The following is a 57,671-nucleotide window of genomic DNA, read 5'->3' as shown; positions in this document are numbered from 1 at the left end:
TGAATGATTGTTATATCCGTACCATTTTCTAGTAAATGCGCAGTAAAAGTATGCCTAAGTGCATGTACTGTTATCGGCTTTTTAATTTTAGATTATTAGCTGATGCTTTTAAAATTTTACGAATACTACTCTGGTTATAAATTCCGTTTTTCACACCTTCAAAAAGATAACCTTTCGCCTTATAGTCCTTAAAATAGACTCTCAGTAAAATAAGTAATCTATTTGGAAGCATTACCATTCTATCTTCTTTCCCTTTTGCATTATGTATGTGTACCAACATCCTTTTACTATCAATGTCATTAACTTTTAAATTAATGGCTTCACTAATTCTTAAGCCTAAACCATAAATAGTCGCCAAAACAGCGTTATGCTTTACGTTCGAAGTGTTTTTCAGAATTAATTTAACTTGATCCTTAGACAATATGCAAGGTAAATATTGCTCTTTGTTTACAGGATAAATAATTGAAAAATCAATATTTCTACTATAAAGCTCTCAATAATATAAGTTAATAGCACCAATTAATTGTTTTTGAGAAGATATGCTATAAGATTTTGTCCGTACAAGTTCTATGGTTGTTAGGATTACATCTTTATCGTGAAGATTTTTCGAAATTTCGCTCTATAAATTTAAAGAATTTGCGAAAATTTTAACAAACCTTAGTATAAGTAGATATTGTACCGTTGCTATAACGTTTTAACTCTAAAATAGTTTTAAACCTTAAAAGGTGCGACATAACTCCTGATTAATACTTAAATTTAGTGAATTGTAAACCTAAGCCGTATATAATTTATTGCTAGTTCTAACCTACTTACGAAAATCCTCATGGATTTTCTATTTGGTTTGTATTTGCTAAATTAGGTGCTTAAAACACGTAACAAACTATATACAAACATGTTGTACCACATACTGACAAAAATTCGTATTTTAATTATAATTCAGTAGATTTATTGAAAATTAAAGAAAATGGAAACTATCCGAATTGACATATTAAATCCAAAAGCAAAAAAGCTTCTAAAAAATCTAGAGGATTTAAATCTGATTAAGATTAATAAAACTAAATATAAATCGGATTTCACTACTCTACTTAAAAAGTTAAGAGCGAAGTCAGATGACATGATTTCATTAGATGAAATAACTAAAGAAGTTGAGCAAGTGAGAAAATCACGATATGAAAAATAAGAAAATAATCCTCGATACAAATCTTTGGATTAGCTTTCTGATTTCCAAAAAATTCATTCAGCTGGATAAACTGATTGAAAACAGTAAAATAACATTGATTTTTTCTAACGAATTACTTGAAGAATTTATTGATGTTGTAAGTCGTCCGAAATTTAAAAAGTACTTCTCAAAAAAAGATGTTGAGAAATTACTTGAGTATTTTGACCTATAAGGAGAATTAGTAAAAGTCAAATCTGACATTAAAATGTGTAGAGATGAAAAAGACAACTTTCTTCTAAATTTAGCGGTAGATTCAAATATTCGTGTTGCACTTATTGATTGAACTTACATTTAATTACTGGAGATAAAGACTTACTAATTTTAGAAACGATTCAGCACACTTTGATTTTGACTTTTTCGGAATTTATTGAACGAACAGAATAAAAAGTACGTGGTACAACAAAGTACTGTGGTAAAAAACAAGTAAAAATTCATTAATTTTTCACTAAAGTACTTTTATATTCACCATCATATTAATCCTGATTTAGCGATAGCAAAGGCCTGTTTTAGCAACTTATTACAGACAGCTATTAATGCTAGTTTTTTACTCTTTCCCTTGGCTACTATTCGCTCATAAAGATCACGGCAAGCTTTGTTGTATTTACAAGCATTAAAACTGCACATAAATAATAAATTCCGCAGTTTCCGGTTTCCTATCTTACTGATCCTCGGCCGTCCGTTGACACTACTTCCACTTTGTCTAATTACTGGAGTTAAGCCTGCATAACTACATAATTCACTTGCGCTTGCAAAACGATCAAAGCCACCTGTCAGAACCACCAACATTATAGCTGTTTTCGGGCCAATACCTGGAATAGTTTTTAAACGTGTTAAGAGATCTTGGTGTACTTGTTTTACCAAAACCAACAACTGGTAATGGTAATAACCTGTAGCTTCCATCACGCAATGGCTATCACAATTTAAGAGTTTTGTAAACTTCCTAAAGCCAAATTCATTGTTTTTAAACTGATAATAATTACCATCAGAATCGGTAACATCGAAAACTAAATGACTGATGTCAAGTCCAAAATATTTAATATCCTTATTCATAAGAAAGTATTTTTTGAAAGGACAACCTACGCGAGTTTCAACGACTTAAAATCGAGGTCTAAAAAGCCTCATAGAACTGTACGAAATCTGTGTAGAAAAGAGAGGGGATTTTCAATGTTGACGAAGTCTTAAGCTTCTGCGTGTATAATAACCTTATTCCTCTCTTTTGTCTTTTCTGTTTATGTTCTAAATTTAATGAATTGTAAACTTAAGACGTGTATAGTTAATGGCTAGATTGGTTAAGCAAAAGAAAAATTCCTACCTTTAATGAAAATTAATCTAGCGGAAAATAACGCACGTTCATTTCCGTAACAAACCATACACCAAACGTTGGCATTCATTTCGAAAGACCTTAGAATTTAAATGAAAAAATTAAGACTACTTATTTTATTTGCTTTCTTTTTTAGTATTGGTTCTTACGCTCAAACCGATTCATATTTAAAAGATGAACGCTCACCCGAATCTACAGAAGACATCGTCAAACTGTTGAATCTTAAAAATGCTAAACGAATAACTGTTTTTTTGCAAAAAGAAAACATAAAAAAATATGTTGGAGAAATCACCTTATACGAAAACGGAAGGTGCATGGAAAAACAACATTCAATTCATGGTCATAACATGTTCCACAAATATGATAGTAATGGAAAATTAATTGAGTATAAATTTTTTACTCAAAATAATTTGGATTTTAGGCACTACGAATATGTATATAATAAACATGGAAATTCAATTGTCAGTATATCTAAAGATGAACTTGGTGCTATAATTAAGAGGGACACAATTATAGATTTAATACCAGTTACCCCTCAAATCCCAAGATATAAAGGTGACTCAGACAATTACACATATAGCTCTGATGGGTTCTTGATTAAGTATTTAGATAAAGGTTTTTTTCGTTATAGCTCTAAATCGCTGGAAGACCATGAAGGATTTAAAAATAACAAATTAGAATACAATTTTAAATATAATAGACACAACCAAATAATAAAATATCATAAGAAACTGGAAACTACCGGTACATTGACTGAAGTGATTACGGAATTCAATTACATAAATGATAATATTGTTAAAGTAAAGTCTAATAAAAAAGGAAAAATTCCTGTTTGTTGTGATGAACTATTGTATGAAATTGAATATTACTAGAAATATATTTAAAAAAACGAAATGCCAATACCGGTAACCGTTGCGCAACGCATTAAAAAAGTCGACCAAAACTCCTAAACATCTGATTTCAAGCCTTTTTTGGTTTTACCGTTTTTACATTTTTCCTAAAATACAAGTTGCTTAAAACCAACAATACGCACTCCTGTCCTGTCTTTTTTCCTACTTTTTAAAAAACCTTGTGCTCCCGCTACACTTTTTAATTTTAGAAAAGATTCGGCACACTTTAATTTTGACTTTTTCGGAATTAATTGAACGAACAGAATGACCCGTCCTGAATAAAGGCTACACAATCTTAAACAATTATGTACAAATCTGACAAAGTAATCAAATAGCTTAGGCATATCCTCTAAACCAACCCAAACTCCTTAGCCTTATGGCTCAATTCCATTAAATTTTTCACATCCAATTTTTTCATCAAATTAAAGCGATGTACTTCGGCGGTACGCTTACTGATTTTAAGTTCATCAGCAATATCTTTATTGTTTTTTAATTGCAATACCAAATTAAGTATTTGTTTTTCACGTTTGGTCAGTTTGAACGGATCTTCTTTAGGCGTTTGTTTTGGAGTCGTATTCGTGTTGCCGTTTACAAAGTTATTCATAATAATTGCCGACACATCGCCTGTAAAATACTTACCTCCAGAAGCCACTTTGTGCAACGCCTTTATAAATTCCTCTTTACTTGCACCTTTTAATAAATACCCATCCGCACCAGCTTGAATGGCTTGCACTACGTATTCTTCGGAATCGTGCATGGAGAGGACCAATGTTCTTATATCTTTATGTGATTTACTCATTTCGGTAACCACTTCTATACCGTTCATTTCTGGCATTCTGATATCCACTATCAACACATGGGGTTTGTTTTTAGAAATCACTTCCAAAGCTTCTTTTCCGTTGGAGGCTTCGTCTATGACAGCAATACCATCCTGGTCTTCTAAAAGGGCTTTTATACCATCTCTAACCAAAACATGGTCGTCTGCAAGCACTACGTTAATCATATCCATAAATTTACTACGTTAACCCATTTTGTTTTTAAAACAGTTGAGTTTATTATTAATTTTGCTTCTAGACCTGTCAGGTTTCTAAAACCTGACAGGTCTTAAATAAAGAATTCACATCTACAGTCCCGATAGTTATCAGGATTAAAAACCTTGCAGGATTATTACCTACAAAAGTACTAAAATTAAGTAATACTACGTATATTACCCTTTTAATGCGGTTACTTGAATTTCAATCTTCATGGTATCATCTGCAAGTCCAGCAGAAATCATGGTAGCAGCGGGTTTTATTGTTCCGAAGTATTTGTTTAAAACTGGCCAGCATGTTTCAAAATCTTTACCATCTGTTAGAATATAGGTAACACGAACCACATCTGATAAACTAGCTCCGGCCTTTTCTAATGTCTCTTTGATGTTGATAAAACATTGCTCCGTTTGTTCTACAATATCATCACTAATGGTCATATTTTCATAATTATATCCTGTAGTGCCTGAGACAAATACCCAATCGTCCTGAACAACGGCTCTTGAATAACCAATCTTTTCTTCAAATGAAGACCCTGAACTTATCAATTTCCTTTTCATCATATAATTTTCTTTAATTCATGTTTAGATTCCTGCTGTACAATACATTGTGAATAAATTCTAATTTTTTATAAACGGGAGCTGGAATCACAAACGGATAAATATCTGGCAAGCCCATAGACCTATTTAGGCTGTTCGCAGCACATGTTAAAGCAACACTAGCATCAAAAATAATTTTGAAATCACTTAGGTGGTATGGATTTGGAAAATTAACGCTCGTATCATTTCCAATGGATGGATTGGAATTTAAAAAAGAAAGACCTAAGGCATTTGCGGTTTCCAAAGTATCCATAATGTGTAAATAATGCGCCCAAGTTTCCGCCCAATCTTCCCACGGATGCGCACTTGCATATTTACTGATATGGTTGGAATTCCAATTTGATGGCGCACCGTTTTTGTAATAGTGTTTTAAAGCCTCCCCATAGTCTTGCTGTTCGTTACCAAATAGATTTCTAAAATTCTGCAAATTGTTGTTTTTGAAAAGAAGTGACCAATAATAATGTCCTATTTCGTGTCTAAAATGTCCTAACAAAGTTCTGTAAGGTTCATCCATTTGTTTTTTCAGTTGCTCCCGATGTACAGAATCTGCTTCGGAAAGCAATATGGTAATTACACCATTGGCATGACCAGTCAATTTTTTTTCTTTGTTGTTTGCCGAAAGAAAATCAAAAGCAATCCCACTATCATTTTTAAGTTTTGATTGCAAAGGGAGTTTCAACTTGCTCAACTGAAAAATCAAGCGGTGTTTGGCTATTTCCAACCGCTGCCATTTTTTAAAATTTTCGGAATCTGCTTGATTTGGTACTTTTCTATTAAGCTGGCATGCAACACAAAACTGACTTTCAGAAGACTGGTCAATTAACCAATTGCACACCGAATGTTTGTGGTTTTTACAAAATTTAAGATTATTGTTAAAGTGCGCATTAAATGTCTGAGGAATTGCAAATTCATCGGTAAACCAATGATAACCTAATGTATTGCCGCAATTTTCACAACTTGTATTTTCAAAAAATACGGTAGAACTGCAATTGGGACATTTAAAAATTTTCATCTTTTCGTATTTAAAAGGATGCTACAAATATAGTTTGGATTAAAATCACTTTTCAATCTGTTTCTTAAAAATGTTAACTATTATTATTGGATATTAGGTCAATGGAATATTCAAAGTTACACGAGTACCTTTTCCTTTTGCCGAAGTTAAAAACAAACGTCCATCTATATATTTGATGCGCTCTTGCATAAAAGTAAGTCCCATACCGCCATCACCAGATTTCACATGTTTTACTTTGGTTGGATCAAAGCCTTTTCCGTTGTCATCAATAACGATGCTCAAAATATCTTTGCTATGCGACAAAGACACCAGAATATGTGTGGAATCTGCATATTTTATGGCATTATTTATGGCCTCTTGAGTGATACGGTAAATATTAATTTCTGAAAGCGAATCCATTCGCTGGTTAAAATCCGTTTTATTGAATAACACAATTTCTTTGCCTGTAAGCCTCCCAAGTTCTTGGGTCAATTTTGTTAAGGCTGGCACAATACCATGATCGGTTAATTCTGGAGGTGTTAAATTGAATGTTGCAGTCCTTACACCTTTAATGATGTTAGAGGTTAGTTCTTTTAAATGTTCAATTTTCACGGTTGCCTTTTCAACATCTTTAGGATCGATACTTTCTAAATTATATTTTAACCCCGTAAGCATTTGCCCAATGCCGTCATGCACATCTTTCGCAATACGGTTTTGTTCTTTTTCCTGGTTTTCAATAATCTTACTGGAGATGATTTTTTGCTGGTTCATCTTCTCTTGAAAGCTCTTTTCCGTAAGTCTGCCAATTTCTAGTTGCGCAATTTTTCGTTCTGTAATTTCAGAAGCAATAATTAGCAATTCTGATTTCTCTTCAGTTGGACTATAAGGAATAATTGCCATTTCCAACCAAATGTCCTTTCCATCTTTTGTGGTAGATTTTACTTCTCCCTGCCACCCCGTTTTTTTATGCCGTGTTATTAAATCTTCTATTGCGGCTTGCTCAGTTTCAACTTGGGATAACATGTTCCAGAACATCATGCCATCGTTAAATTTTGAGTATTTAAACAAGCGCGAAAACTTGTTTCCCATGTGCACCACGCTTCCGTTTGGCAGAATTCGTGCGAACAATAAAGTATCGTCCATCGCACGACTTAATGCCCGTAATTCCTTAATGGATTTTTCTTTGGCCTGACTCAATTCATCTGCATCAAATGCCATTTTTTTTGCATGTTTTTCGGCATGCAATAAGTCCGCCAAAACAGATTTAACAGATTTTGCTGCAGGCCAAAAAATAAACAGCAACTCCCCCAACAAAATGAACAATGTTAAACCGGTTAACCACAATTCCAACTTACGTAACCGTTCTACCTTTTCATCGGCTTCCAAATCGTATTGGTTTACTATTTCGTCCATTATCTTTAAAAAGCTGCCCTCATGAGCTTTTACTTTTTCAATTTTAGAACTATAAGATGTTAAGGGAGCCTTTGGGTTGTTTTCAATGGTTTCAATAATTGATTTTGAAGCAGTACTTATAGTATCAAAAACAGGATTTAACAATTTATACTTCGTAGAAACTTCAGGACTGTTCGTTTTTGGCAAGCCTAAACTATCATTTCCTTTTTGAAGTGCCTTATGCGATAATTCCCAAAGATGGAGCGTAGATTTAATGTTATTCTTAAGGCGCGTTTTTTTTTCTGGATGTGCTTCGGAAGATAACGAAACAACATCTTTAGTCAATTTTTGACTTAACATGCGCTGCCTTCCAGCTACGTTAATTACTGTGGAATCACTTTCCTGAGCGCTAAGGTGTTTTCTAATTAAAATCTGACTTATTATAACTGAAAGTGCAATAGTACTAAGCGCAATAATATACAAACGGCGTAATTTATCAAACGTTCTTTGGTCTAATGAATTGCCGTTTTTTGTCATATTTTACAAAGGTTTAAGCAATAGCTTTTTTAACCAAAGACAAGCCTTTTTCAGAAAAGGGAAGTTTTAATGCAGCCTCATGCCCCTTGTCGGACATCTTTTTCCATGTTTTTTTAAGGATATCAATTACTTTTTCATCCTCATGCTTTTCGGCAAATTCCTCGAAATAATAATCCAAGAACACCAAACAAATAGTGTCTTCAAGCGTTTGGGATTCTTCGTTTTTCTTAATCAGTTTTTTTAGGACGATGGATTTAACCCTATTCGTAAATTGGTCATCAAAACCTACTTGTTTTAAGATGTCAGCAGTTAAATCCGCATGCATTTTCTTTAAAGTTTCTCGCCATTTTAAATAGCCTACACGGTTCATTGGATATTCATCACGAGCTATTTTCCAACGGCAAATATGTTGCGCACGTGCCGCTATTTGAAGGGCTTTTGATGCATTGGGCTCAAACTGTAATAATTTCCTCGTCATGCGTTGCGAGTACAACAATTCCTTTGGATAGTTCATACCCGCAACCTCATATGTGTTTACATCTTCAGAATTGGCTTTATCAATTAATGCAATAGCAGTTTCAAATCGTGTAGGCTTCATTTTCGTAAGGTTTTAATCCGAAAAGCCAATATACACATTTCCATTTTCAATTTTAACAGGATAGGTTGCAATTTTTAAATCCTCACCTGCTAAATTACTCCCATCTTCTAAAGAAAAATTCTTTTTATGCATGGGGCAAGCCACTTTTGGGATGCCCTCCTTATCTCCTATCATTCCCAATGACAACACCATTTCCATTTTATGCGGGCATAAATTTTGTGTCGCGTACCACTTTCCGGTTCGCGTAAAATTATAAACAGCTATTTGTTTGGTTTTATACTTGATGCACGCACCACTATTCTCAGGAAAATCAGTAGGCATACCCGCTTTAAACCAAGTTTTTACTTCATTTTCTGTAACCGATTTGTACTGTTCTAATATATTTTCCATCCTTAAAAGTGTTATTTAAAATCTAAATTTTTATTTGGGCGTTACCACAAGGGTCGGGCTTTACGTTACAAGTCCTCGCACCTCCTACGTCGGGCTGTGGGCTTTCCTCTACAATCCCTAACGCGGGCTAGTTTGCAGTTTTCGGTCATCAGCATTCAGTCAAAACTTATCCGCAAACCTGCTCTCTTCGGTCTCCCGTCAACCGTCTTCTGTCTTTTTTTTTCAATCAACTCCAAGCCTTAGGCATCTTCTGCTCGCGCATTGGTACAAATACCAAATTATCATCTGTATCATCAGAATTCACAAAATGCTTAAAGCGTTTCATCATTTCAGGGTTTTCTATGGCTTGTTTCCACTCACATTCATATTTATTTACCAATCCTTGCATTTCCACTTCAAGTTCTTCAGCAATTCCTAACGAATCTTCAATTACCACCTGCTTCAAATAGTCAATACCACCATCCAGTTTATCTAACCAAGGTGCGGTTCTAACCAAAGGCCCTGCGGTACGAATGTAGTACATCAAGAATCTGTCTAAGTACTTAATAACCGTTTTGTCATCCAGCTGTTCTGCAAGCAATACCGCATGCTTTGGCGTAGCCCCTCCGTTTCCACAAACGTATAGGTTCCAGCCGCCTTCAACGGCAATCAATCCAAAATCTTTACCTCTTGCCTCAGCACATTCACGAATACATCCTGAAACACCACCTTTTAATTTATGTGGCGAGCGCAAGCCCCTGTATCTGTTTTCAATATCAATAGCAAAAGTGACGCTCTCGTGCATCCCATAACGACACCAAGTTGAGCCTACACAACTTTTTACGGTTCTTAAAGATTTCCCGTAGGCATGCCCGCTTTCAAAACCAGCATCAATCAATTCTTTCCAAATCAATGGCAGTTCATGAATCTGTGCGCCGAACAAATCAATTCGTTGGCCTCCTGTAATTTTAGTATATAAATCGTACTTCTTGGCAACTTCACCAATCACAATTAATTGGTCTGGTGTTATTTCGCCACCGGCAACTCTTGGCACAACAGAGTACGTTCCATTACGTTGAATATTAGCCAAAAACCGATCATTGGTATCCTGAATTACAGGCTGACGATTTGGCGTTTCCATAGTAATAGTAGCAAAAATAGATGCTAATAATGGTTTACAAGTTTCACAACCATGGCCTTCTCCAAATAGATTAAGTGCTTCTTGATAATCTGGTACTTTATTAATCTTTATCAAATCGTAAAGCTCCTGTCTGCTAAAATTAAAGTGTTCACAAATCGTTTCCTTAACTTCTTTTCCTAGCGATTTTAAAGTTTCATTTACCAAATCAACCACCATAGGTTTACAACCACCACAACCCGATGTTGCTTTTGTCTTAGCTATTACATCACTTAAGTTGGTACAATCACCCTCTGTTATAGAACAGCAAATATCGCCCTTGGTAACACTCTCGCAAGAGCAGACTTGTGCCACATCTGGAATATCCAACACACTACCAAATGATGAACCACCTTCGCCTCTACTTCCAACAATCAGCTCTTCAGCATCCTCTGGAATAGCTAAATCATTCAAATAAATTTGGTGCAACATATTATAGTCAGACGCATCGCCAATTAGAATGCCTCCTAACAATTTTTTGCCATCATGACTGACGTTAATACGCTTATATAAGTTTTTCGTTTTATTTTCATAAATAATGGAATACCCTTTTTCAATAGGCATAAAAGGCTCACCAAAACTAGCTACATCTACACCAATTAATTTTAATTTGGTGGACATATCAATGCTCTCAGCCATCAAAACGTCTCGATTTCCTAAAATTTGATTAACCGCTACCTCAGCCATATCATAGCCAGGAGCCACCAAACCATAAATCATTTCATTATAAAGTGCCACCTCACCAATAGCATAAATTTCAGGATCGGAGGTTTGCATTCTATTGTTCACGATAATGCCACCACGTTTTCCCATTTTTAATTCGCAGGTTTTCCCTAATTCATCACGGGGCCTAATCCCTGCGGAAACCACCAACATTTCAACATCAATTTTATCATACTCGCCAAACTCCATCCCCGTAATAGCTGCTTCTCCTAAAATTTTATTTGTTGCTTTAGACAAGTGTACTTGAATATCCAAAGATTCGATTTTCTCTTTAAGCACCTTGCTACCTCGTGTATCCAACTGACGTGGCATTAGCTTAGGCGCAAACTCAACAACATGAGGTTCAAACCCCATGTCCTTTACTGCCTTTGCCGCTTCTAAACCCAGTAATCCTCCACCAAGTACAGCAGCTTTCACCGTTTCTTCTCTATCTCCAATAACCGCTTTGGCATAGGCTAAAGTTGCCTCCAAATCCTCAATAGTTCTGTAAACAAAAACACCTTTTTTTTCTATCCCTTCAATATTTGGTACAAAAGGTGCAGAACCCGTTGCTAAAACTAAATAATCGTATTTATAGTTTATATCTGTAGTTGTAGTAATTTTTTTTGAAGCCCTGTGAATATTGGTAATACGCTCATTTGTTATCAATTCAATACCATGCTCCTCATACCACGATTTAGGCGCCATTTCCAATGCTTTGGCATCTTGATTTTCAAAAAACTCACTTAAATGAACCCTATCATATGCAGGTCTTGGCTCTTCGCCAAAAACTATGATTTTAAAGTTTTCATTTCCTGATTTCTCTACAAACTTTTCGCAAAATTTGTAGCCCACCATACCATTTCCAACTACAATTATATGTTGCATAATTACGTATTTTAAATACAAAACTAAGTATTTATACGTATTTTAAAGTGTGTTCTTCTAATAAATTCACGTAGAAACGCAATTATTGTTGATTTCTTAAATTGAAATATGAATAATTGAGTAATAATAAAATTAATGGATATGTTTTAGAGAAATCCTAACTAAGTAAAGCACAAACCGAACTTCGCAGTATCTAGTTTTTCTACATTTGAAGTCTAATTTTTGTTATATTTGTGTATAAGACTGAACCTTATGGATTTAGAATCAAAAAAATATAAAATAATTGAAAAGTTGATGAAAGTTTCTGATGAAGAGACATTGTATAAAATTGAACAGATAATGTCTCATCATGATTCTCAAATTAATGCGCTTTCGGATTTACCCGATATTGCTAAACAATTATTAAAAAAGAGTGAAGAAGATATCTTACATGGAAGAACCCGACCCCACGAGGAAGTCATGGCGGAATTCAAATCCAAATACAAATTAGATTAATGGTGGATGTGCTTTGGTCATTAACCGCTGAACAAACTTTTCAACAAGAAATATTCAAAACAAACGACACTTTATTACACTTACAATGCCTCGAATAATACTTTAGAACTCCTTTTATTTTGGAATAATCAATGGAATCCTCAACACTTAAAAAAAATATTTTAGCTCTTTTCCACCGTAACCCTCACACTCTTTGAAGCAGGAGTTTTAGCCGTATGTGCAAAACTATCTAAAGGCACGAGTACATTTGTTTCTGGAAAATAGGTAGCACAGCAGTTTTTAGGAATATCATAACCCACAACTTTAAAATTATTGGCTTCACGAATAACGCCGTTATATTCTGATTTTAAATGAACGACCTGGTGTTCTTCTAGCCCTCGTATTTTCATATCCTCACGGTTCATAAAAATGATGCGTCTTTCGTTGAAAACACCTCTATATCTATCGTTTAAGCCGTAAATAGTGGTGTTGAATTGATCGTGACTACGAATGGTCATCATGATTAATTCACCCTCTTTTAGCTTCCAATCTGGTAATTTATTGGATGTAAAATTGGCTTTACCTGTTTCAGTTTTAAATTTTCGTTCCCTAGCGCCGTTTGGTAAATAAAATCCAGCTGGCTGTTTTAGTTTTTTATTGTAATCGGTAAATCCATCTACAACTTCGGCAATATCATCACGAACCAAATTGTAATCATCGCTATATTTTAACCAATCAATTTTAGAGCGTTCTTTCAAGGTCGCATTTGCAACACCACAAACCACAGCAACTTCACTTAAAAGTGCATCAGAACAGGGTTCTAAAACCCCTTTTGTAGAAGACACAATGCCCATCGAATTCTCTACACTTTGTGTCTGTACCCCTGTTTTTTGATAATCTTTTTCGGCACGCCCTAAACATGGAAAAATCAACGCTTCTTTTCCAGTTACTAAATGTGAACGATTTAGTTTTGTACTCACGTGAACCGTTAAATTACAATTCGCCATAGCCTGAGCTGAATAAGCGGTATCGGGAACAGCAGAAATAAAATTACCGCCCATTCCGAAGAACACTTTTACTTTATTTTCATACATTGCCTTAATGGCTTCAATGACAGAATAGCCATGTTTTGCGGTTGGCTTGAAACCGTATTTTGATTCAATTTTATCCAAAAAAGCTTGAGGTGCAGCTTCCCAAACGCCAACGGTTCTATCGCCTTGAACGTTGGAGTGTCCGCGTACAGGACAAGTTCCCGCACCTTCTTTCCCAATGCTACCTTTTAACAATAATAAATTAACCAGCTCACGAATATTATCAACTGCATTTTCGTGTTGTGTCAAGCCCATTGCCCAACAAATGATGATTTTATTCTTGTTTAAGACCAAATCGAAAACATCATCAAATATTTCTCTTGATACACCTGATGCTTTAAGGCAATCCTCAAAATTATAGGTTTTTAAATCTGAAATAAACGCTTCTAGTCCGCTGGTATGTTCTGCAATAAATGCTGCGTCGAAAACATTGCCGTTCAGCTCTTCTTTTTCTAATAATTTTAGCAATAAGGCTTTGAAAAAAGCGACATCGCCATTTATGGTAACTGGCACAAAAACATCTGACAATTTTATACCACCCGTTAACATTTTAATGGGGCTTTGTGGATCGGTAAATTTCATCAATCCGGCTTCTGGCAACGGATTTATGGATACTATTTTGCCACCATTCTTTTTTGTTTTTTCTAAAGCAGATAACATTCTTGGATGGTTCGTTGCAGGGTTTTGCCCCACAACCATGACCAATTCAGCCTTATATAAATCGTCTAAAGTTACGGAACCTTTACCAATGCCTAATGTTTCAGTTAGTGCGCTTCCGCTTGCTTCATGACACATATTGGAGCAATCTGGTAAATTGGCTGTCCCGAATTCCCTCACGAATAATTGGTATAAAAAAGCGGCTTCGTTTGTAGTTCTACCAGAGGTGTAAAATGCTGCTTCGTCTGGGGTATCTAAAGCGTTTAAATGTGCTCCAACTTTTTTAAAGGCTTCGTCCCAATTTATAGGTTGATAATGCGTGCCGCCTTTTGGCAAATACATAGGTTCTGCTAAGCGTCCTGATTTTCCAATTTCAAAATCGCTTAAACCCGCTAATTCATCAACAGAATTATTTGCAAAAAAATCCCGCCATATCAATTTGCTCTGCATTTCTTCGGACATGGCTTTTAACCCATTTTCGCAATATTCCCCAAGTGCAGAACGGTCGTCGTCGGGGTCGGGCCACGCGCAACCAGGGCAATCAAAACCGCCCTTCTGGTTCATCTTGGTAGATATTTTCAATATATTACTGGGCTTGATGTATTTTAAAGCATGCGATGTTGCAGCTGCCAAACCTCCCAAACCAGCGGAATTTGTTGCCGGAGCTTTTATTTTTAAATTCTCAAACTTTTCAGGTGTTAACGCTTTATCTATTGGAGATTTACTCATACTTCGAATATAACAAATATTGAATTAAGTTGGCAAAGTTACTTCTAATTGAATGCTGCGGTTTATTCAATCTTGACGAATTTATAATCTAAATGGTCATACTAACATATAAAAAATGAACTAATTTTATCTAAGATTCAATTTAATGCTCCTTATTATCCAAGCTTTTATAGTCTTCTTTGGTATCGATATCTAAATTTTCAAAGTTTGGAACAAGTGATTTGACTTTGCTTTCATGTTTTTCTAAAATTAGTTTAGCACCAAAATCATCATCCAATTTATTTAATTCACTTAAATAACTTTTTGCAAATAATACAGGAACTCCATTTTTTTTAGTGTTATAAAATGTTGCAATTATTCCATTTTTATTAAGACTAAATTCATCTATCATTTGATTTAAAAACGAAGGGGTTACAAAGGGTTGATCTGCGAGGGCAACCAAAATACCATCAAAATTTTCTTTTGAATTAAAAATGACACTTGCAGCACGTGCAATGGACTTTCCTAAACCCAATTCCCATTCAGGATTCAAAATAATGGAAACCTTTGCCTCTTTTATTTCTTCTTTGATTTTCTCAGAATCTGCACCTAAAACAACAAAGGTTTTAACTGCTTTAGTAGTTTTAGCTATATTTAAAGTATGCTGAATTAATGAGGTATTTCCCCAATTAAGCAATTGTTTTGGGCTTCCCATTCTGCTTGAAGCACCTGCGGCTAAAATTACTATTGCAATATTTGGAATTCTTACAGTCAAACCCTAGCGCTTCAGGTGAATAGTTCCTGTTTTTTTACTTAAGGAAATTGGCGTTTCTTTTCTTGTGATCGACAATATTTCGGAAACTATGGCTATTGCGATTTCCTGAGGTGTTTCTGAACCGATATTTAAACCAGCAGGCCCATGAATTTTTTCCAAAAAAGTGTCATCTATTTCTGGGCAATATTCGATAAATTGAGAGAGCAAATCGTTTCTTCGCTTTGATGGCCCCAACAGACCAATATAATTAGGAGTTGTATGTTGCAAGGCCACCAAAAATCTCAAATCGATTGCAAAATTGTGCGTCATTAATACTATTGCTGTTTGATTGTCAATTAATGATACATCCATGGCTTCTGCCGTGGTTGCAAAAAACCCATGAGCCCCAGGGAAATCATCAATAGATTTTGATTCCTTGATGCCAGCTATAATTGTAACTTCCCAACCTGTTAATGCAGCATAGTTGCATAATTGTACCGCGTCGTGTTCAGCGCCAATAATAACAAGTTTAAAACATGGTGGCATCATCTGTTTAAAAACAGAGAGGGGTTCTTGCTTTTGTTTTACAAAATCGTCAGACATTGCATAGGTTTCTTGTCCTATTTTCAAATGAGATCCAATACCTTCTGAAACGTCTTCTGATTTTTCGAAATATGAGATTATTTCAAAAGATTTTCTTTCAGCTAAACACTTAAAAAACGAGTTTATAAAATTGTCATTCGGATTAAAAGGTTCTAATAAAATATACAAAATGCCTTCACAACCTAAACGATAGCGCCCATCATAAGTCATGATTTTAGGTGCTCCTGTTGTAAAAACAGATTGGGATTGCACTAAAATTTCCTTTTCAACACAACCTCCGCTTACGGCCCCTATCATTTTATCGTTTTCTAGAATCAGCATTCTCACTCCAGGTCTTCTGTAAGATGAACCATCTAATGCCACAACAGAGGCAAGTACAGATAAAACACCTTTTTTTCTTGCTACTAAAGCTTCTTCTACTATATTTTTGAATTCGTGTGTCATTTACAATCCTAGTTCTCAAAAAGCTTTAAAAATTACCCAAGAATTTCTGTTTCAATATTTAGATGACTCATATAAGGTTGCTTCGTCAAACGCTTTCCGGTAGCCTTATAAATTGCATTAGCAACTGCGGCTCCAACAGGCGGTAGCGTTGGCTCTCCCAAGCCTGTAGGATCTAAACCGTTTTCCACAAAATGCACATTTACTTTTGGCGTTTGCCCCATACGAATGAGTTGATAGGTGTTGAAATTATTTGATTTTGGCACACCATCCTTAAACCCAAAATCGGAATATAATGCATGCCCAATCCCATCAATAACTCCGCCTTTAATCTGGTTTAACGCTCCTAGTTTATTGACCACAATGCCGCAATCTACGGCACAGGTTACTTTTTTAACTGATGGCACTCCATTTTCCATGGTGATATCTGCAACTTCGGCAACATGTGTATTATGGCAGTAATATACCGAAAGCCCTTGATAAACACCGTTTCTAACATTACCCCAATTCGATTTTTCAACTGCCAATTTCAAAACACCTTGCAAACGTTCTGGGCTGTATTCAATGTTAGGATCGGGATTGTTTTTTACATTCTCCAGCAAATCTAGATGTAATTGCACACGATCAACCCCTAGTTCTTCCGCGAGTTCATCAAAAAAACTTTGTTCTGCACTCGCCAAGAAATTTGTAAACGGTGCTCTCCATGCACCTGTTGTAATATTACTTTGATAATTTGCTGTATCAACTTGATAATTTTCAATAGCTCCCGCTGGAAAGAAGTTTGGAATCAACCCATACATATTCCCATTGATACAAGCTTCTTTTAAATGATATCCCGTTAATTTACCATCTTTAATTGATGCCGAAATTTTATATTTTGAGGCAGGACGATAAATTCCTGTCGTCATATCATCCTCTCTAGAAGACACTATTTTAACTGGTTTTTGAATGGCATTTGATATTTCAGCAGCTTCATATACAAAATCGCCATACAAACGTCTTCCAAAACCGCCACCCATTCTCGTCATTTCTAAATGAATATCCTCAAGGTCTCTACCCAAAAGATCAGCAACAACTTTAGCAGCATCAGCAGGCGTTTGAACCGGGCCTACCAAATGTACTTTTTCAGGGGTAACATTTGCGAAAAAATTCATGGGCTCTAAACAGTTATGAGGTAGAAATGGTGCTTCATAAATGCGTTCTACAACTTTATCTGCCTCTTTAAATGCTTTTTTGATATTTCCGTCCGATCGTCTTTCTTTAAATTTGTTGTCATTAAGCAGCTCCAGTAGTTTTTCATCATGAAACTCGGTGCTTTCCAAAGAAGAATCATTTTTCCATATCGCCTTAATCGCTTTTTTACCTTTCATAGCATCCCACGTCGTTTTAGCGATAACCACAACTTTATCTGTAGTACTCAATTGTGTAGTCCAGCTTTTTTTGCCGGCATCAAAAAGAGCCCGCACTTTTTCGCCAATGGTAATGACATCCACAACCCCAGGCATTGATTTTGCTGCAGAATCATCATAAGATTCTAAAATCTGTCCAAATGCCGGTGGTCTTAAAACCGAAGCATACAACATACCTTCCTCTTTATAATCTAGTCCAAATAAGGGTTTTCCTGTTATAATTTTATCAATATCAACATTCCCTTTTCCTTTTCCTTTGCCAATAATTTTGAAATCCTTTGGGTCTTTCAGCACTACATCTTCAGGAACTTCGAGATTTGCAGCTTCTAAAACCACATCGCCATAGCCTAAAGTTTCTCCTTTTCCGTTGGTAATAATTCCGTTATTAACTTTACATTCAGAGGCATCTACGCCCCATCTCGCGGCAGCAGCATTGACCAGCATTTGTTTTGCCGTAGCACCTGTTTCACGCAATGGTTTCCATCCGTGACGAATAGACTGACTTCCTCCTGCAAGTTGTCTGGTATAATTTTCAGCATCCAATGGTGCTTGAACAACATATACATCTTCCCAAGGCACATCCAATTCTTCTGCAATAAGCATTGGCATCGACGTTTTTACACCCTGACCAATTTCTGGGTTTGGCGAAAAAATAGTGACTTTCCCTTCGGGCGAAATTTTTATGAATGCATTAAAATCGTTATAATTCAATTGGCTTAAATCAATGGGCATTTCAGCGTCCGCTTTACAGGCGTTGAATAAGTTAAAACCTATCAACATACCTCCGCTGGCTAAAGCCGATGTTTTTAAGAATGATCTTCTACTAAATTTAATCTGTTCTGAAGGTTTCATCATTTTGAATATTTATAGGTGTTTAACTTAATTTTTCCGATGCTATTTTTACGGCTTCTTCAATACTATTGTAAGCTGCGCAACGACAAATATTTCCATGCATTGCGTTTCTTATTTCAGATGAAGACGGATTAGGGTTCTTCTTCAAAAATGCCGAAGCTGTCATAATTTGTCCCGCTTGACAATACCCACATTGTGGCACATCAATTTCCTTCCAAGCTTGTTGAACGGGATGGTCTCCATGTTCTGAAAGCCCTTCTATGGTTGTGATTTTCATGCCTTCAGCTTGAGAAACCTGCAATAAACAACTCTTCATTGCGTTGCCATCCACATGAACTGTACACGCACCACATTGCCCAATACCACAGCCAAATTTGGTGCCTACTAGGTTGATTTTATCTCTTAGCACCCATAATAAAGGGGTGTCCATATCTGCCTCAACAGTATGGGTTTTGTTGTTGATTTTTAAGTTGAAAGTCGGCATAATATTTATTTTGGTATTAAGATATTAAAAATTGTCATTAAATTACTCGCAACTTATTAATTTAACACTCGGTCAATCACACCAAAATTAGCCTGATATTTACTTACTTCGTGTTTTCTAAGCAAAACTCTAAAGCGCGCTTCTCGTTATAGTACCCCCTTTTTTTAGCAATAAACCCTGAATGTCCGCCAAATTGAGGCATTTCTAAATAGAGATTCGGATTGTTTTTTGCTTCCTTAACTGGGTAGCATCGAGGCGATAAAAAAGAATCGTTTAAAGCATTGATAATTAAAGTTGGGATTTTGATGTTAGGAAGAAATTGAAGGCTACTGCATTTTGCGTAATAATCTTCTGCATCCTTAAAACCATGTGCTTTTGCTGTATAAACCGTATCAAAATCGATTAACGTTTTAATAGAATTCACAGCTTCTGCTTTTAAAAATTCCGGAAAACGCTGTTGTTTTTGTTTTAAACGGTTCAATAGATGTTTTAAAAATCTATCGTGGTACAATTTGTTTTTGAGTGTATGCAATTCTTTAGATGCACCAGACAAATCACAAGGTACAGAAACCGCAACTGCAGCCTTTACTTCATTTGGAACAGTATCCCGTTCTCCTAAATATTTTAAAATAACGTTTGCACCAAGACTAATGCCTTTTAAATAAATTTCAGAATACCCTTTTTCGATGGCGTGCTGGATTACGGTCGCTAAATCTTCGGTTGCACCAGAATGGTAACTGTAATATTTTAAATTATCCTCGCCGCTACAACCTCTAAAATTCACACAAGCCGCATCAATTCCGTTTTCGTTGAATTGCTTAGCTGGTCCAGTAATATAAGGGCGTTGCCCGTTGCCTTCCAAACCATGAAGAAGTATGATTAATTTATTTGATTTCTCTTCTGAAAAACTCCAATCTATATCAAGAAAATCGCCATCTGATAAAGTGATGCGTTCTCTTTGTTGATCCAAAGAAACGTTTCTGATCAAACCAGAATAAACTGTAGAGATAAATCCGTTTTTAAAATAAAAAGGAGGTTTGTAGGTTGAATTTAGTATTGGCATGTTTCAGTTTTCAGTTTTCAGTTTGCAGTATTCAGTCTCAGTCGCAGTCGCAGTCGCAGTCTAAGTTTGCAGTCTCAGTTACGATAGCTATAGGAATCAGTAATTTCAGTTGTCTATTTAAAATTCATTGTTCATTGTTCATTTTTCAGCTTACACTCTTTGCGTTTTTGCGACTTTGCGCGATAAAAATTTAGTTTGCAGTATTCAGTTTTCAGTCACAGTTGCAGTCACAGTCACGATAGCTATCGGGATCCGTAGTTCCAGTTGTCTATTTAAAATTCATTGTTCATTGTTCATTTTTCAGCTTACACTCTTTGCGTTTTTGCGACTTTGCGCGATAAAAATTTAGTTTGCAGTATTCAGTTTGCAGTCGCAGTCAAAGTCTCAGTCACGATAGCTATCGGGATCAGTAATTTCAGTTGTCTATTTAAAATTCATTGTTCATTTTCATCAATTCTTTTGACTTTAGTCATTAGCGAGAATATCTCCGTGAATCTCTGTGTTTTCTCTGCGAATCTCTGTGAAATATCATTTAGCAAACAAATCAGACCTCCAAAGACGTAAATTTAAAATCTTTTCCATCAAACAACCCTTTATCACTCAATTTTAAAGCAGGAATTACCAATAATGCCATAAAAGACAACGTCATAAAAGGTGCATTCAAATTTGAACCCAAATCTTTTGCCGTTCTATCTAATTCCGCATATTGTTTTCCAATTGTTTCACCATCTTTATCACTCATAATTCCTGCCACGGGAAGTGGTACTATTTTTTCTTCTCCCGTTCCGATGGACAGGTCTGAATCTGAAACGGCACAAATACCTCCTTTGTTTTCAATGATTAAATTAACCGCTTTACAGATTGCCTCATCCGAAACGCCGACAGCAATAATATTATGGGAATCGTGAGCAACAGAGCTTGCAATAGCACCTTCTTTTAATCCAAAATTTTTTATGAATGCAATAGCTGGCTCACTATTTTCATAACGATTGACCACAGTCATTTTCAGAATATCTTTTTCAACATTTGATTCCAAATTTCCGTTTTCTATTAAAGCATCTTCTATCAATTCATTGGTTACCAACTGTCCTTCCAAAGCTTCAATAACTCTGATTTTTTCTGCGGAAGATTCAAATCTGAAATCTGAAATCTCCTTTTTGCTACACTTAAAATTATTGGGATTTTCAAATACAACTGATTTGATTAAAGGTTCGCCCCTATCAAAAACCAATGCGCCGTTAATATACGTTTGTAGCGTTTTAAATGCTGATATATCTTCAACTAAAATAAAATCGGCAGCATCCCCAACATTTAATAAACCAACATCCAGATTATAATGTTTCACAGGATTAACGCAAGCCGCTTGTAACACCTTAAAAACATCCACTCCTTTTGAAACTGCTCTTGCACATAATTGATTGATATGACCAATGATTAAATCGTCTGGATGTTTATCATCACTACAAAACATCATGTTTTCAAAATGGTCTGGTAATAAATCGATTAACGCTTCAAGGTTTTTGGCAGCACTTCCTTCCCGAATTAAAATTTTCATGCCTTTTTGAAGTTTCTCTAAAGCTTCTTCATATGTAAAACACTCATGATCTGTTGAGATGCCTGCATTTATATATTTTGAAATGTCTTCTCCTCTTAGTCCGGGTGCGTGTCCATCAATAGGTTTATCATAATGTTTTGCCCATTCTATTTTTTTCAATACTTCAGCATCATCAAAAAGAACGCCCGGATAATTCATCAGTTCCGCAAGATATTTGATGTCTGGGTTTTCAAGTAATAGTTTAATTCCTTCGAAATCGATGACCGCGCCTGCAGATTCAAAATCAGTTGCAGGTACACAAGATGGTGCGCCGAAGTTGAATTTAAAAGGAACTTGCTTTCCGTTTTCAATCATGAATTCTACACCTTCAATCCCCAGAACATTGGCAATTTCGTGTGGGTCTGAAACCGTGGCAACAGTACCATGCGTTACAGCTATTCTTGCAAATTCCGAAGGTACCAACATAGAACTTTCAATGTGGATATGGGCATCTATAAAACCGGGAAGAATGTAACGGTTTACGCTATGTTCTTTTTCAACAATAGATATAATCTTACCATTTTCAAAAGTGATTTCTCCTTTGTAAATGTGCTTGTTTTGTATGTCTATTATTTTGCCTTTTAGTTTCATCCTCTCTGTCCTTTGGACATCTCTCCAAAAGAGAGAATCATTTTAAAGTTATTTTTAGAATACGCTTCGTGTTTTCTGTTACTCTGAAACGATTATCTGCTCGCTTACCAACAACCCAAACAATAGCATCTCCAGAACATAACAGCCAAGTATTTTCTTTGTCCAAAAGCGATAATTTTTCATCTTTAAAGTACTTACTCAATTTCTTTTTACCGTTCATTCCTAACGGATAAAACACATCTCCTTCCTCTTTTTTTCTGATGGTTAACGGAAATTGTAATTTATCTTTATCAACGAAAATTTCATTTTTATTCAATGTTGTAACGCCATCGGCTTCGTCAAAAAAAAAGATTCCAATGGGCGTTTCCACTTGTTTTTCGTTTTCTGAAATAGAAATAGTTTCACTTGCTTCTGAATTGATTTCACTCAACAGTAAATGCGCCCTGTTTTTTATTAAACGGTGTGTTGATGAAAACACTTGCTTACCTGTTTCTGCCTCCAATAAACCTAAAACATCATTCCATTCTGTAAATCCGAATTCTTTTAAAGCTTCATATAAATAGGCTTTTGGATGATTGACTTTTTTAAATTCCGAAATTTTGAATTTCACTTGGTTATCATCCATACTTTCAATCGCATTTTTTAAAAACCCATTAATACTATCTTCTACAATTGCTGAAGAATCGTTCAAATTAGTTAGTGTGGATTGAAAGCTTTGTAATAAACTTGGATTGATGTCTTTCAAAATAGGAATTACTTCATGCCGTAATTTATTGCGCAAATATTTTGTCGATTTATTACTGCTATCGTCCCGCCATTTAATGTGATGTTCTTTGGCATAGTTTTCAATCGCTTCACTTGAAAAAGGTAATAACGGACGCACAAATTTATCGTTCACTTCAGGGATTCCTGTTAGACCTTCCAACCCTGTACCTCTCGTAAAATTGATTAAAAACGTTTCTAAGTTATCATCGGCATGATGGGCGGTTAAAATATAATCGAATTTTAGTTGTGCTGCTAACTCCTCAAACCATGCATACCGTAATTCACGTGCCGCCATTTGGATGGAACGCTTGTGTTCTTTGGCGTATAAATTGGTGTCGAAATTCTGGATAAAAACCTCAACTTCTAAATTTTCAGCAAGCTCTAAAACAAATTCTTCATCGGCATCACTTTCTTTGCCTCGCAAATTGAAATTGCAATGTGCTAGTGAAATGTTGAGTTTTAATGCTTTGCACAAATGGGTTAAAACTACGCTATCAATGCCTCCTGAAATGGCAATTAAGAGTTTGCTTTCCCGAAGAAAAGTGAGGTTTTTTGTGGTATGTTTTTTGAAATTTTCGAGCACGCTCAAAGTTAATATTTATTTTAGCGCAAACCTACCTAAACGGCGGGCAGGGGCTCAAAGTTTTTTCGGCATAAAATTAAATTGCGAGAACAACTGAATAATGTGACTGCGACTATGACTGAGACTAAAATGTTATTCTCGCAAAGGCGCAAAGGCGCAAAGTTTCACGGAATGAAAATTGAATAGCGACCGCGACCGAATACTGGGACTGTGACTGTGACTAAAATGTTATTCTCGCAAAGGTGCAAAGGCGCAAAGTTTCACGCAATGAAAATTGAATAGCGACCACGACCGAATACTGGGACTGAAAACTGAGACTGAATACTGCGACTATACCTAATTCTCCAAAACCTCCCGCATCGCCTTAGCCTTTACCAAGCACTCCTCATATTCTTTTAAAGGATCACTTTTTGCAGTAATTGCACCACCAACCGAATAGGACACATAGTTCTTACTTTCGTTGTATAAAATGGTTCTAATCACAACATTAAAATCGAAATTTCCTTCTGGCGAAACATAGCCAATGGCTCCAGAATACACGCCCCGTTTGGTTTCCTCTAGATCTTCAATAATGTTCATTGCCGAAATTTTTGGAGCCCCCGTCATGCTGCCCATTGGGAACGTGCTTTTTATAATATCTACGGGATGGGTGGTGTGCTCTACTTTTGAAGTAACTGTAGAAATCATTTGGTGTACTTGATCAAACGAATAGATTTTACATAATTCTTTGACGTTAACAGATCCCTTTAATGCTGTTTTTGATAAATCGTTGCGCACCAAATCTACAATCATGATGTTTTCGCTGCGTTCCTTTTCATCATTTTCTAAATCGGTTTTTAGTTGATGGTCTTCTTCTTTATTTTCTGAACGTTTTGCTGTGCCTTTAATAGGTTGCGAAATAATGGTATTGCCCTCTTTTTTTAAATAGCGTTCTGGGGATGCACATAATGCATACTTATCATATAACTTCACAAATGAAGCAAATGGCGGTTTTGAAATCCGATTTAAATTTTGATAGGTTTCCAATGGATTGATGCAGGTATCTTCCGCATAAAACTCCTGACAAAAATTGGCTTCGTAAATATCGCCACGATGGATGTGCTCCAATATTTTATTTACTTTTTTGAAGTATTCGTCTTTGTGGATTTGGAGTTTTATTTTAATGTCACCACATAGATTGCCACGTCGTGCCTCCTCGCAATGACGAATGGCTTTTAAATCCGCTTCAAACTCATCATCCACGCAATTTAAATATTTGATTTCAACCTGATTCCCTTTTATTAAAAACAATTTTTTAGGCTGAAAAAAATACAGATCCGGGAATTCTAAGCCATCAAAATTTTGCGATTTTAGATTTTCAACATCATTCTTTAAATCGTAAGTGAGATAGCCAAAAATCCAATCGTTGGTGTTGGTTTGGTATTCTTTGAGTTTCTCAAACCCCTGGTGTTCATCTGTTTGGATACCTGTAAATGCATCTACGGCTAAAATAGCATCATAACTATAATAGTTCTGCTCGTCCCGATTGCTATCGGGATTGGAATCCAACCACACCACATCATCAAATTGTTGTGCCCAAATCAGTAATTGATTTTTAAAAGTTTCAATGTTTTTAAGTTTATGAATTTGTGTGGTTCTCAATAGAAAATATTATTGAGCAAAGTTACTTAGAATCCTTCATTACAGCGCAAAAATTTTGTTTATCCTTTATAAATGATAATGACGTAACGGAATAGAGAAAAGGCAAAATTAGAAACCTATTGATATTTAGCAGCTTAATTTTTTATTTCAGCTTTTATCACCTACTTATTCAAAATTTTTAAAACTAAGTTTTTTCTGTATTACTTTAATGCTAGTTTAATAAAAAGTCGACTATTAAAACTTTTTAGATGTAAGGAACGAATCTTACACCTCCCTTAATCCCTCCTTATTAGGAGGGAAACTTTTACGTATGAGTTTTTCCTATAAAATGTGGGGATTAAGGGGTGTGTCGTTTCATTCTTTTTAACTAAATTTAGATGCATCACTATTTTAATTCTTTAAAAAAAAAATATGTACACATTAGAAAACGATAAACTTAAAATAAAAGTCAAAAAAACAGGCGCAGAACTTTGCGGAATTTCATCTGTAAAAAACAACACCCAATTTATGTGGGACGCCAATCCTGAGGTTTGGGGGAGTTATGCCCCCAACCTATTCCCAATTATTGGTGCACTAAAAGAAGACACTTATATTTTTGAAGGCAAAACATATACCCTACCAAAACATGGAATTATTAGAAATAACGAGAACTTAAAATTATTAAACGAAACCAAAAACAGTTTGACTTTAGGGTTAGAATATTCCGAAGATTCACTAGAAATATATCCTTTTAAATTTAAGTTTTCCATCACTTACGTTTTAAAAGATAATTGCATTGAAGTATTACATACTATTAAGAATTTAGATGATAAACCCCTTTATTTCTCAGTCGGTGGACATCCTGCTTTTAAATGTCCTGTGTACAAAAATGAAGCTTATGAAGATTATTTCTTAGAGTTTGAACATCCCGAGAATTCTGTAACCCATCTTTTAAACCTAGAAAGCGGACTAGTAACTTCACAAACCAAATCAATATTCAATAACTCAAATATCCTGAAATTAAAGCACGATTTATTCAACGAAGACGCCCTCATATTCAAAGATTTAAAATCAAGAAAAGTCGCTTTAAAAAGTAAACACAAAGGCGAAATTTTATCGGTGAGTTATCAAGATTTCAATTATTTAGGCATTTGGGCAAAACCAAACGGCGATTATGTATGCATAGAACCTTGGCTAGGAATTGCCGATAGCGAAACCACCAATCAAAACCTTAAAGACAAAGAAGGGATTTTAAGTTTAGCGCCCAACAAATCGTTTCAAGCCACTTATAATATAGAAATACACAACAACCATTTAGTCTAAGCCCAAGAATAAGCTTAACTTTGCCGCAAAATTGCACATCGTGACGTTCCAAGATTTAAACATAAACACACCACTTTTTAATGCTTTAGACGATTTAGGCTTTACAACGCCTACGCCTATTCAAGCCCAAGCCTTTAATGTTGTGGCTTCTGGTAAAGATGTTGTGGGTATTGCGCAAACAGGTACAGGTAAAACTTTTGCCTATATGTTGCCAATTCTTAAACAATTAAAATATTCGCAGCAAGAAAATCCTAGAGTTTTGGTTTTAGTACCCACGCGAGAATTGGTAGTTCAGGTAGTAGATGAAATTGAAAAACTGTCCAAATACATCAATAATCGTGTTTTGGGCGTTTATGGTGGTACTAATATTAACACTCAAAAAAGAGCGATTGCAGAAGGTATAGATATTCTGGTAGCAACTCCAGGACGTTTGTACGATTTGGCATTGAGCCGTGTATTGCAACTAAAATCCATCCAAAAATTAGTGATTGATGAAGTAGATGTGATGCTCGATTTAGGGTTTAGACACCAATTGATAAACATTTTTGATTTATTGCCAGAACGCCGGCAAAACATCATGTTTTCGGCAACCATGACCAAAGATGTAAGCGCTTTAATTAACGATTTCTTTAAAAGTCCGGAGCGTGTCTCTATTGCTATTTCTGGAACACCACTCGAAAATATTTCACAACAATTGTATAAAGTGCCTAATTTTTACACCAAAGTAAATTTATTAGTACACCTGTTACGTGATACCGAACACTTTAATAGAGTCCTCATTTTTGTGGCATATAAACGAATGGCTGATAGATTATTTGAACAATTAGACGAATTTTTCAAAGAAGAACTCTGCGTTATTCATTCCAATAAAACACAAAATTACAGACTGAGAAGCATCGAGCAATTTAGAAACGGAGAGAACCGAATTCTGGTTGCCACCGATGTTATGGCGCGTGGTTTGGATATTGATAACGTGTCTCATGTCATCAATTTCGATACGCCCGATTTCCCCGAAAATTACATGCATCGTATCGGTAGAACAGGTCGTGCGGAACGTAAAGGCGAAGCCCTTGTGTTTGCTACCGAAAAAGAACAAGAATCCATAGAAAATATTGAAGCTTTAATGAAAATGGAAATTCCTGTGCTAGAAATCCCCGAAGTGGTGGAGATTTCTACCGAACTTATTCCAGAAGAACGTCCGCAAATAAAAGAGCGCAACAACCCTACAAAACGAAAAGATGAAGATGCGCCCGGACCAGCATTCCACGATAAATCTGAAAAGAATTCCAAAGAAAATTTAGGCGGAAGCTATAAATTTAAAATTGCCGCTAAGTATAAAAAACCTAAGACAAGGGGCGATAAGAATTATAATAAACGGAATAAGAATAAATAGTCGCAGTTTACAGTTGCAGTATTCAGTTTGGTTTTCTTCTATATTTTTAATTTGGGCGTTACCCTGTCGGGGTCGGACTTTCCGCTGTATCTTATGGTTTTGTCATTCCTGCGCAGGCAGGAATCCACAGGTAAATCCATAAGTGTTTTTTGATTCATTACTTTCCATCGAAAAACCAAAAGGATGCCGCTGCAACCCTTAACGCAGCTATCAGCAAAATACAGTTATAATTTATTTGGGTTTGGTTGTTTTGCTGATTTTGGTTTCTTACTCAAAAAGACTATTTGCTGGCGCTCGTTTTTAACGAGTGACCATAAATTGACATTTAAACTTACTAAATACGGTACTCGTTACAAACGAACACTAGCGTTGGATACAAATATTTTTAAACTTTTTTACTTTTTCCATTCTTGAATTATATCACCAAATTCAACATCTTTCCATTTTTCTTTCCAAACTTCAATATATTTGATATCAGATGATTTTGGAGATGGCGAACACTCATTTAAACGAACTAGTGATGGAATTGCAATAGATTCACCAACAAGTAATGCGTCGCCTGCTTTTAAAGAGGGTAACATTTCGGTCATATTACCCATTGTATCAGGTAGCAACTTTTTTACATAATTTTGGTCATCTGGATTAGTTAATCTCATTGCTATAAATGTATTGCATTGAGAAAATATTGTTTCAGATACTTCTGAAGGTCTTTGACTTACAATTCCGAGAGTTACACCATATTTACGACCTTCTTTTGCTATTCTTTCAATAGCGGTTTTGGAAGACCTGTATTTTACTAAATCACTTTTAGGAACGTACTTATGAGCTTCTTCGTAAAGTAATAAAATTGGTGTTTCACAATCAATACTTTCGTCTAATTTTTTCTTGTAGTAAAATCCAAACTCAAAGAGCATTCTTGAAATTAATGACACAGTTATGCTTAATGCTTCAAATGGAATTCCACCTAAATCTATAATAGTAACGTTTGAGTTTTTATTTGCATCACTTGAATATCCAATGAATTGCTTAATAGTATCTTCGAATGTTATTTTTTTAGCCTTTTCATCAAGTAGAAAATCTAATCTTTTATCATTCAATTTGATTTGTAGACGATTTATGAAATTTATAAACTTTGCATTTAGAGTTCCTGTAGCACTTCCTTTTTTTATAGTAAGACCTTTTTTAAAGAGTTTTAGTGCAGTTTCTTCTGAAAAAGTGAATTCTTCTTTATCATCAATCCATACTATGGATGTATCACTACTTTGTTTTTGTTCTATATTCCGATATTTCAAATATTGAAGCACTTCATTAATATCGAAATACAAAGGAGAATCAAAATGAATTTTTGCTTTTGTTTCAACACCATCAGTTGAATGCTTTTTTTTATTTAAAGTTACTGCTTCTTGAAAAACACTTCTTTGGTTATGGTCATTTGCATCTGTGTCTATAAAAAGCTCAGTTAACTCATCACTATTTAGTAACCAATATGGCAATGTTAGATTATTTATGTCGATATAATTTGAATCAGGAAACGCTTTTTTATATTCTCCGTGAATGTCAAAAATCACAATATGAGAATTGTTTAATCCATCATAACCACCATTTTTAGAATTTACAGCTTCTTGTAATACCTTTGCAACTGTATGTGATTTACCAGAACCAGTAGAACCAACAATTGCAAAATGTTTATTGAAGAATTTATTTCCATTTACAGGAACTTCAATATCCTTGTTTGTTAAAAGTGTAGCAAACGAAAATTTTTCATTTTCTGTTACGTCAGATTGGTATATCTTTTTTATATCATCAGCGCTTGCAGGTCTCACTTTGGTTGGTGGAATTGTTAATGAGTCACCCCCTCTTTGAAATTTATCATTTACCAATGTACCAAGAGGATTCGCTTCTATAATGTATCTTTTGTTTTTTAGGATTCTTTCATCACCATTTTCTTCAATTATTTTTTCTTCTTTATATTCTATAGAATAACTTTCTATAATAACGATTAATTTATGGTTATCATCATCTGAAACTTCTAAGTATGAACCAACTCTTAATTTTTCTAATTGGCTATCTATTGTAGAAAACTTACTCAAATCGTCTACTGAAATTTTGACTCTATTAGGATACACAGCAATTACTTCTGCATTCGGCTCTTTTACTTCATTTTGGTTTGTCATATTATATGATTTTTAATATTTCATTTGAGCTTTGAACCTCAATATTAGTTTCTTTAACATCTTGGTTTATTTCTAGTGGTTTGCTTTTGAAAAATTGATAAACTTCTTTTATCGCGTTGAAATTAAAGTCAATTATTTGATTTAATTCAGTTTCATTATTTATTATTTTAAGTGAAATTTGATTTTCTTTAGATGATTTTAAAGTAATTGAATTCAAGTTAAATTTACTATTCAAAAAATTGTAACCGTCTTTAAATATCAGTTTGGTTTGTACCAATTCTTCTTTAATTTTTACTATATTTTGCGAATCAATATTGCGAATGAACACAAATGGAGCTTCACCTTTAATATCTCTTTGTAAATTTTTTAAACACTTTTCACTTATCTTTTTTAACAGTAATACTAACTCTGAATTAGTTTCTAAACCATCAAGTTCGATAATGAAAATTCTTATTGTTTTGTCTATATTTTTAAAAGTAAAAAAATCCTTTTTTATTTTTTTGAAATAAGAATCCTTTCCTTTGAAAAATCTAAAACTATTATCAAAAATTACTTTTCTATCATTTCTAAAAAGTTCTATCAATTGTTTCTTAGTACAAGTTCTATTTGATATTTGATTAGGGGGATTATTTACAACTAAATTTCTTAAAAAATTGGATGCTCTACTATGAAATATAATAGCTTCATCTTCATTGTAATTCAAATTTTGTATTGAACGAATAGTTTGTTCTAACTGGATATCAAATTGAGATGCAAAATTTAACTTAAAAGCCTTTTCAAAATCAGTTCTTTGTTTTTGTGTATAATTTGATTTTGAAGAGCCTAAAATTGTATCAATTGATGTAGATTCTGTGTAACCATTAAAATCCTTGAAATAACAATAGAGAATATATTGTTTTGAATTGTTTTTTTTGAACTCATCTATAAGTTGAATTACCGGTTTTTTAATTGTAGACGGAGTAAACTTTGTTGCTTCCTTGTATTTTACTTGCATCACAAAATCAACAGAATCAATATCTTGATTTTGTTCTATATTTATTGCTTTATTTTCGTTTGATTCATTAAGAATCTCCAGAATGTTTTTATCAATTTGGTATTCAAATCCTTTTATAGCATAATATCCTCCATCCATTTTATAATTTTATTTTAATTTGGGTTTAGCATCATTCAAGTAACTTCAATGTCATAGTCTATTTCAAGGACTAACATTAGACATAAAACAAAGTTAAAATTTTATTGAAAGAAAATAGACAATCTGACGTACGAACTTATCAACAGTTATAACAAACCTCAGCAAACACGCCCACATTAGGCCCTGAAGCTTCGGGGGAAGTGGCATCCTTTTTTGTGCAGCTATAAATTTTATTTGAAAGCTATATTTTAAACTATAGAGAAAACTTAATGAGATACTGAAACAAGTTCAGCACAAGAAAGATATAACGGAAAGCCCAACCGCACTAGAGCGTGGTAATGTCCAAAAGAAAAAAACAATTTAGATGTTCAAAGATTAATCAAAAAACCCACTCCCCATTTCAATAACATCATTAGACCAAATCTTTATATTATCAAACTTGCCTGTATCATCAAAAGAACCAATGCCAATGCGTCCTTCTGTAAAATGTACATCGGTGGCTTCCATGATGGGTGTTTTACTTTCATCAAAATACACTTTAATGCTTCCTGAGGCTACTTCTCTTTCTATTCTAACTTTATGCCACGAGTCGGTTTTTCCCCAATCTGTGCCTTCGGTTGTTTTTGTGCCTATTGACTTTCTAGGTGCGTCGTTTACTATAAAAATATTATTTGCGTGGTCGTCGGCTTTACTTGCAATGTGCACGTAGTAAAAGTTGGTGGAACTGGTGGCTCCGAAAAACAGACATAAATCTCGATGACTGTATTCTTTTCCTGTTTGATTGAGTGCTGCTTCAAACACAAAATCGCCCACTACAACGTCTTTTATTAAAGCAATGTTGAATGGTGAACGCACTCTGGATTTGTAGTCGCTCTTCCCGAAGAGTTCTAAGGCGTTCCCTGTTTTGCTTTCGGATATTCTCCATGCTTTGGCATCCGTCATTTCAAAATCTTTTATGGCTTGTGGCGATTCGAAATCTTGGGTGTACACAAGGTTTATTCTATCGGGTATTATTGTTTGTTTTTTTGATTTACAATTAAAAGTTAAGAGCAAAAGTATAATGCATAATAGACGCATGGTTATGGATTTAATTTTATGAATTTCTAAGTTATTGCTTTTCTGATAAACAAAAAAATCCCCTTTCAATCCCGATAGTTATCGGAAGAAAAGGGATTATAACATGTAGAGAGCTTTCGTTACACAGAAAAGTAACCAACCAAATTTTAACCCTAACTTAAAGTTAATCCTGTATACTTACTTTGCTCTCTACAATATCTTTAATAGGCACAATAATCTTGCCTGTTTTTGTTTTTATGGTTACCGATATGCCATTAATTGATTCAACCTCTCCTCGGATATCGTTAAATTCTATAATTTGTCCAACTTCGTATGTTTTTCTGGCATAAAAGGTTCTTAGCAATTCGGCTACAACTCTTTGTGCTCCAAAACCAAGTGCCAATGCAAAAGCTAACAGGAACGCTGCCAAAATCATAGTAATATTACTGGTGATAATCTCAGTATCAACACCTGCCTGATTTAATGCAGTAATGGACACAAACGTCAAAATGATAAAAAACACCACCTGACTGATGATTTTTGCACCTGATAAATCCATAGATTCAAAAAACGACTTAAGACCTTTCTTTATCAAGTTTGCCAAAATCAACCCCACCGTGAAAATGATAAGTGCTGTAAATAACTGAGGTAAATATCCCAATAAATCACTTACTTTTTCAGAAACCATGGTTAGGTTCATGATATCTAATGCCATAATTATGAGCATGATGTACATGACCCATTTTACAAATTTTGATACTATTTTTATGGTATCGAAATTTAGCTTTTTACCTTCAACGATTTCTATTTCATTTATCTTGTCATCAAGCTTATCTGCCTTTGCTAATTTTAAAGCTTTCTTAATTAATTTTACGACTATCTTTGTTAATAACCAGCCAAAAATTAGTACTAAAAGTGTTCCAATAATATTTGGAAATATTGCTGAAATCTCAAGCCATATTGAAGTTAAGGACTCCATGGCAATATCTTTCCATTCTGATGCTTTTTCCATGATTAGTTAAATATTTAAGTTAGGGTTGTATCGTTTTACTTTTTCTTTCTTTGCTGCATTACAGACTCTATAATATCGCCAATATTATAAGAGAATAGTGCGGCTAACTCCATGATGAGTTTAGCCATAGCTATATCGCTCATAACCTTCGACTTAAGTTCTGGTGGAACTTCTTTAAGCGGTCTGTCTATTTGTTTAAATGGATTCTCCATTAGTTTTGGTTGCTAGCGTAAACATCGGTTAATTTGTCTTTCGCTCTTTTAATTCTCATTTTCACAGCACTCTCTCCTATTCCTAAAACCGATTCTATTTCTTTTATGGTCAAATAGTCTTGGTATTTTAACAATAGTATCATTTTCTCATCGGGCGAAATTAATTCCATGGCTTTTTTAAGCTTATCAACTCGCATGTTGAGAAATTCCTTGTCTTCTATCTCTTCCTCAGATATATTTTCAATATCCTTATAATCTACAGATTGTTTTTCAAATTTCTTTGCTGTATTTCTAGTCACATAATTTACACAATGATTATACGTAAACGCATACAACCATGTCGAAAATTTAGACTTCGCTTTAAAACTCCCCAATTTAATAAAGAGTTTTAAAAATACATCTTGGGTTAAATCTTTCGCCTCATCACCGTCCTTTGCAAAACCATAGCACTTGTTATACACCAAACCAGCATATCTATCATAGAGTATCTCGAAAAGCAATGTATCGTTGTTTTCAACAATTGCTTTTACCAGATCTTCATCGGAAATGCTGCTACTATTTTCTAGGGTTTTCAAGTTTAGCTTAACGCTTAATTGGTTTACTTTTTATTAAGACACTTGTAACTATAAATAGTCACATAATTTTGTAAAAAAAAGCAAAAAAATGCAAACTCGTTCTAAAATGGCTTCTTTTTAATACTCATTTGTTACGCAAACTCTAATTTTTATTATAATCTCTAGAAAAGAATCTACTCAACAATTTGATACTTATCAATGAAAAACCTTAGTGTCAAACTTTTAGGTGTTATTGATTAAAGGAAAATGGTCCTAAAAATTAGAAACAGACACTATATCATTAAAAAATCCATAAAATTTAGTAATTTTAAATCAATTAAGAATCTAACTATCAAAACTTTACACAATGAAAAATATAATTCTACTGGTCATCGCATTTAATTTTCTATGTTCTTGTAAAAGATCTAAAAAGCAAGGCGATGTTCCAATTGTAAAAACCACAATAGTATCAAAATACAATTGCGTGCCACAAGTTACCGATGCAGAATGGTACAAAGGAGACAATGTTGCGCCTTTATTAGAGGGCTATGATGTGATAAACTATCCCATATCAACCCAAAATAAATTGGTGCAGCGCTATTTTAACCAAGGTATGGCATTGGCCTATGCGTTTAACCATGCCGAAGCTGCGCGCTCTTTTTATTACGCCTCTAAACTCGACCCTAAATGTGCTATGGCATATTGGGGGTATGCCTATGTTTTAGGCCCTAATTATAATGCCGGTATGGAACCTGATAATTATGAAAGAGCTTATGATGCCATTCAAAAAGCAAAATCGTTATCAAATAATTGTACTGAAAAAGAAAAGGAGTTTATCAATGCCATGACATTGCGTTACGCGCCAGAACCGCCAGAAGATAGAAGCCCGCTAGATATTTCGTATTCTAAAGCTTTAAAAAAACTTTATGACACATACCCAAATGATACCGAAATAAGTTCTTTATATGCTGAATCGATTATGAATTTACATCCTTGGGATTTATACGATAAGGCGGGAAAACCGAAACCGTGGACTCCGGAAATTGTGTCTTTACTAGAAAAATTAATCAAACAAAACCCGAATCATCCAGGAGCCCATCATTTTTATATTCATGCCGTAGAAGCATCCAGTACTCCAGAGCGTTCTTATATATCTGCGAAAGCTTTTGATGATGGTTTGGTTTCAGGGTCTGGACATTTACTGCACATGCCATCGCACACTTATATTAGAACTGGCGATTATCACAAGGGTACATTATCAAACATTGCAGCCGTTAAAGCCGATAGCACTTATGTTTCAGCTTGTCATGCTCAAGGTGCGTATCCACTAGCTTATTATCCGCACAATTATCATTTTATGGCTGCAACGGCAACTTTGGAAGGCAATAGCCATTGGGCAATGATTGGCGCCAATAAAGTTTCAGAACATGTGCATCCCGAAATTATGGCAGAACCAGGTTGGGGCACTTTGCAACATTATTACACCATACCCTATTATGTTGCGGTAAAATTTAAAAAATGGGATACTATTTTAAACATGAAACTTAAAACTTATGATTTAAAATACCCAAAAGCGATTAGGCATTATGCCGAGGGAATGGCACATTTAGGAAAGGGCAATATTGATGCTGCTAAAACTGAATTAGAAGCACTTGAAATTTTGGCTAAAGATGACACATTAAATGATATTACCGTTTGGGATATCAATTCGGTATATCAATTGGTTCAAATAGCAGAAAAAGTTTTAAAAGCTGAAATTTTAACTTCTGAAGGCAATTATAAAGCTGCGAGTGTTTTACTGAAAGAAGCTGTCTCTATGGAAGACGCCTTAAATTATAACGAGCCGCCAGATTGGTTTTTCTCTATCCGCCATCATTTAGGAAAAGTTCTGATGTTAAACGGACAACATCGGTTAGCTATTGAAACTTATCTGGAAGACCTTGAGAAATTACCCAAAAATGGTTGGGCTTATCATGGCATCAAGACTGCTTATGAGAATTTAAATGATGAAGTCAATGCTCAGAAATATGGAGAACTATTCAATACGAGTTGGCAGCATGCCGATTTTGAATTATAGTAAAAAGTAATTTGGTATAGAACAAAAATTGAAAAGCAATCATTTAAAGGAGTGTCATTCGAACAGAGTGAAGCAATCTTTAACAACAGACAGTCTGAACATTCAACGGATTACTTCGTCGTAAACTCCCCGTAATGACGTCTGGGGTTTGATTTCCTGAACGTTAATGAATGACCGTCATTGCGAACGGCAAAACATTAATTTCTATTATGTAATTATAAATTACCGAAACACATAAGTAACCTTAACCACCTGCGTTAATCTAAAATACCCAAAAGCATAGTTTTCTGGATTTGAAGGATTGATACAATTTCCTTTTAGAGAAGCTGGAATTGTTCCGAAGGGATTATCGGCATTTTCGTATTGCTCGACAAGCAAATCCATATAATTGAAGTATTGCTTAGAAATGCCGTAGAAATTGATGTGAGCAATATCTCCTGGTTCAAATTCTTCTTGATTTGCGTCTTCATCATTTTCCTTTTCAAAAAATACTTTCATTCTATTACCGTTTGTGAACTCATCTGGAATTGCCAATAATTCTGGTAAAATATCGCCTTCTTCTTCAAACCGAAATAGATAAAAATTTTCTTCATTTGGGGGATCGTTAAAGAAAATATCAACCTCTAAAGCTTCATCATTAAAACCCCCAATTCTAGACTGACTTAACTCATCGATATCTACAACAGGTGTTAAGGTTTCTTCGGCTATATATGTCTCTCCGTCGTAATTTATTTCCAGCGTATAAGCTTGATTTAAAACCGGTACAAAACTAGATGTTGTATAAATTCCGTTCCCAGTATCACTAAAAACAAACTCGGCATTGGTAGTATTATTTGTGATTTTTACCGAAGCACCAGCAACATCTGTGTTGGTTAAATTATCAAAATAAGGTGTGGACATGCTCAATTTTATAGATTGCTCGTTCCCTTGAGTTTCTTTTTCCCAATCTATGGAAGCCTCAACCACCAATCTTGGTGCGGCCTCAGGAACATCAACATCAACCACATCGGTACAGGATGTGAAAATCACTAAAGCGAAAACGAGTATTTTATACGTAAAATGTTTCATCTTTTAAAATTTAAAATTATAGGAAACTGAAGGCACAATTCCAAAAATTGCTGTTCGTGTTGCTTCATTTGCACCTGTTTCCCTGTTTTGCCCAAACGACACAGAAGCTGCATTTCTTCGGTTGTAAATATTGTAAATTCCGAAAACCCATTCGCCTTTCCAACGTTTTTCCGGTTTTCTGTTTGGAACATAAGTTGCTGAAATATCAATACGATGATAGTCTGTTAAACGGCTTGAATTTCTATCTGAAAAATTTGCAATGTTCAAATCTTCGTAGGTATATTGTCCATTTGGATACGTAACAGGACGTCCTGTTTGATAGATGACATTCGCACCAAACGTCCATTTTTCGTTGAATTTGTACGCTCCAGTAACGGACACATCGTGTGTTCTATCTTGTGCTGCATAATACCAATTTCCGTTATTGATTCCTGGACCTCCAGAAACGCCTCCCGGTGTGCGCTGTTCTGCTTTAGAAATTGTGTATGCCAACCAGCCGGTAAAATCCCCTTTCGTTTTACGCAGTAAAAACTCTAAACCATAGGCGCGAAGTTCCCCATTTAAAATCTCAGTTTCTATGGTATTCTGACCTATTAAATCCGAACCATCTACATAATCAATTCTATTAGCAACTGTTTTATAATAGGCTTCAATTTCCAAAGAATATAATTTATCCTTTAGGTTTTTAAAATAGCCTATTGAATATTGATCGGACAATTGTGGCTTGATAAATTTACCACTAGGCGTCCAAACATCCAATGGCGTAACCGATAATGTGTTGGACAATAAATGAATGTATTGCGCTGTATGACTGTAGCCTGCTTTAATTGACGTATCCTCATTCAATACATATGAAATTGCCAGTCTCGGCTCTAAATTACCAAAGGTTTTTATGGTTTCAGTTCTTGCGTAATCTGTTTCCCCAGTAGCATTGCCTTCTTCATAAATACCTAAACTACTGTTGTAAACTATTGGCAAATCATTTTCGTAATTTGTTAATGGCTGTCCGCCACGTCTTATAAAATAGCTATATCTCAATCCATATGTTGCAGTTAGCTTGTCACTTATTTTATGTTCTGCACTTACATATAATCCATTTTCGAAAGCCCGTTTTTGGTCTAACACTAACGGATTAATAGATGAAGTTTCCGAAGTAGGATTTATTTCCCCGGGATTAAATTGATAGTAAATGGCATTCAACCCGAAATTCAATTGTACTTTTTCATTTTTAAAATAACTTAAATCATATTTGATATTGTAATTATTTATTGAAGAAATCCAATCGAAATCAAAAGACTTGAAATCTAAAGAATAATCATATTTACTATATATGAACGATAAATTTGAAAACAAACGATCGTTAAAAATATGATTCCATCTTAAATTCCCTGAAGCATTTCCATAACCGCTCACAAAGTTTGCTCCGAAATTAAACTCGTCTCTTCCAAAATATCCCGAAAGGTAGAATTTGTTGTTTTTATCAAGATTGTAATTGGTTTTTAGGTTTAAATCGTAAAAATAAGCACTATTTTCTTCGCCAGAAGCCAATAAAAACAAGTGGGCATAGGAGCCACGACCTGCGATTAAAAAAGACCCCTTATCATTATAGACAGGTCCTTCTGCTGACAATCGGCTTGAAATAATTCCAATACCTCCATTTAATTCGAAGTTTTTGCTGTTTCCATCTTTTTGGCGTACATCAAGTACTGAAGAAACCCGACCTCCGAAACGTGCTGGAATGCCGCCTTTATAGAGTTTAACATCCTTAATAGCATCCGCATTGAACACCGAAAAGAAACCAAATAAATGTGATGTATTATAAATAATAGCTTCATCCAACAACACCAAATTTTGATCTGCAGCACCACCTCTCACATTAAAACCCGCAGAACCTTCAGCGCCACTTGTAACTCCTGGCAACAATTGAATGGATTTGATAATATCCGTCTCTCCTAACACCACAGGCATGGTTTTAATGGTTTCTAACTTCAATTTTGAAACGCTCATTTGCGGACTTCTAATATTGACACGTTCCGATTCTTCAGCAACAACTAAGACTTCATCTAACTGTGTTGAAGCTTCGCTAATTTCAAAATTAATTTGCTGGTTTTCGGATAAATCAATTTTTTTCCTAATAGTTGCATAACCAACATAGGATATCACTAACTTATAATTTCCTTCAGGAGCCGTTATGGAATAGAAACCATATTCGTTTGTGATTGTGCCTATGGTCGTTCCTTCTAAAAATACTGATGCCCCAAAAACAGTTTCCCCGTTGGAAACATCAGTTACAGTACCACTTATTGTAAACTTATTTTGAGCTGAAACAGCTATGGAAAATAACAGAAACAAATAAAAACTCCACAGTTTTGGGTCAATCATAGCAACTATTTATAGTTTGCTAAATTACATAATTTCAGTTATTTTGTTTAAATAAAACGTTAAAATATTAAACAATACTAAAATTAACTTAATAAGGAATAGCTAATCAACAACTTATTATCATGTATCCATTTGATCCAACCTTTGCCAATGGTATCAAAATTATCATCAAGCAGCGTTACAAGCATCCATTCATTCGCGATGCGTAATGGTTTCATAAAACGATGTGGCACAGACAGTTTCCCTGCATGATCTAAAGGCTTTACATATATAGCTTGTGCCTCTGAATTTAAAAATTCAACACTATGCACACCTAATAAAAATTCTGGCCAATACTGGATTTTACCATCATATTTATGTACAAATGAGGTTTGGTTTGTGACGGTATTTACGGTAACCTCAACAAATTCCCCAGAAACAGATTGCACTCTAAAATAAAGCATGTCATAATCCAATTTTAAATGATCTGGAACCAACCATGGTGGTGCTGTAGCAATTTCAAAACCACCATACTTTGATTTTTTAAACGTGATACTATCAATTGGAAAATGTTCCTGTGTAGATTTTTCAAAATTAAGGTGGCCATAAAAATATAGTGCGTTTTCTTCGCCTAAATTTGGAATAAACATACCTAATCCGTCATCAATAGCCACTTTCGTTTTTGGTTTTACCAACATAGCCGTTGGTTCTGCATTTGAATCTACGGTTGCTGTCGGGACTTTCTTTTTAGGTTTTTTAATGTTCTGGATTTCCTGATTTTCAAGTGCCTTGGCTTTTTGTTTTTCTAAATATTTCATATGATAATAACCCCAAAAACATACAATAGAAACGGCAAGGGCGACGTTTAACCATATGATAATCTTTCTTTTTGCTTTGTTTGCCACAATAAGGGAGACCACAAGACCGATAACAGCCCCCATAACACCATACCCAAGTACAATCGCACCACCTGCCAAACCTTGATTTTTCCCTGCACCAACAATACCCGCATAAGTTAAACCAGCAAAAAAGGAAGCGATTAGCATTAAAAAATAGAGCAAGAAACTGTAGCCTTTTAACATTTGATGTGCCATACCTAAAAATTTATAGTTTTGGTAACTGTTTCCCCTACCTTAACTTCAATAGTGAACGTTTCTATTTTTCCAGCGTATTCCTTTTTCAACCCCCTAACACTGACTTCATAAACTCCAGGATTTAAAACAAATGTTCTAGGATTAGAATTTGAAGATGTATAAGTTCTACTACCGGCAACATTCTTTTTTGTTGCTTTATCACTAATTTTTACCAAAGCATCCACAAGTGTATTACCGTTTTTTGCACCAATCATTGCAATGCCAGAATCAAAATTATGTACTGCCTCAACAGTTTTTCCAGATTCTACTTTTACATCCTCAATGGTATAAACTGTTTCAAGTCCTTTCATCTTCAACCCTTGAACCGTAATGTCGTAAACACCCGCATTTATCTCTATAACTCTTGGCTTTCCATAGGTTCGGGTGCCTACTACAACCTTTCCTTCTTGTGTTTTTACTTTACAGGAACTATCCCATCCTTCTTTGTTATTTGTTGTTATTATATTAATTTTTCCACCGTCGAAACTTACTGTTTGATGTCCCTTTATTCCATCTATACTTTCAACATCTACTGTAGTTCCTTTAATTTTAGAATTTTCAAGTGGTCTGACCTGAAGTGTATATTTTCCAGCGGGCAAGTATAAATATGAAGTATCTCGATAGGTTCTAGCGAAATCTATTTCTTTATTAGTCTCTTTATTTATTGCTTTTACCCATGCATCAACAGGCTTCCCATTCTTTGTAGCATAAACTGAAAAGTCCCCCTTTGGATCATCAACGGTTTCTGAAGTAGCCACAGTAAGTACTTCCCCTAGACCATTGGCATTATTTGCATCATAATAATTACCATTACCAGCACCAGCTGCACACTTCAATTGCTCTTTTTCGCCTTTTTTTAAACCAAATCCAACAACGTGCATTTTAAAATCTATGCCTTCCAATTTTGCTTTTGAAACCACATCGCAGATATCTCCGTCACAGGATTCAATACCATCGGTTATCAAAATAATGGTCGCCTTTGTTTTTGTTTTCTTCAAGGAATTGATAGCCATGGTTGTCGATCTCGCCAAAGGTGTTTTCCCTAAAGAATTGATGCTTTTTACCGCTTTTGTAACTTTCTCTTTTGAATTATTGGATAAATCCACCAAATATTCAATATCGTTGCAATCTCCTTTTTTTGTATGACCATACACCAACAAGCCCACATTTTGGTTATTGGGTAGGTTATTGACGGTTTCGGTCAATACATCTGCAGCGATTTCTTTTTTGGTTTTATTCTGAAGTTTGCCCCACATAGAGCCGCTTGCATCATAAATAAACAGAATTGGCGACAACTCTTTTTCTTGGGCATTAAGATGAACTGAACAACATAAAACGACTAGTAATATGATTATTTTCTTCATAATGAATGGATTTAAATATTCTTTTCTGGGAGAAACATTTTTGTTCATGCGCAGGATATTCTATTTGGCATAAATAACCAGTCAAAATCAACATTATAGCTTGAGGAAGAATTTCTAACTTTAAATATAGTAAAGAAACTACTTAATTCAAAAATTTCAACAAGTAAAATATGTGCTTTATTTAATTTTTATAAACTGACTATAAGCTCAATAGCACTATAAATCAATAAAAAAAGCGAACTTAAATAATTTAAGTTCGCTTCAATGATATTCAAATTTTATCTTATGTGGCATCCCGTTTCCAACGGGATTTAGTTCAACCATCAAAACCTAATGCGCTACGCTTTTAGGTTTTGGGTTTCACTAAATATGCAACGCCCTATCTTCGGTAGCAGCCAAAGCCGCTTCTTTGATAGCTTCTGTAAATGTTGGATGCGCATGAGACATACGAGATACATCTTCAGCACTTGCTTTATATTCCATGGCTACAACTGCTTCAGCAATCATATCGGCAGCACGGGCACCAATCATGTGTACGCCTAAAATTTCGTCTGTGGTTTTATCGGCTAATATTTTTACAAAACCGTCTAAATCCATACTCGCTCTACTTCTACCTAAAGCACGCATTGGGAAAGACCCTGTTTTATAGTCTATACCTGCTTCTTTTAATTGTTCTTCGGTTTTACCAACTGCAGCAACTTCCGGCCATGTATAAACTACCCCGGGAATTAAGTTATAATCGATATGTGGTTTTTGTCCCGCTAAAGTTTCGGCAACAAAAACACCTTCTTCTTCCGCTTTATGCGCTAACATAGCTCCTTTTACAACATCGCCAATGGCATATATATTGGAAGCACTTGTTTGTAAATGTTCGTTTACTTCAACACGTCCTCGATCGTCTAGTTTTACTCCAGCAGCCTCTGCATTCAATCCATCTGTGTAGGGTTTACGACCTACTGAAACCAAACAATAATCGCCTTTAAACTCTACTTCCTCCCCTTTTTTGTTATCTGCTTTCACTATAACTTCATTGCCTTTTCGCCCAACAGATTTCACTTTGTGAGATACTTGCATTGAAAATTTTGCTTTCTTAAACACTTTATTTAATTCTTTAGACAAACCAGCATCCATAGTTGGAATAATACGATCCATATATTCTACAACTGTAACTTCTGAGCCTAAACGTCTATATACTTGCCCCAGTTCCAAACCAATAACACCACCACCAATAATAATTAAGTGTTTCGGGATTTCTTTCAATTTTAAAGCTTCAGTTGATGTTATAACCCGTTCTTTATCTATTGAAATAAAAGGTAAAGAAGACGGTTTACTACCCGTTGCAATTATTGTATTTTTAGCTTCTATTTCGATAGTTTCTTCTCCTGAAATTGCAATATGAGTAGCATCTTTAAAACTTCCTAAACCTTGATATACATCAATGTTATTCTTCTTCATTAAAAAATCGATACCTCCTGTGGTTTGATCTACAACCGACTGCTTGCGAGCTATCATTTTCTCCAAATTCACTTTTACCTCACCCGGGATTTCAATACCATGTTCTTCAAAATGTTTCATGGCATCGTCATAATGGTGCGAAGAATCTAAAAGTGCTTTACTTGGGATACAGCCTACATTTAAGCACGTTCCGCCAAGGGTTGCATATTTTTCTATAATGGCAGTTTTCATGCCTAATTGTGCACAACGGATTGCTGCAACATATCCTCCCGGACCAGAACCGATAACGGCCACATCGTATGATTTCATAGTGTTTTTTTGAATTTTGAATAAAAAATATGCTTCGAACACGACAGGTGTATCAAAGCAAAACGAACATCAAAAATACGAATTTAGATTTAAGGGTTTTAACAGTTTTGGAGTTTTTTTAGCAACTTCATCTATGCTAATTTTCGATATCGTTTAAAATCCAATCTAATGCTGCATCTTTTTTCAATTGTCTATCTTTTAAAGTAGGTAAAATTTCAACATCAGGTTTAATACCGTATCCATCAGGTTCTTGCTTGTATGGCGCTTCAACCTGCATTAAGCCTATTCTAATTACTAATTTAGTTGCTGGTAATTGATAGTGTTTATAAAGTCCTGCAACACAACCATTGTAGGCCCCTCCTGTTTCTTCTCCAACAAAAGTGGCACGTTTCGTAGCTTTTAAATGTGTAGAAATTATTGAGGAAGCTGAAAACGAATTCCCATTAATCAACACATATAATTTGCCTTTATAGTTTAATGGATTTGGTCTTTCTGGTTTGGCTTGCTTAAACTTATAATACAGCTTACCGTCTTTCTTTTTTGTTTTTAGCAAATTCTGAACGATAACAATAGGCGAAAAAACACCAGCAAGAATTTTTAAACCCGTTGGTGTTGTATTGCTCATAACTGATTTTAAAGCGGGAAGCCTGCTATTGACTTCACTTTCAGTTATAAATTGAAATTCTTTATCTGTTAAATAAGAATATAATTTTTCTATTTCAGCAATGCGTCCACCCCCATTCTCCCTTAAATCCAAAATGAAATGTTTGGTGTTAGCAGCATCTAATTTGGCGAAACTCTCTTTGTAAAACTTTTTATAATTCCCGTTTGAAAACCCTCTAATTTTCATGTATGCTACAGCACTATCTTTACCAATAAAATCTAGGTTTCTGGTAAATTCTTTCGTTCTTGAAATATAGCCGTGTTTTTTATTGTACTTGCGCTTTTTCTTAGCAGCAATTTTTTTTGCTTTCTTTTCGGCTCTGGTTAATTTTTTCGGTTTTACTTTTAATGAGTCTTCCTTTTTTAACCCCGAAGTATCTGTTTCTTTTTTCTTTTCTTTTTTGGGAACCCTTCTGAACATTTTAGTAAACAAAGAATCTTTAGATTTAAAGGTAACTTTCAAACTGTCTAAAAACCCCTTGTCGCGCACGTAAAATTGTTTAAAACCTTTACTAACAAACCTGTTATGGAGCGTTGTGTTATAACCATCGGAAGCAAAACGTGTTTTATAAGTATTCACTAATTCAGATGCAGGTTCCTCATTTATGCTTACAACTTCTGTTCCAACAAATATGGAGTCTTTTCCAAGGGTTCGTTTTACCCATAATTTATCGTCTAAATATTCAAATTCTAAATCGTAAAATTCAAATTTTTTCTTTTTAAGCTTTTTCAGTTCCTTCCGTTCAAAACGCTTTCCCATTGGTTTTACAGCAACATGACCTTGTCTCACATTGGTAAGAACTGGTGCTAATTTTTTGTAGAAATCGCGAGATGTCAATGGTGTTGTTATAGCCCTTTTTAAACTATCAAACTTAAATTCCAAAATAGCTTTTGGTGTGTATTGGTATAATTTGGGATGTTGTTTTTTTAACTGACTGTAGGCTTTATCAATATCTTCATGCAATTCTTCAACTGAATGTAACTTTGTGATTTGCTCGTTATGTTTTTTTACACTAACACAGGAGGATAACAAAAATGCAACAAGCACTATTAATACTAGTTTTCTCATATACTCAGATAAAAATTCAATGCTAAAATAACCGTATTTCATTTATATTTTAATCTATTAGTGTTTATTTAACTTTGAAGTTTGATAAAACCGTAAAATGTTTTATATAATTACGTAGTTTTGTGGTCATGCAAAAAGCAGTCAACATACAGAACAAAAAGGCGCGGTTTCAATATGAAATATTGGATAAATATACTGCTGGAATTGTGCTAACTGGCACCGAAATTAAATCCATAAGAAGCAGTAAGGCCTCCATTGCCGAAAGTTTTTGTGAGTTTAGTGAAAATGGCGAACTTTTTGTAGTGAATATGACCATTCAAGAATATGCGTTTGGCAATTATTACAACCACAAACCCAAAGCGGTTAGAAAACTATTGCTCAATAAAAAAGAGCTTAAGAAATTGAATAAAGAAGTCCAAAATACGGGGCTGACCATTATTCCATTGCGTTTGTTTATTAATGATAAAGGCTATGCTAAACTAGATATTGCGCTTGCAAAAGGAAAAAAACTCTTCGATAAACGCGAAACGATAAAAGACAGAGACAACAAGCGTGATTTGGATAGAATTAAAAAAATCTATAAATAATTTAAGATGATTTTAACCGTTTTAAGGGTTCAAAATCATTAATTTTCCATAAAATATTTAAAATGAAAAGGATTCTTCTCATACTTATAATTGGTATTGTTTCACTTCCTCTAAATGCTCAAAAAAGATCAAATAAAAACGATGATTCTGATAAAAAGGAATTTGTTGTGGATAGCACAAGAGTTTTAACTTTAGACAAAACCATTAAAACATTGTATAAGGTGCTTTCTGCTGAAAAAGAACAAGACCGCAACTGGAAACAATTTAAATACCTGTTCCATCCTGATGCTAAATTAATTGCCTCTGGAATGAATCAAGATTATGAATACAAGGCAAAATATTTAACCCCAAACGAATACATTAAAAGTTCTGGAAAGTGGTTAAAAATGAATGGTTTTATCGAAAAGGAAATCCATAGAAAAGTAACTGCTTTCGGGAATATAGCACATGTTTTTAGTACTTACGAATGCTTTCATAGTAAAGATGATGAACAGCCATTTATGAGAGGTGTGAATAGTATTCAATTATTAAATGATGAAAATCGTTGGTGGATTATCAATATTTTTTGGTCTCAAGAAACCGAAGAAAACCCAATACCAAAAGCCTACTTACCAAGAACCTAAACCATGGCGAAATTTTTTACTGAAATTACTCCAGAATTACAAACCTTTATTGAGGATCAAAAAATATTTTTTGTGGCAACAGCTGTTGATGAAGGACGTATAAATTTGTCCCCAAAAGGTTTAGCAGATACTTTCAGAATTATTGATAAAAATAAAATATTGTGGTTAAACCTCACAGGTAGTGGCAATGAAACCGCGGCGCATTTGTTAAAAAATGACCGAATGACAATTATGTTCTGTTCCTTTGATGGTAAACCTTTAATCTTAAGATTATATGGTAACGCTAAAATTTATCATGAAAGAGATACTGAATTTAAACAGCACATCGAGTTATTTCCTGAAATTCCTGGCACACGACAAATTATTGAAATGACTGTTGATGCCGTACAAACCTCTTGTGGATACGCAGTTCCTTTTATGGATTTTAAAGAAGAACGTAAGCAACTAAATTCTTGGGCTGAAAAACAGGGTAAAGAGCGTATTGAAAAGTACTGGAAAGAGAAGAATGTTAAGAGCATTGATGGGTTGGATACTGAGATATTTGGGGGTTCTCAAAATTAAATTTAATACACGTAATAAATATTTTTTCTCTCGCAAAGTCGCGAAGACGCAAAGAGTTCAAGGATTCTTGTTGAATACATTAGACTGAAAAATAAGAACTCTCTAAAAAATTAGACACAGATTTTTACGGATTATTGAGAGCGGTAAATTGTTTCGCCGAGATTCACGGAGTTCACACAGAGGTTCACAGAGAATTTCTTGAATTTGAAGTTTTTAACTGAGACTGTGTAAACTGTGACTGTAACTGATACTCTAAAATATCAGACACGGATTTCACGGATTTTCACGGATTGGTGCTTGCTGTAAATTGTTTCGCGGAGATTCACGGAGTTCACACAGAGGCTCACAGAGAATTTCTTTAAATTTCAAGTTTTTAACTGAGACTGTGTAAACTGTGACTGTGACTGATACTCTAAAATATCAGACACGGATTTCACGGATTTTCACGGATTGGTGCTTGCTGTAAATTGTTTCGCGGAGATTCACGGAGTTCACACAGAGGTTCACAGAGAGTTTCTTGAAATTTCAAGTTTTTATCTGAGACTGTGTAAAATGTGACTGTAACTGATACTCTAAAATATCAGACACGGATTTCACGGATTTTCACGGATTGGTGCTTGCTGTAAATTGTTTCGCGGAGATTCGCGGAGTTCACACAGAGGTTCACAGAGAATTTCTTGAATTTGAAGTTTTTAACTGAGACTGTGTAAACTGTGACTGTAACTGATACTCTAAAATATCAGACACGGATTTCACGGATTTTCACGGATTGGTGCTTGCTGTAAATTGTTTCGCGGAGATTCACGGAGTTCACACAGAGGCTCACAGAGAATTTCTTTAAATTTCAAGTTTTTAACTGAGACTGTGTAAACTGTGACTGTGACTGATACTCTAAAATATCAGACACGGATTTCACGGATTTTCACGGATTGGTGCTTGCTGTAAATTGTTTCGCGGAGATTCACGGAGTTCACACAGAGGTTCACAGAGAGTTTCTTGAAATTTCAAGTTTTTATCTGAGACTGTGTAAACTGTGACTGTGACTGATACTCTAAAATATCAGACACGGATTTCACGGATTTTCACGGATTGGTGCTTGCTGTAAATTGTTTCGCGGAGATTCGCGGAGTTCACACAGAGGTTCACAGAGAGTTTCTTGAAATTTGAAGTTTTTATCTGAGACTGTGTAAAATGTGACTGTAACTGATACTCTAAAATATCAAACACGGATTTCACGGATTTTCACGGATTAGTGCTTGCTGTAAATTGTTTCACGGAGATTCACGGAGTTCACACAGAGGTTCACAGAGAGTTTCTTGAAATTTCAAGTTTTTATCTGAGACTGTGTAAACTGTGACTGTAACTGATACTCTAAAATATCAGACACGGATTTCACGGATTTTCACGGATTAGTGCTTGCTGTAAATTGTTTCGCGGAGATTCACGGAGTTCACACAGAGGTTCACAGAGAGTTTCTTGAATTTGAAGTTTTTATCTGAGACTGTGTAAAATGTGACTGTAACTGATACTCTAAAATATCAGACACGGATTTCACGGATTTTCACGGATTGGTGCTTGCTGTAAATTGTTTCGCGGAGATTCGCGGAGTTCACACAGAGGTTCACAGAGAATTTCTTTAAATTTCAAGTTTTTAACTGAGACTGTGTAAACTGTGACTGTAACTGAAAGCTGAGACTGCGACTGAGACTGAGACTGAGACTGCGACTGTAAACTAAATCAATTTTATTAACTTCTGTCTTTTCGTCATTTCGTCTTCCGTCTTCCGTCATCGGTCTCCCGTCATCAGTCTCCCGTCATCGGTCTCCCGTCTCCCGTCATTTTCAACACTCAATTCTTATCCTCCAACAAAGGCACAAAACGAAATTCGCCAAACTCATGTTGTTCAAACTCCTTTGGTCCTTTTCTAATAAAAAGTGTCATCACTTGAATATCATCACCTACTGGAATTACCAAACGTCCACCATCATGCTTTAACTGACTCAACAACGGCTTAGGTACAAATGGTGCGCCTGCGGTTACAATAATACTATCAAAAGGGGCTTCTTCTGGCAATCCTTTATAACCATCCCCAAAAATTAACTTTTTTGCACGATAGCCTAGCTTTGGCAGAAATTTGCTGGTTTTTTTAAACAACTCTTGTTGGCGTTCAATACTGTAAATTATCGCACCTAATTCGGATAACACCGCAGTTTGGTAACCACTACCTGTACCTATTTCCAAAACTTTATGTCCTGAAGCTATTTGAAGCAATTCAGTTTGAAAAGCTACTGTATAAGGTTGAGAAATGGTTTGGTCTGCCGCTATAGGAAACGCTTTATCTTTATAGGCATGGTCTAAAAAACCAGAATCCATAAACAAATGCCGAGGTATATTGCCAATGGCTTTTAAAACCTTTTCATCTTGTATGCCTTTCACTTTTAAAACGTTAACTAATTGTTGACGTAATCCTTTATGCTTAAATGTATCTTTCAATTTTGGGTAGTTAATTATGCTAAAATAAAATAATTTCTTGAAGAAACACATGCCATAAGACATATAAAATTTTATTAGTCTTTATTTAGGTTTTTGATAAAAACGAAATTATTTTATTTAGACTCCCGATGTCTCGGGAATGACAATTACGTCCAAAACTTCAACGAAAAACGTCGAGGATTTTTTTTTAGAATTAATCAAACATTTTTAAGAAGAAAACAATTTTAGCAGAATTTAATTTTAGTATCTTTAATGTGGAAAAATCATCGTGGAAAAGCCTAATTTTGGCTTTATTTTATAATTAGAACTTACTATTTATAGTATTTTTGTTTAAAACGTAAAAATTATGCTGAAAGCTGGTGTTCTTGGTGCAGGTCATCTTGGGAAAATTCATTTAAGACTTCTAAAACAATCTGAAAAGTATGACTTAGTTGGCTTTTATGATGCAGATACTGAAAATGCAAAAAAAGTTGCAGAAGAATTCGGGTATCATTTATTCGATTCTATTGACGATTTAATAGATGCTGTAGATGTCGTCGATATTGTAACACCCACGCTTTCCCATCATCAATGTGCTATAAAAGCCATTACAAAAGGAAAGCATATTTTTATTGAAAAACCTATTACAAATACCGTTGCCGAAGCCGAAGAAATTAGAGCTTTGGTTGCTTTACATAAGGTAAAAGGACAGGTTGGTCATGTGGAGCGTTTTAATCCAGCCTTTATAGCTGTGAAAGATGATATCAAATCGCCAATGTTTATCGAAACCCATCGTTTGGCTGAATTTAATCCAAGAGGCACCGATGTTCCTGTGGTTTTAGATTTAATGATTCATGATATTGATATTATTTTGAGTATCGTAAAATCTGAAGTGAAACATATTTCAGCAAGTGGTGTTGCCGTAATTAGCGATACGCCTGATATTGCAAACGCAAGAATTGAATTCAAAAATGGCTGTGTTGCAAACTTAACGGCAAGTAGAATTTCGTTGAAAAAAATGCGTAAAGGACGTTTTTTCCAAAAAGACGCTTACATCTCGGTTGATTTTTTGGAGAAAAAATGTGAAGTTGTAAAAATGAAAGATGCCCCAGAAAATCCTGGAGATTTTGATATGATTTTACAAAATGCCGAAGGGATTAAAAAACAGATTTATTTCGACAACCCTAAAGTACAGGACATCAATTCTATACTTGACGAACTGGAAACATTTGCAGATGCTATAAATAATGATACAACGCCAATTGTAACTTTACATGATGGTACTGAAGCGTTGCGCGTTGCGAATATGATTATCAATCAGTTTTAGGGAAAGAGACGGAAGACAGAAGTTTGGATTCCGAAAGTCGAGCATAAATAGTCTTTCTATTTCAACAAATTTTCAAAATTAATTCTTTATGAAAAACATCGCAGTTATAGGCGCCGGCACCATGGGAAATGGTATTGCACATACATTTGCACAAAACGGATTTATAGTTCAACTTATTGACGTAAATAAAGATGCCCTAAATAAAGGACTGCAAACCATTGCTACAAACTTAGACAGAATGGTGGCTAAGGAAAAAATTACTTCAGAAGAAAAACAAAGCACATTACATAATATTTCTACATTTTCCAATCTTAATAAAGGGGTTGAAAATGCCAATTTAGTTGTTGAAGCTGCTACCGAAAACTTAGATTTAAAGCTCAAAATTTTCAAGACCTTGGACGAAGCATGTCCAGACACAGCAATTCTAGCCTCGAACACGTCCTCTATTTCAATTACCCAAATAGCTGCGGTGACTTCAAAACCAGAACGTGTTATCGGGATGCATTTTATGAATCCTGTGCCTATCATGCAATTAGTGGAAATCATTAATGGCTACAATACGAGTAAAGAAGTCACTAAAACCATCATGGATCTATCTAAAACCTTAGGTAAAGTTCCTGTTGAAGTGAATGACTATCCAGGATTTGTAGCCAACCGTATTTTAATGCCAATGTTGAACGAATCCATTGAAACGCTTTACAACGGCGTTGCAGGAGTTGAAGAAATTGATACGGTTATGAAACTGGGAATGGCACACCCCATGGGCCCTTTACAATTAGCCGATTTTATTGGATTAGATGTTTGTTTATCTATTTTAAACGTGATGTACAATGGTTTTAAAAACCCTAAGTATGCACCATGTCCGTTGTTGGTTAATATGGTAAATGCAGGTAAATTAGGTGTGAAATCGGGCGAAGGGTTTTATGATTATTCTGAGAGTAAAAAAGCTGAAAAAGTTTCCAAACAGTTTTTGAGATAGGAAAATTATATTTAACAATTTCAACCCTTAAAATTAAATTATCCCTACCTTGTTTTGATTTAGCTTCTACCCTATTTTTGCACTTATGAGCATAAAAGAAAACCTCCTAAATATCACAAACACATTACCAGACCACGTCACGCTTGTAGCCGTTTCAAAAACAAAACCAGTTTCTGATATCATGGAAGCCTACAATATTGGGCATCGCATTTTTGGAGAAAACAAAGTCCAAGAAATGGTTGAGAAATATGAAGAAATGCCAAAAGATATTGAATGGCACATGATTGGGCATTTACAACGTAACAAAGTAAAATACATGGCAAACTTTGTAAGCCTCATTCACGGAGTTGACAATTTTAAACTGCTAAAGGAAATAAACAAGCAAGCCAAAAAACACGATAGAATCATCGATTGTTTATTGCAGATAAAAATAGCGGATGAAGATTCTAAATTTGGCATGTCTCCAAATGAAGCGCAAGACATTATTCAATCTAAAGCCCTTTCAGAGTTACAACATGTTAGAATCAAGGGACTTATGGGAATGGCAACTTTCACTAATAATATACATCAGATAGAAAGAGAATTTAAAATGTTAAAACAAACTTTTGATAGCCTAAAACCATTAGAAAATTCTAACTTTAAACCAGAAACCATTAGTATGGGCATGAGTGGCGATTACCAACTGGCAATTGACTGTGGAAGCACCATGATTCGTGTAGGAAGTAGTATATTTGGTTCAAGAAATTATTCAAATTAAGACAAGGATATTTACGCAGTATTAGACATAGAGACTACTGGAGGCAAGTATAACGAAGAAGGCATTACCGAAATTGCAATCTATAAATTTGATGGTCATGAAATAGTTGACCAGTTTATTAGTCTAGTAAATCCCGAAAGAGAGATCCAACCTTTTGTGGTTAACCTTACCGGGATAAACAGTAACATGCTTCGTAACGCTCCAAAATTCTACGAAGTAGCAAAACGCATTGTTGAAATTACCGATGGCTGTATCATTGTGGCCCATAATGCGCAATTCGATTACAGGATTTTAGGCACAGAATTTAAACGCTTAGGTTTTGAATATGAACGACAATCACTATGTACCGTAGAACTTTCAAAATATTTAATTCCAGATCAGGCTTCCTATAGTTTAGGGAAACTAGTACGCTCACTTGGTATTCCTGTAACCGATAGACATCGCGCTTCGGGCGATGCACAAGCCACAGTAAAACTCTTTAAAATGTTGTTGGATAAAGACACGTCTAAAAACATCATCAAAGATGCGGTGCGACTAAACCCTAAACGACAACTAGAACCTAGACATCTCGATATTATAGCAGATTTACCAGCTATTACAGGAGTTTATTATATTCATAAAGCCGATGGGGAAATCATTTATATTGGAAAAAGTAACAATATAAAAAAGCGCATCAATCAGCATTTTACCAGTACCAACCCAAAATCAAAAAAAATTCAAGCTTTAGTCCATACCGTAACTTATGAAGCTACTGGGAGTGAATTAGTGGCTCTTTTAAAAGAAAGCGAAGAAATAAAACGGAACAAACCCATATTTAATCGTGCTTTAAGACGTACTATTTTCACACATGCACTTTACAGTTTTAAAGATGAAAACAGCTATATCAACCTTAAAATTGATGTTGTCGATGGCAGAAAAAAACCAATTACCACTTTTAGCAACAGACAAAGCGGAAAAAGTTTTATAACCAAAGTAGTGGAAGATTATAAATTATGTCAAAAATTAACAGGGCTTTACAAAACAAAAACAAGTTGTTTTAATTATGAAATAAAACAATGTGATGGTGCGTGTATCGGAGAAGAACCTGCCGAAGGTTACAACAAACGTGTTCTAGCTATTATAGACAAAAACAGCTACGAAAACAAAAACATGGTCATTGTCGATAAAGGTAGAGCTGTAGATGAGCGTAGTGCAATACTCATTAAAGAAGGTGTTTTTGTAGGTCTTGGATTTTTCAATTTGAACTATCAAATAAATAATCTGGAAATATTAGAATCTATCATAACACCGATGCAAAATAATAGAGACGCCCAACATATTATCCAAAGTTATCTAAGACGAAACAAACGTGTAAAACAAATCATTTTAGACAGTTAATGAAACAATTTTTAGTTATTCTTGCCTTTAGCCTTTGCCTAAACCTATTTTCTCAATCTGCTTTTAATTCGGAATCTTATCGCGTTGTGCTTGCCGATATTGAAACCAATACTTTTGAAAAAGACACAACAGCACATGCGCTAGTAATTTACGAACAAGGCAACAGTTATGTAGATCCGGGAGATTACGATTTAAGAACTGAAATAAAACATAAAATAAAAATCTTAAATAGAGACGGTTTTGATAAAGCTAATATTGTAATTCCGCTTTACAATACTAAAAACCGCTCAGAAAAAGTGGATCAAATTTTAGCAACCACTTATAATAAGATTGATGGGAAAGTTATTAAAACACAATTAGAAGAAAAAGATATTTTTAGAGAGAAGTACAATGAGAATTATACCTTGGTAAAGTTCACAATGCCCAATATTCAACCTGGTTCCGTTATTACATATAGTTACAAGCTAAGATCTCCATTTATGTTTAAATATAAAGGTTGGGAATTTCAGGACGATATCCCAAAATTATATAGTGAATACAAAACAAGTATTCCAGGAAATTGGCATTATCATATCAAACTGGTCGGCTATAAAAAATTAGATGTAGAAACATCCGATATTAAAAAAACCTGTCTGGAGCATGCAAGAGGAGCAAGTGCCGATTGTGCAGTAAGCACCTATGCCATGAAAGACGTACCTGCTTTTATTGAGGAAAACCATATGACAACCAAAGACAACTATTTGGCTCGAATAGAATATGAGTTACAAACTTTTAGCGGCTTTGATGGCACAGTAAACAATTATACCAAAACATGGAAAGATGTTGATGGAGAGCTGCGCAGCGAACCCAGTATAGGCAAACAATTATCCAAAAAATTAAAACCAGAAGATTTCTTCGGGGCAAGTGTCATAAACGAACCAAATAATTTAAAAAGAGCCAAAGCCATTCTTAAACATGTTCAAGAAAATTATACTTGGAATGAGGAATACAGCATCTTCAAAAAATCCAATATAAAAGACCTCATTGAAGACAAATCAGGAAACGTTTCTTCAATAAACATCTTATTGCACAACCTATTAAAGTCTTGTAACATCAATGTATCTCCTGTATTGGTTTCGACTCGAAAAAATGGGTTTCCTACTAAGATTTATCCAGTAATTTCAGATTTTAATTACCTTATAGTTCAAGCAAAAATAGGTGGTAAAACATATCTGCTAGATGCTACAGACCCCTATTTAAGTTTCGGGCAAATCCCATTTAAATGTCTCAATCTATATGGTCGTTTACTAGACTTTAAAAACGGAAGTTCATGGATTAATATTGGCCCAAGAAAACCATCCATGTCATTTATAAAAACCGAATTAAACATTGATGAAGCAGGTAATATTAATGGTAAGGCAAGATCAAGAGCAACGGGATATCATGGCTTGAACAAGAAAAAATCATGCTTAGGAAGTCCAGATGCTTACGTTGAAAAACTTCAGAATAAATTTGTGAATTTGAACATAAAAAACTTCGAAACTCAGACTACAGAAAACACGAGTGCATCCTTTAGTTCGGCTTTCGATTTTACCTTAGAAGAAGCTTTAGTTGGAGATAATTTATACATCAATCCATTTCTATTCCCTTTTTTTAAAGAAAACCCTTTTAAACTACAAGAACGCACCTACCCCGTAGATTTCGGCTATAAAGATGGTTACTTTTATAATTTAAGGTTTACCATTGATGACGCTTTTGAAATTGTAGAAATTCCAAAAAGCGCCTTATTAAAACTTGCTGATAATGGTGGTCTGCTAAATATGTCTAGCAATTTATTAGGTAATACTGTTAACATAACCTTCAAAGTAGATTTTAAAAAGCCCTTATATCCCGCAGAACTTTACCCCTATTTAAAAGAATTTATGAATACCGTTGTTGATATTCAAACCAACTCTCTAATTGTTCTAAAAAAGAAATAACATATCTTTAGTATTTTAGTAAAATGAACACAACAACAAAAAATCATTGGCGCTCAAAACTTCATGACATCATTTATGAAGCCGATACGCCTGCGGGAAAGCTTTTCGACTTAGTTTTGTTTATAGCCATTATAGCAAGTATTATTTTAGTCATGTTAGAAAGCATTGATAGCTTTGACAAAAAATATCATAACTTTTTAAATATTTCAGAATGGATCATCACCATTTTGTTCAGCATAGAATATATAGCCCGCATCATTACTGTAAAAAAACCATTAAAATATATTTTTAGTTTTTATGGTATTGTCGATTTTTTATCCACAATACCAAAATACATCTCCCTTTTATTTGGTGGTATCCATGCTTTAGCAGCATTGAGAGCCCTGCGTTTACTCCGTATTTTTAGAATCCTAAAACTGGCGCGTTACCTAGGTGCTTCAAATATGCTTATCTCTGCCCTAAGAGCAAGCAGGGCAAAAATTTTGGTTTTTCTATTTGCGGTTCTCATTTTGTGTGTCATTTGTGGCACACTCATGTATCTCATAGAAGGCGAAGAAAGTGGTTTTTCAAGCATTCCCGTTAGTGTCTATTGGTGTATTGTTACGCTAACTACAGTTGGCTTTGGCGATATTGCACCTGTAACTCCTTTAGGACAGTTTTTGGCTGCCTTAATTATGATTATGGGTTACGGTATTATTGCTGTACCAACAGGAATTGTATCTGCTGAATATTCTACTCAAGGCACAAAAAAGCACCCTAATCCAAATACTAAAGTGTCTTTAAACTCCAAATCCTGCGAAAATTGTCTTGCCGAAAGTCATAGCGACAAAGCAGATTATTGTTACAATTGTGGCGAAAAATTGCATATTTAGGTTTTGGGCGTTCCCCTACCGGGGTCAGGCTTTTCGTTCCAAGTCCTCGCTCCCAAAAGGTCGCTGTGGGCTTTCCTCTGCCCCCGTATGCTCGGGGCTTAACGCGGGCAAATCCGCAAGTGCCTTTTCTTAATAAAACATTTCAGTTACTTCATAATTCATCATGTTCTTCCCTGAGTAGAGTTGTTCGTTGTTCGTTAATCATCAATCGTTGTTCATTGTTCGTTGTCCATCAGCCGTAATTCTGACCCGTCCTGAATAAAGGCTACACAATCTTAATCAATTATGTACAAAAATGACAAAGTAATCAGACGGTATTCCGAATCTTTTAAACTCAAAATTTTAGACGAACTTACCGCAGGAAAATTAAACAAGTATCAACTAGGTAAAGCGTATGGTATTG

General features: G+C 34.9%; 45 protein-coding genes and 2 pseudogenes (1 of these 47 running past the window's edge). 16 read left to right on the top strand and 31 right to left on the bottom strand.

Annotated features, from left to right (window positions below; genetic code table 11):
• Nucleotides 1-421: pseudogene (locus tag ABXQ82_RS17650) on the bottom strand (tyrosine-type recombinase/integrase); it reaches 100 nt to the left of the window's first position.
• A gap of 543 nt (nt 422-964) precedes the next feature.
• Here ABXQ82_RS17650 and ABXQ82_RS17645 point away from each other — a divergent pair.
• Both ABXQ82_RS17645 and ABXQ82_RS17640 read left to right on the top strand, forming a co-directional pair.
• Entirely contained in the window at nt 965-1,180 is a 216-nt protein-coding gene (locus ABXQ82_RS17645) for a hypothetical protein (RefSeq protein ID WP_367062906.1), read from the top strand.
• On the top strand, nt 1,170-1,391 hold the full coding sequence (locus ABXQ82_RS17640) for a putative toxin-antitoxin system toxin component, PIN family (protein WP_367062904.1): 222 nt from the start codon (nt 1,170-1,172) through the stop codon (nt 1,389-1,391). Before ABXQ82_RS17645 ends, ABXQ82_RS17640 begins: the two co-directional genes overlap by 11 nt.
• A 262-nt stretch (nt 1,392-1,653) precedes the next feature.
• Here ABXQ82_RS17640 and ABXQ82_RS17635 read toward each other — a convergent pair.
• Nucleotides 1,654-2,269, bottom strand: a pseudogene (locus tag ABXQ82_RS17635) (transposase).
• 363 nt (nt 2,270-2,632) lie between these two features.
• On the opposite strand from ABXQ82_RS17635, the gene ABXQ82_RS17630 reads away from it, so the two are divergent.
• Nucleotides 2,633-3,412, top strand: a complete 780-nt coding sequence (locus tag ABXQ82_RS17630) for a hypothetical protein (protein WP_367062902.1) — start codon at nt 2,633-2,635, stop codon at nt 3,410-3,412.
• A 367-nt stretch (nt 3,413-3,779) separates the two neighbouring features.
• Here ABXQ82_RS17630 and ABXQ82_RS17625 read toward each other — a convergent pair whose 3' ends face one another.
• The 7 genes from ABXQ82_RS17625 to nirB form a co-directional block, all read right to left on the bottom strand.
• A complete protein-coding gene (locus ABXQ82_RS17625; RefSeq protein WP_367062900.1) occupies nt 3,780-4,439 on the bottom strand; it encodes a response regulator transcription factor in 660 nt (219 codons plus the stop codon).
• Nucleotides 4,440-4,637: 198 nt separating this feature from the next.
• Entirely contained in the window at nt 4,638-5,021 is a 384-nt protein-coding gene (locus tag ABXQ82_RS17620) for a RidA family protein (protein ID WP_367062898.1), read from the bottom strand.
• A gap of 10 nt (nt 5,022-5,031) precedes the next feature.
• Nucleotides 5,032-6,069 (bottom strand): putative zinc-binding metallopeptidase, encoded by a 1,038-nt coding sequence (locus ABXQ82_RS17615; RefSeq protein ID WP_367062896.1) that lies wholly within the window; start codon nt 6,067-6,069, stop codon nt 5,032-5,034.
• Between the two features lie 93 nt (nt 6,070-6,162).
• Entirely contained in the window at nt 6,163-7,977 is a 1,815-nt protein-coding gene (locus ABXQ82_RS17610; protein WP_367062894.1) for an ATP-binding protein, read from the bottom strand.
• Nucleotides 7,978-7,990: 13 nt separating this feature from the next.
• Nucleotides 7,991-8,575 (bottom strand): DUF4202 domain-containing protein, encoded by a 585-nt coding sequence (locus tag ABXQ82_RS17605; protein ID WP_367062892.1) that lies wholly within the window; start codon nt 8,573-8,575, stop codon nt 7,991-7,993.
• Nucleotides 8,576-8,587: 12 nt separating this feature from the next.
• On the bottom strand, nt 8,588-8,965 hold the full coding sequence (nirD, locus tag ABXQ82_RS17600) for a nitrite reductase small subunit NirD (protein ID WP_367062890.1): 378 nt from the start codon (nt 8,963-8,965) through the stop codon (nt 8,588-8,590).
• Nucleotides 8,966-9,191: 226 nt separating this feature from the next.
• On the bottom strand, nt 9,192-11,711 hold the full coding sequence (gene nirB / locus ABXQ82_RS17595) for a nitrite reductase large subunit NirB (RefSeq protein WP_367062888.1): 2,520 nt from the start codon (nt 11,709-11,711) through the stop codon (nt 9,192-9,194).
• Between the two features lie 252 nt (nt 11,712-11,963).
• Here nirB and ABXQ82_RS17590 point away from each other — a divergent pair, with 252 nt between their 5' ends.
• Nucleotides 11,964-12,206, top strand: a complete 243-nt coding sequence (locus tag ABXQ82_RS17590) for a hypothetical protein (protein WP_367062886.1) — start codon at nt 11,964-11,966, stop codon at nt 12,204-12,206.
• 161 nt (nt 12,207-12,367) lie between these two features.
• Here the strand turns inward: ABXQ82_RS17590 and ABXQ82_RS17585 are convergent, their stop codons facing one another.
• The 9 genes from ABXQ82_RS17585 to pabB form a co-directional block, all read right to left on the bottom strand.
• Complete coding sequence (locus ABXQ82_RS17585; RefSeq protein ID WP_367062884.1) at nt 12,368-14,662, bottom strand: FdhF/YdeP family oxidoreductase; 2,295 nt, start codon at nt 14,660-14,662, stop codon at nt 12,368-12,370.
• Nucleotides 14,663-14,804: 142 nt separating this feature from the next.
• Nucleotides 14,805-15,416: a nucleotidyltransferase family protein gene (locus ABXQ82_RS17580; protein WP_367062882.1), complete on the bottom strand. Its 612-nt coding sequence runs from the start codon at nt 15,414-15,416 to the stop codon at nt 14,805-14,807.
• A 3-nt stretch (nt 15,417-15,419) separates the two neighbouring features.
• Nucleotides 15,420-16,442: an XdhC family protein gene (locus ABXQ82_RS17575; RefSeq protein ID WP_367062880.1), complete on the bottom strand. Its 1,023-nt coding sequence runs from the start codon at nt 16,440-16,442 to the stop codon at nt 15,420-15,422.
• Between the two features lie 32 nt (nt 16,443-16,474).
• Nucleotides 16,475-18,700, bottom strand: a complete 2,226-nt coding sequence (locus ABXQ82_RS17570) for a molybdopterin cofactor-binding domain-containing protein (protein ID WP_367062923.1) — start codon at nt 18,698-18,700, stop codon at nt 16,475-16,477.
• Nucleotides 18,701-18,722: 22 nt separating this feature from the next.
• A complete protein-coding gene (locus tag ABXQ82_RS17565) occupies nt 18,723-19,184 on the bottom strand; it encodes a (2Fe-2S)-binding protein (protein WP_367062878.1) in 462 nt (153 codons plus the stop codon).
• A 103-nt stretch (nt 19,185-19,287) separates the two neighbouring features.
• Complete coding sequence (locus ABXQ82_RS17560) at nt 19,288-20,247, bottom strand: alpha/beta fold hydrolase (RefSeq protein ID WP_367062876.1); 960 nt, start codon at nt 20,245-20,247, stop codon at nt 19,288-19,290.
• Nucleotides 20,248-20,791: 544 nt separating this feature from the next.
• On the bottom strand, nt 20,792-22,432 hold the full coding sequence (ade, locus tag ABXQ82_RS17555) for an adenine deaminase (protein ID WP_367062874.1): 1,641 nt from the start codon (nt 22,430-22,432) through the stop codon (nt 20,792-20,794).
• A 37-nt stretch (nt 22,433-22,469) separates the two neighbouring features.
• A complete protein-coding gene (gene tilS, locus ABXQ82_RS17550; protein ID WP_367062921.1) occupies nt 22,470-23,780 on the bottom strand; it encodes a tRNA lysidine(34) synthetase TilS in 1,311 nt (436 codons plus the stop codon).
• Nucleotides 23,781-24,116: 336 nt separating this feature from the next.
• Complete coding sequence (gene pabB, locus ABXQ82_RS17545) at nt 24,117-25,421, bottom strand: aminodeoxychorismate synthase component I (protein WP_367062872.1); 1,305 nt, start codon at nt 25,419-25,421, stop codon at nt 24,117-24,119.
• A 411-nt stretch (nt 25,422-25,832) separates the two neighbouring features.
• Here pabB and ABXQ82_RS17540 point away from each other — a divergent pair, with 411 nt between their 5' ends.
• Both ABXQ82_RS17540 and ABXQ82_RS17535 read left to right on the top strand, forming a co-directional pair.
• Nucleotides 25,833-26,723: an aldose 1-epimerase family protein gene (locus ABXQ82_RS17540; RefSeq protein ID WP_367062870.1), complete on the top strand. Its 891-nt coding sequence runs from the start codon at nt 25,833-25,835 to the stop codon at nt 26,721-26,723.
• A gap of 40 nt (nt 26,724-26,763) precedes the next feature.
• The gene (locus ABXQ82_RS17535; protein ID WP_367062868.1) at nt 26,764-28,116 is read left to right on the top strand and encodes a DEAD/DEAH box helicase; all 1,353 of its coding nucleotides are present in this window, start codon (nt 26,764-26,766) and stop codon (nt 28,114-28,116) included.
• A 395-nt stretch (nt 28,117-28,511) separates the two neighbouring features.
• Here the strand turns inward: ABXQ82_RS17535 and ABXQ82_RS17530 are convergent, their stop codons facing one another.
• The 6 genes from ABXQ82_RS17530 to ABXQ82_RS17505 form a co-directional block, all read right to left on the bottom strand.
• Complete coding sequence (locus ABXQ82_RS17530; protein WP_367062866.1) at nt 28,512-30,290, bottom strand: ATP-binding protein; 1,779 nt, start codon at nt 30,288-30,290, stop codon at nt 28,512-28,514.
• A 1-nt stretch (nt 30,291) separates the two neighbouring features.
• Entirely contained in the window at nt 30,292-31,422 is a 1,131-nt protein-coding gene (locus ABXQ82_RS17525) for a hypothetical protein (protein ID WP_367062864.1), read from the bottom strand.
• A 375-nt stretch (nt 31,423-31,797) separates the two neighbouring features.
• Nucleotides 31,798-32,412 carry a hypothetical protein gene (locus ABXQ82_RS17520; protein ID WP_367062862.1) on the bottom strand — a complete coding sequence of 205 codons (615 nt, stop codon included), beginning with the start codon at nt 32,410-32,412 and terminating at the stop codon, nt 31,798-31,800.
• A 250-nt stretch (nt 32,413-32,662) separates the two neighbouring features.
• Nucleotides 32,663-33,490 carry a mechanosensitive ion channel domain-containing protein gene (locus ABXQ82_RS17515; RefSeq protein ID WP_367062860.1) on the bottom strand — a complete coding sequence of 276 codons (828 nt, stop codon included), beginning with the start codon at nt 33,488-33,490 and terminating at the stop codon, nt 32,663-32,665.
• Between the two features lie 35 nt (nt 33,491-33,525).
• A complete protein-coding gene (locus tag ABXQ82_RS17510) occupies nt 33,526-33,702 on the bottom strand; it encodes a hypothetical protein (RefSeq protein WP_367062858.1) in 177 nt (58 codons plus the stop codon).
• Nucleotides 33,702-34,277 carry a sigma-70 family RNA polymerase sigma factor gene (locus ABXQ82_RS17505; protein WP_367062856.1) on the bottom strand — a complete coding sequence of 192 codons (576 nt, stop codon included), beginning with the start codon at nt 34,275-34,277 and terminating at the stop codon, nt 33,702-33,704. Before ABXQ82_RS17505 ends, ABXQ82_RS17510 begins: the two co-directional genes overlap by 1 nt.
• A gap of 346 nt (nt 34,278-34,623) precedes the next feature.
• On the opposite strand from ABXQ82_RS17505, the gene ABXQ82_RS17500 reads away from it, so the two are divergent.
• Nucleotides 34,624-36,333 (top strand): hypothetical protein, encoded by a 1,710-nt coding sequence (locus ABXQ82_RS17500; RefSeq protein WP_367062854.1) that lies wholly within the window; start codon nt 34,624-34,626, stop codon nt 36,331-36,333.
• A gap of 222 nt (nt 36,334-36,555) precedes the next feature.
• Here the strand turns inward: ABXQ82_RS17500 and ABXQ82_RS17495 are convergent, their stop codons facing one another.
• The 6 genes from ABXQ82_RS17495 to ABXQ82_RS17470 all read right to left on the bottom strand — a co-directional run bounded on the left by ABXQ82_RS17495 (nt 36,556) and on the right by ABXQ82_RS17470 (nt 45,755).
• Complete coding sequence (locus ABXQ82_RS17495) at nt 36,556-37,401, bottom strand: DUF4249 domain-containing protein (protein WP_367062852.1); 846 nt, start codon at nt 37,399-37,401, stop codon at nt 36,556-36,558.
• A gap of 3 nt (nt 37,402-37,404) precedes the next feature.
• Nucleotides 37,405-39,783: a TonB-dependent receptor gene (locus ABXQ82_RS17490; protein WP_367062850.1), complete on the bottom strand. Its 2,379-nt coding sequence runs from the start codon at nt 39,781-39,783 to the stop codon at nt 37,405-37,407.
• Nucleotides 39,784-39,866: 83 nt separating this feature from the next.
• The gene (locus ABXQ82_RS17485; protein WP_367062848.1) at nt 39,867-40,856 is read right to left on the bottom strand and encodes a hypothetical protein; all 990 of its coding nucleotides are present in this window, start codon (nt 40,854-40,856) and stop codon (nt 39,867-39,869) included.
• Between the two features lie 2 nt (nt 40,857-40,858).
• Nucleotides 40,859-42,259 (bottom strand): VWA domain-containing protein, encoded by a 1,401-nt coding sequence (locus tag ABXQ82_RS17480; protein WP_367062846.1) that lies wholly within the window; start codon nt 42,257-42,259, stop codon nt 40,859-40,861.
• 363 nt (nt 42,260-42,622) lie between these two features.
• Nucleotides 42,623-44,023 carry a dihydrolipoyl dehydrogenase gene (lpdA, locus tag ABXQ82_RS17475; protein ID WP_367062844.1) on the bottom strand — a complete coding sequence of 467 codons (1,401 nt, stop codon included), beginning with the start codon at nt 44,021-44,023 and terminating at the stop codon, nt 42,623-42,625.
• Nucleotides 44,024-44,159: 136 nt separating this feature from the next.
• Entirely contained in the window at nt 44,160-45,755 is a 1,596-nt protein-coding gene (locus ABXQ82_RS17470; protein ID WP_367062842.1) for a S41 family peptidase, read from the bottom strand.
• Nucleotides 45,756-45,883: 128 nt separating this feature from the next.
• Between ABXQ82_RS17470 and smpB the strand changes: the two genes are divergently transcribed.
• From smpB to ABXQ82_RS17455, 3 genes are all read left to right on the top strand, one after another.
• Nucleotides 45,884-46,342 (top strand): SsrA-binding protein SmpB, encoded by a 459-nt coding sequence (smpB, locus tag ABXQ82_RS17465; RefSeq protein ID WP_367062840.1) that lies wholly within the window; start codon nt 45,884-45,886, stop codon nt 46,340-46,342.
• 62 nt (nt 46,343-46,404) lie between these two features.
• Nucleotides 46,405-46,965 (top strand): hypothetical protein, encoded by a 561-nt coding sequence (locus tag ABXQ82_RS17460; RefSeq protein WP_367062838.1) that lies wholly within the window; start codon nt 46,405-46,407, stop codon nt 46,963-46,965.
• Between the two features lie 3 nt (nt 46,966-46,968).
• Nucleotides 46,969-47,526 (top strand): pyridoxamine 5'-phosphate oxidase family protein, encoded by a 558-nt coding sequence (locus ABXQ82_RS17455; protein WP_367062836.1) that lies wholly within the window; start codon nt 46,969-46,971, stop codon nt 47,524-47,526.
• 1,848 nt (nt 47,527-49,374) lie between these two features.
• Here ABXQ82_RS17455 and ABXQ82_RS17450 read toward each other — a convergent pair.
• Complete coding sequence (locus ABXQ82_RS17450; protein WP_367062834.1) at nt 49,375-50,019, bottom strand: protein-L-isoaspartate(D-aspartate) O-methyltransferase; 645 nt, start codon at nt 50,017-50,019, stop codon at nt 49,375-49,377.
• A 346-nt stretch (nt 50,020-50,365) separates the two neighbouring features.
• Here ABXQ82_RS17450 and ABXQ82_RS17445 point away from each other — a divergent pair, with 346 nt between their 5' ends.
• From ABXQ82_RS17445 to ABXQ82_RS17420, 6 genes are all read left to right on the top strand, one after another.
• Nucleotides 50,366-51,325 (top strand): Gfo/Idh/MocA family oxidoreductase, encoded by a 960-nt coding sequence (locus ABXQ82_RS17445; RefSeq protein WP_367062833.1) that lies wholly within the window; start codon nt 50,366-50,368, stop codon nt 51,323-51,325.
• A gap of 88 nt (nt 51,326-51,413) precedes the next feature.
• On the top strand, nt 51,414-52,304 hold the full coding sequence (locus ABXQ82_RS17440) for a 3-hydroxybutyryl-CoA dehydrogenase (protein ID WP_367062832.1): 891 nt from the start codon (nt 51,414-51,416) through the stop codon (nt 52,302-52,304).
• An 85-nt stretch (nt 52,305-52,389) separates the two neighbouring features.
• Nucleotides 52,390-53,061, top strand: coding sequence for a YggS family pyridoxal phosphate-dependent enzyme (locus ABXQ82_RS17435; protein ID WP_367062831.1), 672 nt, complete (start codon nt 52,390-52,392; stop codon nt 53,059-53,061).
• Nucleotides 53,062-53,070: 9 nt separating this feature from the next.
• Complete coding sequence (locus ABXQ82_RS17430) at nt 53,071-54,438, top strand: exonuclease domain-containing protein (RefSeq protein ID WP_367062919.1); 1,368 nt, start codon at nt 53,071-53,073, stop codon at nt 54,436-54,438.
• A complete protein-coding gene (locus ABXQ82_RS17425) occupies nt 54,438-56,396 on the top strand; it encodes a DUF3857 domain-containing protein (RefSeq protein WP_367062829.1) in 1,959 nt (652 codons plus the stop codon). Before ABXQ82_RS17430 ends, ABXQ82_RS17425 begins: the two co-directional genes overlap by 1 nt.
• Nucleotides 56,397-56,419: 23 nt before the next feature.
• Nucleotides 56,420-57,268: an ion transporter gene (locus tag ABXQ82_RS17420; RefSeq protein WP_367062827.1), complete on the top strand. Its 849-nt coding sequence runs from the start codon at nt 56,420-56,422 to the stop codon at nt 57,266-57,268.
• Nucleotides 57,269-57,671 lie beyond the last annotated feature (403 nt).

Origin of the sequence: Algibacter sp. 2305UL17-15, from assembly GCF_040720935.1 — a bacterium.
In the GTDB taxonomy this organism is placed as follows: domain Bacteria; phylum Bacteroidota; class Bacteroidia; order Flavobacteriales; family Flavobacteriaceae; genus Jejuia.
This window is presented reverse-complemented; position numbering and strand designations above follow the sequence as displayed.

What these genes read in the sequence shown, in the direction of transcription:
- ABXQ82_RS17645 (WP_367062906.1), top strand. Translation starts at nt 965, where the DNA reads ATGGAAACTATCCGAATTGACATATTAAATCCAAAAGCAAAAAAGCTT.
- ABXQ82_RS17640 (WP_367062904.1), top strand. Translation starts at nt 1,170, where the DNA reads ATGAAAAATAAGAAAATAATCCTCGATACAAATCTTTGGATTAGCTTT.
- ABXQ82_RS17630 (WP_367062902.1), top strand. Translation starts at nt 2,633, where the DNA reads ATGAAAAAATTAAGACTACTTATTTTATTTGCTTTCTTTTTTAGTATT.
- ABXQ82_RS17625 (WP_367062900.1), bottom strand. Translation starts at nt 4,439, where the DNA reads ATGGATATGATTAACGTAGTGCTTGCAGACGACCATGTTTTGGTTAGA.
- ABXQ82_RS17620 (WP_367062898.1), bottom strand. Translation starts at nt 5,021, where the DNA reads ATGATGAAAAGGAAATTGATAAGTTCAGGGTCTTCATTTGAAGAAAAG.
- ABXQ82_RS17615 (WP_367062896.1), bottom strand. Translation starts at nt 6,069, where the DNA reads ATGAAAATTTTTAAATGTCCCAATTGCAGTTCTACCGTATTTTTTGAA.
- ABXQ82_RS17610 (WP_367062894.1), bottom strand. Translation starts at nt 7,977, where the DNA reads ATGACAAAAAACGGCAATTCATTAGACCAAAGAACGTTTGATAAATTA.
- ABXQ82_RS17605 (WP_367062892.1), bottom strand. Translation starts at nt 8,575, where the DNA reads ATGAAGCCTACACGATTTGAAACTGCTATTGCATTAATTGATAAAGCC.
- nirD (WP_367062890.1), bottom strand. Translation starts at nt 8,965, where the DNA reads ATGGAAAATATATTAGAACAGTACAAATCGGTTACAGAAAATGAAGTA.
- nirB (WP_367062888.1), bottom strand. Translation starts at nt 11,711, where the DNA reads ATGCAACATATAATTGTAGTTGGAAATGGTATGGTGGGCTACAAATTT.
- ABXQ82_RS17590 (WP_367062886.1), top strand. Translation starts at nt 11,964, where the DNA reads ATGGATTTAGAATCAAAAAAATATAAAATAATTGAAAAGTTGATGAAA.
- ABXQ82_RS17585 (WP_367062884.1), bottom strand. Translation starts at nt 14,662, where the DNA reads ATGAGTAAATCTCCAATAGATAAAGCGTTAACACCTGAAAAGTTTGAG.
- ABXQ82_RS17575 (WP_367062880.1), bottom strand. Translation starts at nt 16,442, where the DNA reads ATGACACACGAATTCAAAAATATAGTAGAAGAAGCTTTAGTAGCAAGA.
- ABXQ82_RS17570 (WP_367062923.1), bottom strand. Translation starts at nt 18,700, where the DNA reads ATGAAACCTTCAGAACAGATTAAATTTAGTAGAAGATCATTCTTAAAA.
- ABXQ82_RS17565 (WP_367062878.1), bottom strand. Translation starts at nt 19,184, where the DNA reads ATGCCGACTTTCAACTTAAAAATCAACAACAAAACCCATACTGTTGAG.
- ABXQ82_RS17560 (WP_367062876.1), bottom strand. Translation starts at nt 20,247, where the DNA reads ATGCCAATACTAAATTCAACCTACAAACCTCCTTTTTATTTTAAAAAC.
- ade (WP_367062874.1), bottom strand. Translation starts at nt 22,432, where the DNA reads ATGAAACTAAAAGGCAAAATAATAGACATACAAAACAAGCACATTTAC.
- ABXQ82_RS17540 (WP_367062870.1), top strand. Translation starts at nt 25,833, where the DNA reads ATGTACACATTAGAAAACGATAAACTTAAAATAAAAGTCAAAAAAACA.
- ABXQ82_RS17530 (WP_367062866.1), bottom strand. Translation starts at nt 30,290, where the DNA reads ATGACAAACCAAAATGAAGTAAAAGAGCCGAATGCAGAAGTAATTGCT.
- ABXQ82_RS17525 (WP_367062864.1), bottom strand. Translation starts at nt 31,422, where the DNA reads ATGGATGGAGGATATTATGCTATAAAAGGATTTGAATACCAAATTGAT.
- ABXQ82_RS17515 (WP_367062860.1), bottom strand. Translation starts at nt 33,490, where the DNA reads ATGGAAAAAGCATCAGAATGGAAAGATATTGCCATGGAGTCCTTAACT.
- ABXQ82_RS17510 (WP_367062858.1), bottom strand. Translation starts at nt 33,702, where the DNA reads ATGGAGAATCCATTTAAACAAATAGACAGACCGCTTAAAGAAGTTCCA.
- ABXQ82_RS17500 (WP_367062854.1), top strand. Translation starts at nt 34,624, where the DNA reads ATGAAAAATATAATTCTACTGGTCATCGCATTTAATTTTCTATGTTCT.
- ABXQ82_RS17495 (WP_367062852.1), bottom strand. Translation starts at nt 37,401, where the DNA reads ATGAAACATTTTACGTATAAAATACTCGTTTTCGCTTTAGTGATTTTC.
- ABXQ82_RS17490 (WP_367062850.1), bottom strand. Translation starts at nt 39,783, where the DNA reads ATGATTGACCCAAAACTGTGGAGTTTTTATTTGTTTCTGTTATTTTCC.
- ABXQ82_RS17485 (WP_367062848.1), bottom strand. Translation starts at nt 40,856, where the DNA reads ATGGCACATCAAATGTTAAAAGGCTACAGTTTCTTGCTCTATTTTTTA.
- ABXQ82_RS17480 (WP_367062846.1), bottom strand. Translation starts at nt 42,259, where the DNA reads ATGAAGAAAATAATCATATTACTAGTCGTTTTATGTTGTTCAGTTCAT.
- lpdA (WP_367062844.1), bottom strand. Translation starts at nt 44,023, where the DNA reads ATGAAATCATACGATGTGGCCGTTATCGGTTCTGGTCCGGGAGGATAT.
- ABXQ82_RS17470 (WP_367062842.1), bottom strand. Translation starts at nt 45,755, where the DNA reads ATGAGAAAACTAGTATTAATAGTGCTTGTTGCATTTTTGTTATCCTCC.
- smpB (WP_367062840.1), top strand. Translation starts at nt 45,884, where the DNA reads ATGCAAAAAGCAGTCAACATACAGAACAAAAAGGCGCGGTTTCAATAT.
- ABXQ82_RS17460 (WP_367062838.1), top strand. Translation starts at nt 46,405, where the DNA reads ATGAAAAGGATTCTTCTCATACTTATAATTGGTATTGTTTCACTTCCT.
- ABXQ82_RS17455 (WP_367062836.1), top strand. Translation starts at nt 46,969, where the DNA reads ATGGCGAAATTTTTTACTGAAATTACTCCAGAATTACAAACCTTTATT.
- ABXQ82_RS17445 (WP_367062833.1), top strand. Translation starts at nt 50,366, where the DNA reads ATGCTGAAAGCTGGTGTTCTTGGTGCAGGTCATCTTGGGAAAATTCAT.
- ABXQ82_RS17440 (WP_367062832.1), top strand. Translation starts at nt 51,414, where the DNA reads ATGAAAAACATCGCAGTTATAGGCGCCGGCACCATGGGAAATGGTATT.
- ABXQ82_RS17435 (WP_367062831.1), top strand. Translation starts at nt 52,390, where the DNA reads ATGAGCATAAAAGAAAACCTCCTAAATATCACAAACACATTACCAGAC.
- ABXQ82_RS17425 (WP_367062829.1), top strand. Translation starts at nt 54,438, where the DNA reads ATGAAACAATTTTTAGTTATTCTTGCCTTTAGCCTTTGCCTAAACCTA.
- ABXQ82_RS17420 (WP_367062827.1), top strand. Translation starts at nt 56,420, where the DNA reads ATGAACACAACAACAAAAAATCATTGGCGCTCAAAACTTCATGACATC.